The organism is Streptomyces venezuelae, from assembly GCF_008642315.1.
In the GTDB taxonomy this organism is placed as follows: domain Bacteria; phylum Actinomycetota; class Actinomycetes; order Streptomycetales; family Streptomycetaceae; genus Streptomyces; species Streptomyces venezuelae_D.
The window spans coordinates 8,298,929-8,353,847 of sequence record NZ_CP029192.1 but is presented as its reverse complement, the minus strand read 5'-3'; the positions used below and the strand labels follow the sequence as shown (position 1 = coordinate 8,353,847).

Sequence of the window (54,919 nt, the reverse complement as noted above, 5' to 3'; positions counted from 1 at the left end):
GGCGCAGGTCGTGGAGGCGGATCGGTGGCAGACCAATGCGCTGGACGAACCTGTTGAAGGCCTGGGAGACGTTGGCGGGGTGGTGGGGGCGTCCATCGGGTCGGGTGAAGACGTAGCCGGAATCGACGTACGGTCCGTGGCTCCGAGGGTCTTCGCGGTGCTTCCTCTCCCACTCAGCGCGCTGAGCCTTCTGTACGTCGCGCCAGGCCGTGAGCAGGGCCAGAGTGGCGTGGTCGAGAGCGACCGTGCGGCGGCCGCTGCGGCTCTTGGGGGTGTCCTTCCATACGTTGTAGTTGGAATCGGTGACGAGCTGGCCGGAGACGTAGGCCACCCCTTTGGCGAGGTCGAGTTCTGTCCAGGGCAGGCCGGTTGCCTCACCTCGACGTGGCGCCCGGTACACCATGAGGTGCCACATGATGTACATGGGATGATCGACGGCTGCGTCGAGGAACTCACCCGTCTGTTCTGGGGTCCAGACCATGACTGGACTGCGCTTCTGGCCGGTCTCGCGCCAGCGTGCCACTCGCTCGTCGGTCCACACCAGCGGTTGGGGGCGCTCGTATTTAGGGACGACGACAAGCTTGGCCCAGTTTTGCGTGACGAGCTTCTCGGTGACGGCATCGTTGAGAGCGGCGGTGAGGCAGTCGAGGTACTTCTTCTGGGAGGCGGGCCCGGTGTCCTGGCGAGGCTTGGCGCGGGCTTCTTTGAGAGCTGTACGGGCTTGCTGCCATGCCTGACGCAGCTCGAAGGGCCGGGGCGTGGGCGCCTGACTCCAGGCCAAGTGGGCTGCGTCGCATTCGGTTTTGGCTAGCTCTGCCGCTTCGCGGTTGGCCTTCTTGACCTCGTTGTATGCCCATATCTGTTGGAACATCTCTTGGATGTGGCGCTCGCGGAGATCGCGCATGGGGAGGTGGCCGAGGGCGGGCTTGAAGACGCGGTCGATGAAGTCGCGGTAGTCGCCTCGGGTCTTGCGCTTGAGGTCGACGCGCTTGGCGTGCCAACGGTCGAGGTACGAGGCGACAGTCTCATTACTGTCGATGTCGATGCCCCCCTGAGCTTCGTCCCACAGCTTCTGCGCTTCCTCCTTCGCCTGCTTCTGTGTGAGGAAGCCGCCTTTGCGCGGGCGGCGGCGTTTGCCGCCTGGACCGTCGGGGGGCTTGACGTAGTAGTACCAGGAGCCGTGGTCGCGTCTGTTCAGGAGGGGGCAGGCAGAGCCGAGTTCGCGAAATCTGGGTTCCCCACTCGCGTCGAGAACAGGCTGACCGTCACTATCCAGCTTGGGTTCGGTGCACTTGCATCGCTTATAGGTGCTGCCATCGAACACGTGGGTATCCCCCTGGTTGCGGCGGGTTGTTCCTTACGTGCCCTGATCTTGCTGTAGCGAAGGTGACGCCTCCTTGGGCGTCGTATGCTTCCTGCCAGGTGGCGCGGGGAAGAGGGATGTGACCACCTTTGTCCTCGTCTGTGGCTGAGCAGCGCCAGCGGTGTAGCGGGATGTCCGTAGAGGAAGTCCGATCGCTGCCGGCAGTAGTGAATGTCGTGACAGCTGCACGCGCCCTGGGGATCGGGGCGGACAAGGCGTATGACTTGATCAAGGCGGATGCGTTTCCGGCGAAGCTGATCCCCCTGGGACGCACGCAGAAGGTGGCGACTGCATCGCTGTGGGAGGCCCTGGGGGTGTCCTGACGAGGCGCGGCACGGGCTCACCAGGGCCCGGTCGCATCACGCTGCGTCCGTTCAATGGGGCTGCATTTGACGTGGACGGGGGGCGCTGCGACCAGCTCCGCGAGGTGCCGCCCGAGAGCGAAGGGCGTCGTGACGTGCCTCACTGATCGTCGGCGTTGTGGCACTGTGACGTGCGCAAACGCTTCCGCTGGCGGGGTGCCGTCGGCCTGGTGGCCCCATTGTCTACACAATGGAGCTATCGTGACCTATTACTGGGCTAAGGGATCGCTATTGGGCAGGCGATCCGCTCGTGATCGGACGGAGACGCATGGCACGGCTGACCGGCTACCTGAGTCGCCGCGGAGGGCTCCACCCCCAGGAGGCCCCCGGCCTGCGCAAGGCCGCCTCCCTACTGTTCGACCAGCACAGCAGGGCCGAGGCGTGCCGGTGGATGAATGCCCAGGGATATCGCACGGCGCTCGGCAACGAGTGGGCACCGGAGGTCCTGACCCGCGTCCTGAGCCATCCCCGCATGGCCGGACTGGGCGAGGATGGCGAGCCCATCGAGGACTTCGGCGAGACGGTACTGACGCCCGATGAGCGTCAGCGGCTCCTTGCCCTGTTCGCCGAGAAGGCGGGCCAGCAGGCCGAGCCCCGCGACGCCTTCGACTACCTGCTGAACGAAGGCAGGTCGGAGTGCGGCCGGTGCGACTACAGCATGGTGGGCACGCGCGTCACCAGCGGCGGCGATCCGGCCTACCGCTGCCCCGCGCCCCGGGAGGGTCAGGACTCGTGCGGGCGGGTTCGGATGAACGCCGACCGGCTCGAAGACTCCGCGGCCGAGGAAGTTCTCGCGGAGCTGCTGCGGCCAGGCGCCCGGGAGCGGGTGGCTCAGCTGCTGGCCGACCTGCGGGCGGAGGCCGGGCGCCTGAAGGAGCACATCGACGGGTCGCCGGAGCGGTTCGGGGAGCTGCGCGAGATGCGCAAGGTGCTGGTGCCGGCCGCCTATGAGGCTGCCGAGAAGGCGACCAAGCAGGACCTGCGTGAGGCGCGGAGCCGTCTGCGCTATCTGGAGCAGCTGATCGATGTACCCGTTGACGACGTCGAGGACTTGGCCGCCTGGTGGAAGACGGCGCCGCGGGCCTGGCAGCGGGCGCTGGTCGGCGTGGTGATCGTCAAGGTGCGCGTCATGCCGGTGGGGCGTGGCAGGCACCGCGATCCCAGTGAGCGGATCCACATCGAGTGGCGCTAGGCACCGTCCATTTCGGGCGGTCAACTGCCCTGCTTTTGGTGTCCTGTTGGCCTGTGGAACGGGCCCCAGCTGAGATATTTCCGAAGCGCGGAGGCTCGTTGGCGTTACGTCTGCCCGTCTGCGCTGGGACCGCAGCAGCTTTGCCTCTGGGCTGGTTTGCCTCGCCGGGGACACCTGTCCGTAAGATACGGGCGTTTTGAGGCTTTAGCCGACTAAGTCCCACGGAATGGATGAACCACAGTGCCCTCCCCCGCCCTCCAGCAGCTGTCCGCCACCACGTGGGCGTGGATGAACGACCGGCCCGGCTGGGGCTACAGCAACAGCGGCGTGGTGGCCGGTGACGGTCAAGGCCTTCTGATCGATACACAGTTCACGCTCGACTCCACACGTGACCTTCTGCGTGCCGTCGCCACGACTCTGCCGGGCACTGAGATATCCACCGTCGTGAACTCCCACGCCAACGGTGATCACACCTGGGGCAACCAGCTCGTCGCCGACGCGGAGATCATCACCTCGGAGCTGTCCGCGCGTCACGCCTGCAAGGAGATGGGACCTGAGCAGCTGTCTGCCCTGTGCGCGATGAGCGGCCAGAGCACCACGGCGACCTACGCCGCTGAGTGCTTCGGGCATTTCGACTTCTCCGGCGTCACCGTCACGGGCCCCACCCAGACCTTCACCGGGCGGCTGGAGGTCAAGGTCGGGCAGACGCTGGTCGATCTGCTGGATCTCGGGCCGGGCCACAGCCCTGGAGATGTGGCCGTGCACATTCCAGAGGACGGCATCGTCTTCGCCGATGACGCGCTGTTCAGTGGGGCGCACATGGTGGTGTGGTCGGCGTCGATCTCCGCCTGCATAGCCGTCTGCGAGCGGCTTCTGGCGACCGGGGCCGAGACCTTCGTTCCGGGCCATGGGCCACTGATGGGACGCGCCGACGTCGAGATGGTGAAGGGCCGCCTGATTGCGGTTGCGGAGAGCGCCAGGCAGCTCGCCGAGGCCGATGTGCCTCTGATGGAGGCTGCGCGCCGGATCATGGCCGAGCAGGCTGGTTCGTGGGCTCATCCCGAGCGGCTGTTCACCCAGACCACAGCCGTCTACGCGGAAGCAGGCGCGCCCGGGGTGCCCGCGGGGACGCTGGCCATGGTGGAGGGCATGGCCGAGTTGGCCTGCCGGTAGGCGGCATCGCCCGGGGGCATGACGATCATCATCTTCGTGTTGTTCCGCAGCCGGGCGAAGGTGATGAACTCGACCTCGAAGACCCCGTCACGGTTGGGCAGGTGCAGTCGGCGCACATCACCGTCAGGGTGCGTGATGGCGGTGTGGTCCTCTTCGAGGATCTTCTTCGCCACCGGATCGCGCTCCTTGACCTCCCGGACGACTTCGGCGAGCCGCTGGTTTCCCTGGTTGGCCTGTGCGGCCAGGCGCAGCTGGGAGGCCATCGGTTTGGCCCAGGACTCTTCCCACTCGATGAGCTGTAGACGGGCCTCGGGGTAGGTAAGAGCCCAGATCATCACGTTGACGCCGCGGTTCATCCAGGGGAAGTCCCGGCCGGCGTGCTCGTTGAAGACGCGGATGTCCCAGTCGGGGCCGAAGGTGTAGGCGGGCCATATCTGCTGATGGACGAGTGCCGTGACGGTGGGGTCGAGATGTCCGGCATCCGGCCGCTTCAGGGGGGCGGGCTCGTGGCCGGTGGCGAAGTAGAAGAGGTGGACGCGTTCGGCGTCGTTGAGGCCGAGGATGCGGGCGACACGGTCCAGGACGTCATGGGAGTAGTTCTCCTGGGCTCCGGTCTCCAGCTTGCGGTACCAGCCTTCCGACATCCCGGTGAGCAGGGCCATGTCTGCCTGCGTGAGACCTTTGCGGTTGCGTTTCCCGTACCGCTCGGTGAACCCGGGTACAGCGCGCGGGTCCTGGCGCTTTCGCCAGGTGCGCAGCATGCGGGTGATCGGCGGCAGGGATGTCGTCATGGCCTTTTGTCCCTTATCAGGTCAGAAGAGTAAAAATGTTAGCCCAGACCTTAACTCACCCCTTGTACATACCAACCTTCCAGGATCACTCTTCGCAGCCTCCCGGACGTTCACAAAACGCCTATACATACCCAACAGAGGGCCGTTCCGTGAGTGGCAGTACCGGATGTGCCACTACCGGAAGTGACAAGGGCGACCTAACGCGGCGAAATCCGGGCAAGGTAGGCCGTGCACAGAGAGAACTCTTGCCGGCCACCCCCACGGACTCCGATATCCGGCTCCGTCGCGGTGGCCTCGACTCGTCAACGTGACCTGGAAGGTGACCCCCCAATGGGCCGCAGCGTCTTCATCACCGGTGGCAACCGTGGCATCGGATTCGCGATAGCCAAGATGATGGCGGAGGCTGGAGACCAGGTAGCCGTCACCTACCGCTCGGGGGAACCGCCTTCCGTACACGGCATCTTGCCGGTGCAGTGCGACATCACCGACCCCGGTCAGGTCGAGGCCTCCTTCAAGCTCATCGAGGCCGAGCACGGTCCGGTCGAAGTACTGGTGGCAAACGCGGGCATCACCCGCGATGGTCTGCTGATGCGGATGCCGGAAGAAGACTTCGCCGCGGTCATCGACACCAACCTGACGGCCGCCTACCGCCTCGCCAAGCGCGCGACGCGCGGCATGCTGCGGGCGCGCAAGGGCCGCATGATCTTCATTTCCTCCGCCGTCGCGATGCTCGGCGAGGCAGGGCAGTCCAACTACGCGGCCGCCAAGGCCGGACTCATCGGCTTCTCCCGGTCCCTGGCCCGCGAGCTGGGTTCGCGCAACATCACCTCCAACGTGGTCGCCCCCGGCCTCACCTCCACCGACATGACGGCCGTCCTGCCAGAGGAACGGATCAAGACGCTCCTCGCCCAGATCCCGCTCGGGTCGGCAGCCCACCCCGAGGACATCGCCGCGGCCGTGCGCTTCCTCGCCAGCGATGAGGCCTCCTACATCACGGGCGCCGTGCTGCCCGTGGATGGCGGCGTAGGCATGGGGCACTGACCCCTGGGGGCTCCGGGCCGTAAGGGGGAAGCCGCCCGTGAGGACCCAAGGCGCCTGGACCTTGGGCTGATGGCCGTCCGCCAGACGGCCACCTCGCAGGACCCTTGACCACGGTCCTGACGTTTCGGGGGGACGAGTGGCGGGCGAAACACCCGGTCGGCGCCGGCGCCCGAGACGCCCGTCACCGCTGCCGAGAGGGCAGGAGGCGTGATGCTCACCTCCCCCAGACATCTGGTGATCGAGGTCACTTTCGCGGGCTTCTCCCGGAATGGACACCCCCTACATAGAGAGTAGAATTTAGGTATAAGGTGAGGGCAGGAAACCTCACCACCTACTCCAAGGAGCACCCCATGCAGCGCGTCCTCAAGATGAGCCAGGTCCACCGCAACCCGCGCCAGCCGCGCGAGTACTTCAACGAGGACGCGCTGAACGAGCTGGCCACGTCGATCGACAAGTACGGCCTGATGCAGGCCATCGAGGTGCGTCCCGACAACGAGCTCGGCGGCTACGAGATCGTCGCCGGTGAGCGCCGCTGGCGCGCGCACCAGATCCTTGGCCGCACCAAGATCCGCGCCACGATCATCTCGGAGAAGAACGAACTCCAGCGGTTCAAGCGGTCCATGTCGGAGAACGTCACCCGGGAGGACATGACCCCGTTCGAGGAGGCTCACGGCTACCAGCGGATTCTCGACGAGGAAGAGGGCGCGACGATCGAGACCGTCGCCGCCGACTTCGCCAAGACCACCACGTACGTGAAGCTGCGCCTGGCCCTGCTTGACCTGCGTATCGAGATTCAGGAACTGGTGCAGGCCGGGAAGATCGGCACGCAGGCGGCGGTGCAGATCGCCGCGCTGAACTTCGCCAACCAGGGCTCCGTGCTGAGCAAGTTCGTGCGCGGCGAGTTCGCTGCGGACAACGAGATCGTGCACTTCGCCTTCGCGATGAAGCAGCAGCAGGACCAAGCCGTCCTCCTGGTCGTCGAGGAGATGACCGAGGAGCAGCGCACCGAACGCGCCGCCGCACAGAAGAAGACCCGCAACACGCTCGACAAGATCGAGCAGGTCCGCGAACTCCTGGACGAGATCGCCCGGACGAAGCCCTTGAAGCTCGCGGAGACGCTGGAGACGCAGGTCGGCGCACGGCTGGACCAGCTGGACCGGGTCGCTGAGTCGCTGACCAAAGCGCGGTGGCAGCTCAAGCAGGCCAAGGCGCACGCCGAAGCCCGCGAGCTGGTCAGCGTCAACCCGGAGGCGGAAGCGGACAGCTCCGCCGAGGACGGCGCCGACCGCGAACTGGCTGCCGCCTGACCACCACGCTCCGGGGGCGGGCTCCCCTGCTCGCCCCCTCACACGACACGGCCGCATGGCGCGCCTCTTCACCTCACACACCGCACCGGAAGGCTCCTTCATCATGCGCTTCAGCGCGCCTCTCACCCCCGCCCAGGCCGAGCTGCTCGGCGAAGACGTGGGCATGATCGCCGCGCTCGCGGCCCAGGCCCTCAACCACGTACACGGAGCGGACATCGAACGCCTGGTGAAAGCTTTCACTTCCTCCAACGCCTTGGACGTCACCGCAGTCCGCTACCTGAAGCACCTCGAGGACGGCTTGCCGCGAGGCGAAGCGGCTGGCCGAGCTGCGACCGCCCTCATGCACGACTGGGCAGACGCGGTCCTCAACTCCTCCAGCCGAGGAGATCGCGCATGAGCACCGGCCCGAACTGGCCCGACATGTGGCGCACCGACTTCGATCACGACGCCCTGAACTTGCTGCCCGTGCACGCGCCTGCACGCATTCCGGCCCGACCCGACGCCTACGGCACCGAAGCCCTCTTCGGCGAAGACGTCCCGGACAGATGCCCCTCCCGCAAGCCCACGGTGAAAGCCAGTGACGTCGAAGGCCAAGACGAGCTGTTCTAGCCCTCCGCGGGAGCCGACAGGGCCGTGGCCGCGTTCCGCGGCCTGCCCTGCGACAGCTCACCGGCTCGCTGATGCCCAACTCCCGACAGAACGAGCATTCATGCCCATCTACCTGCCCGAACCCACCCCCGAGCGCCCGCGGGACGGCAAGGGGTACAACCGCCTCAGCCTCAACGCACACATGGGGGCGGGTGGGGCGCAGTGCGCTCTGCGCCCGACCTCATACGCGACCCTCTTCGAGAGCTACGACACGCGACGCGCAGGGTGGGGCGGTTTCGGCTCCTGCCCGCGAGCAGGAGCCTGCGAGACCTGCGCCCTGCTGAACCACCCCCTCTCGGTGTCGCCGCACCCTGTTCCGTTCAACGCGGCCAAGGTCTTGATCCGCATCGACACCAGATACCCCGACAGCACCGCGCTCTCCGCCGCACCGACCACCCGCCTGTGGATGACGGACGACCCGGACGACACCTGCTATCGCGACCACGGGCAGATATGGACCTGGTTCAGCCTGCGTCACCTCAAGGGCTGGGACCTCGGCCGGACCTACCGCGACGAGATCGGAGACGGTTTTTGGCTGCACCGCACACCCGACGCTTGGGCCCCGCACGTGCAGGTCCGGGCCCGGCAGCGTGCTTCTTCGACCCAGCACGCCTTCGTGGTCGGCTCGACAAGAGCCGCCCTGCTCACATGCTTCGGCCGCTGCCTCCACAGCGACGGGCGGCTGCTCAATGTGATCGGCCATCACGTCCCGGCCGTGGTGGATGACGGTGTTCTCCCGTTGCGTCCCTCGGAGTTGCGTCTGCCTCACGGTGCTGTCGGCAGCCGGCATCTGGAGCTCGACTCCCACTGGGGCGCGTGCACACTCGCGCTGCGGCGAGGGAGGACTCGCCTTTCCCAGTTGTCGTTCGACGGCTCCACCTGGGCACCGGGGCAGATACGCGGGGCGGCGGCGCTGCTCGCGCACACAGAGGACTGAGCACGTGGCCACGTACGTGCCGCCGCCCCCGATCTACCTGCCGGGGGCGCACCTCCCTGACTCGGCGGCTTCGCCGTGGTCCTGCCGCTCATGCCGTACGCCATGGCCGTGCAGCGCCGCCTCCCCCTACCTGACGCAGGGGCGCTGTCAGTGCGGCTCCCCGACGTTCTGGGAGAAGAGGCTGCCGCGCAGCTGGCATATCGGGCCGCGCTGCTACAGCCTGGCGGACAAGCTGAGAGCCCAGGCGGAGGAGATCCGTCAGTACCACCAGGCGCACCCTCACTACCCGCCGGCGAGACCGCCCAAGCCGCGCCGTAAACGACGTCAGTGCCCGCCGTTCAACCACGTGCCCTCGGGGCCTGGTGATGTCGGGCCGGGCACATGGCTGTGGGTGAAGCCGGGTGGTTTGCACCCTGGGTGGGGGGACATCCACCGCCTGGCCATGCTGGTCCGCGCGGACCGCGAGGTCTGTGATGTGTGGGTCCATGAGGACGGCACCGTGCATCGGGTGAAGCCTCATCTGCTGCTCTTGGACACGAGCGTGATGCGACGGTCCTCCTCAACACCCGGTCGCGCGCCTGGATCCGGGGCTGGAACCGCCCCGCGGTGGCTGCGGTGGACGGTCGCCGATCACTTGGCGCACTGCGAATCAGGGCCGGGTGAGGGCCCGGTGGATCGCTTCGCGCAGCAGGACTTGTTCGACGTGACCCAACTCCGCGATGCGGACGCCGAGTTGCGTGGGTAAGTCGCAGTACCGAAGTGGATACCCCCCTTAAAGAGAGTAGAATTATCACATCAGGAAGAGGGGCCCACCATGCCGGGCGGGCCGGAACGGAATGGGGAAGCATGCTCACCATCGCGCCCGTCGATGCCTTCGATGCGCTCGGCGTACTCGCGCCCGAATGTGGGGAGTGCGAAGGCTCCGGCCTGGTCACGTACTGCCACGGCCCCTACGAGCGGATGCGGGAATGCGAGCACTGCCACGGCACTGGCCGCCATCTACCCTGCCCGCACTGCACCGACGGGACCCACCCCCAAAGCGGCGACGCCTGCCCCGCTTGCGACGGATACGCCGCACTCACCTGACCTTTAATAGGTCACGACTAAAGGAACTGGATCATGGATTTGGGAGACGGCATCGCCTGCGAAGCCCTCACCAAGGGCCTGTACGTCATCCGCTCCACGGAGCTAGGACTCATGCGCCTCGCCATCCCTCTGCCGGAAGGAGGCGTACAGCACTTCGAGCGCCCCATGGACGGCGGACCGGAGTGCTGGCGGGCCACGACCTTCGAGGACCGCGCGTCAGGCTTCACGTTTGACGAACCCGTAACCGCCGAATGGGGCATTGCCCTCGACTCTCTCGCCAACAGCGGCCGATAGGAGCACGTCATGACGCTCGACAAGAACACCATCGTCACCCCCGTCACCCATAAGGCCAAGGATGGGCTGCGGCCGTTCGGCCGCGTCGTCAGCTACGGCGAAGCAGTTCCCTTCGGCGAGCAGCTGAACATGGTCCTGTGGGACGGCATGCGCAAGCCGCTGCCGTACTACGACGACGAACTCGCGATCGTCGACTGAACCCGAAATAGGTCGCGATAGAAACTCGTGTTAGGTTCGTTCACGTGATCGAGCCCGGGCACGGCTCGACCACCAACCGACTTCTGGACGGGCAGCGACCCCCGCGCCCCGCCCGCCCAGAACGGCTCGTCCGATACGAGCCACCCCTCCGGCCGGGACCCGCCCCCAGCGGGTCCCGGCCCACCCATGGAGAACCAGATGCCTGCCATCCACCCCGCCGAGACACCCTCGGCAGCAGACGACGCCCTGTACCAGGCGCACATCGCCGAGCGGTACGGGCGCCCGGTCCACGAAATCCTCTGGGAGGAGACCCGGCGCCCGCTGCCCGAACTCCTCAAGGAACGCCACGGCCGCAGCCCGCGTCCAGTGCCGCTGCATCACCGCGAACCGCAGCCCGACCCGGACGCCGAAGCCCACCGTGCCGCCCTCCTTGCAGCAGTCACACCACGACGCCGGGGCGCCGCATGACCGAAGAACAGTTCCGGTGCCACGTCCGGAAGATCGCCGCCCTTCGCGGCTGGACGCTCACCTACCACACGCATAACTCCCGGCGCAGTGACGCTGGTTGGCCCGATGAGGTCTACGGACATCCCAAGGCCAAGCGGACGATCTTCGCCGAGTTCAAGTCGAACACCGGGCGGATACGTCCCGCTCAGCGCGACTGGCTCCAGCACCTCCGGGCGTGCGGCTTCGAGACTGCGCTGTGGCGCCCCACAGACCTTGATCACATCGTCGCTGTCCTCGCCCCTGACGGCCCCCGCGCCGAACTCCCCGAAACCTTCTGACCGAGGAAACCCCCACACCGTGCACAACCGCTCCCAGCAGGCCAGCCAGATCCCGCCCATGCCTGGCGCCAGCTGGTGCGGCTCATGCGACAGCTGGTTCAACCCCATCACCAACACCTGCCGCTGCAACAACCGCTGACATGAGCCAGGAGCCAGAGATGGAATCCCCGTCTCCGACACGAGACGCACCCCCCGAACAGGCACTCACCGAGATCGCCCGCCTCGCCAACGCCCTGTGCGAACACCTCACCGATGACCAGTGGCGCCTGTCGGCCCGCATCCGGCAGCTCGCCGAAGCCACCCTGCCCCACGCCGGAGAACACTGATGCACGCCCGCTTCGCGCCGCTGCCCGACAAGCGGACCCACCACGCGACGTACGAGACCGCCGCCGCGCTCCGCGACCGACCCGGCGAATGGGCCCACGTCGACACGCACCCCAACAGCAACCGGGCCTCCAACCAGGCCCACCGCATTCGCACGGGAAAGCTCGCCGCGTTCCGCCCCGCCGGCGCGTTCGAAGCCACCATCAGGACCGATGACGACGAGGCCATCGACGTCTACGCGCGCTACGTCGGAGCTACCGCCACACCGTGAACTCCACACGCCGCGCGACAGGCACCGACACGTACAAGAACTTCGCGGACCTCACCGCCAACGAAACCGAGGGCATCCACTGGTCACGCGAGGCGCACCGCGTGCCCGCCTCGGACTTGTCGCACATCGCCATCCACGGAGGCGGCATCGAGGTCGGCACCACGGAAGCGGCACGCGCCGCTGCGGGCGGCAGCCACAACTTCTACTCGTTCCACGGGAAGAAGGCCTCGGCGAACCGGGTCCTTCATCTCACCGCCAGCCACTTCGACGAGCCGCTGTGTGAGGCTCTCCAGGCCGACATGGTGCGCACGGTGTCGTGGCACGGCTTCCACGACCCCCTCAAGATCACAGAGGTCGGAGGGCTAGACGAGCACCTGGCGCTCTGGATCACCCGCTCACTGGAGCATGCAGGCTTCCCCGTCACGGGGGCCGCTCCAGAGCGGGCCGGACAGGGCCCTCGCAACATCTGCAACCGGAACCTTGCCGGGCAGGGTGCCCAGCTTGAGCTGTCGACAGCTCAGCGGACGGCCTTTTTCCGCGGTGGTGATACGAGCGCCGAGAACCGCGGGAACACGACTGCCGAGTTCAGCCGCTACATCGAGGCCGTTCAGGCCGCCTACCGGCGCGCTCGCGCCTGACTCCCGCCCCTCCGGGAAACAGTGGGGTCAGTAGCCGCAGTTCGGGCATCGCTCACTGCGGCGTCCGCGCGTCTCTACGACTACTCCCCGTTCGCGCATCCGCTGCACTTGGTAGTGGGCCGATAAAGGCGAAGAGAGGCCCGCCGCCTCAGCGAGTTCTCGAAGTGAGGGCGCCTCGCCGTACTCGGCGACCCATTCACGCGCGCTGCGCACGATCCGGGCCTGGCGCTCGGTGAGGCTCACGACCGCCTTTCGCGCGTGCGAGTTCCTTGAGAGCAACCCTGGCCGCTGGCGTTCCTGCTGACGTGTCCCAGTAGGGGTGGGCGCTCTACGCGCTGCCGCTTCCCCGCATCGTGCAGTTGACCACCGACCGCTTCAGCAGCGATGAGACCGGCGCCTACCTCGTCGTCGACCGCCACCCTGTGCTCCTGCCGCCGAAGCTCGCGCGGCTCATCGAACACCAGATGGCGAATCCGCGCCGCACCTCCCAGCTCCCACCCGCCACCACGGAACACGGCGCCTTCATCTTCCCCGGCCGGACCAGCCGCCCCCGCAACCCCGAAGCGTTCGCCCAGCGCCTGCGCGACCACGACCTGCCGACCCTGGCCGCGCGAAACACCGCGATGATCGAGAACGTGGCGGAGCTCCCGCCTGTCGTCGTTAGTGACCTGTTCGGCATCCACATCAACACGGCCAACGCCTGGGCGGGATATGCGCAGGACAGCTGGGCTGACTATCTCGCGGCCCAGGTGGAACTCCGATCCTGAACCGGTAAGAGATCACGCCTGGCAGCCTCAGTTCACCTTGGTCTTCGCCTCCGCGGCGGTCACGGCGGGATCCTCTGCAAGCTCCGTGGAGGTGCAGCACGCCGTGCCCCCGCAGCAGGCCGTGCCGACAATGCCCCTTCGGATACAGGCGACACAGCGCGCCTTGACGCTCCGGGGCTCGACTGCGCGGACGATGGCGGAGTGCATACCGTCGGCGACGGCATGAGCCGGGGTGAGTTCGATGTCCGTGAAGCCAGCCGCCGTGGCGAAGGACAGCGCGCCCGCGGTACAGCACGGTCTCGTCCTTCGCTGGATTGTCAGGCGGCGGGGGCAGGACACGCGGAGAGCGGGCGCTGCTGGACGTCCCTGCGCCGGGGTCGAACTACGTCACTTGACGGTATCGACTCCGCTGGCTCCCCCCTAGCTTTCTGCGCGTGGCCGCAGTGGCCCCGAGTCAGAGGAGGAGGGCACATGAACACGAGCCCAGAGCCGAGGAACGTTGTTCTCGTCCACGGAGGGTTCGTGGACGGATCAGGCTGGCAGGGCGTGTACGACATCCTCACGTCGGACAGGTACAAGGTCAGCGTCGTCCAGAACCCGACACTGTCCCTGGCCGGAGACGTCGCCGCGGTGCGGCAGGTCCTGGACGCGCAGGACGGTCCGGTGGTCCTGGTGGGACATTCTTACGGCGGGGCCGTGATTTCCGAGGCGGGCACGCACCCCAAGGTGGCGTCGTTGGTGTACGTTGCCGCTTTCGCGCCCGACAAGGGCGAGTCGGTGAGCACGCTCATCGCCGACCCTCCACCGGGCGCGCCCGTTCCGCCGATCCTGCCGCCCAGGGACGGCTTCCTCTTCCTGGACCGGGACAAGTTCGCGGACGCCTTCGCCGGTGATCTGCCCGCAGCGCAGGCGGCGTTCATGGCCGACTCCCAGGTCCCGTGGGGCGTCGACGCCCTTTCCGGTGCTGTGGTGGAGCCGGCCTGGCGGGTGAAGCCGAGCTGGTACCTCATCGCGACCGACGACCGGATGATCCCGCTGGCGGCCCAGCGCGCGATGTCGGAGAGGACGGGCTCGCAGGTCGTCGAGGTCGCCGCCAGCCACTCCGTCTACCTTTCGCAGCCCGACGAGGTCGCGGCCCTGATCAGGCGCGCCGCTGAGCACTGACCACGGGAAAGCCGAGTCCGGGCGTCCACCGCGCCCAGCAGATCCAGGAGAACTCATGAGACCTCGACGCAAAGAGCGGAACCCGGCGTTACCCGACGGGGCAACGCGACCCGCCACCCGCAGCAGTGTCCTACGTCGCTTGGGCGCCGTACTGGCGACTGCGCTGATGCTCAGCACCTTCCTCGTGACAGGAGGTGGCACGGCGTACGCGGCGAACCCGGATACGCACCGGGTCGCCACGTGGAACATGCAGGTCGGCAGCGACCGGTGGCAAGGTGTGCGTGTCCTGGCGCGGGACAACAGCGTGGTCGCGCTCCAGGAGGTGCCCAACACGCAGCCCGCCGGGTCCATCTACATGGGGCGGATCAACGGCATCGACGAGTACCGGTGGGACATCGGCCGCGGCGACTGGCGCTATCTGTACGTCCTCGGCATGGATTCGCGCAACGTGGGCATCGTCACCAGTTTCCGGCCGGAGCGGGTCGTCCAGATCCGCGGCCAGTACCGCAACGCGCTCGGGGTGGTCAGGCAGGCGGACGACGTGCTCTTCGCCTCCCTGCACGCCGCCTCCGGCGGCGGCTTCGACGTCCCCCAGCTGCTGAGCAACACCGCGCGTGACGCCACCTACTACGGCGTCAGGAATTGGGCGGCGCTGGGCGACTTCAACCGGGACCCCTCGACCCTGCCCCCGTTCCGCCTGCCGCCCGGCAGCTACGTGTACAACACCGGTCTGGCCACCCACCAAGGGGGCAGCGAGCTGGATTACATGGTCTCCAACGTGAACACGGACAACTGGCAGGCCACCCGCGGGATCAACCGGGGCAGCGACCACTGGCCCGTCCACTTCGGCTCGCTGCGGGCCCAGGCCGAGCCGCGCGAACGGACCATGCACGCGCAGAACAGCCGACGGAACATCGACGTCTTCAACGGCAACGACAGCGACGGCACGCACGTCATCCAGTACCACGACAACGGTGCCGTCAACCAGAGGTGGCGTCTGGTGCCAGGCGGCTACACCGCACCGGACGGCGACCCGCTCTACCGCATCGTCAGCTCCGACAGCGGCAAGTGCCTGGACGTCAACCGAGGCCAGTCCTCCAGCCGGGGCGACTACCTCAACATCTGGACGTGCCACGGCCGGGAGGGCCAGCCCGACCCCGGCGGCCCCCAGCGCGACACCCAGAACTGGACCCTGGAGCACCCCGTCCCTACCCGGCCGAACCTGACCATGCTGCGGAACAACTCCACCGGCCTGTACGCCAACATCAACGGGGGCGAGAACGGCGACGGCGCCTGGGTCGTCCAATGGCCCGACCAGATCGGGCCCGTGCCGATCTCCAACGAAACCTTCTACCTCCACCCGACGGTCGCCGCCGACTGACCACCGCGCACCGGACCGGCCCGGCTCACCGAGCCGGGCCGGTTCCCTCTGCTCCCTCTATGGACGCCGCCCCGAAGCCGGTGCTGCCCGGCCCACTCCGGCGTATGGTCCTGGAGGGGACAGGGGGCGCGCATGGGCAGCGAGGGGCCTTTACCTTTACCGTCGGATCCCGCAGGACATCTGATCGGACGCGACCAAGACCTCGAACTGATGCGGGGCTTCGTCGACGACGTCAGGAACTCCGGCGGCGCACTCCTGCTGACCGGGGACGCGGGTGTCGGCAAGACGGCCTTGCTGGATGCCGCAGCCGTGCATGCCCACGGCACGGGCATGCGGACCTTGCGCACCTCCGGCGTGGAATTCGAGAGCACGGTCGGCTTCGCGGGCCTCCATCAGGTTCTTCGCCCGCTGCTGGCCGGTCTTGAGCAGCTGACCGATGCCTACCGCAGGGCACTGAGCATCGCGTTGGGGCTGGATGCCGGGGCGCCGCCCGATCAACTGCTGGTGTCGAACGCGGCGCTGGCGCTGCTCTCCCTGGCCGCGGCGGAGCGCCCGCTGCTGGTGATCGTCGACGACCTGCCATGGCTGGACCGCGCCAGCGCCGTGGTCCTCGGCTTCGCCGCCCGCCGCCTCGCGGACAGCCGGGTCGGCCTGCTCGGCGCCTACCGGTCGCAGGAGGGGAGCTTCTTCGCGCGCGGTGGAGTGCCCGAACACCACGTACAGCCCCTCGACGCGACCGCGGCAGCGGCGCTGATCCAGGACCGCTTCCCCTCCCTGGCGCCACGCGTGCGCGCTCGTCTGCTGGCCGAGGCACAAGGCAACCCACTGGCCCTGCTGGAGTTGCCCATCTCTCTGAGCGACCCGCAACGCTCCGGAGCCCCCGTCCCCGAGACGCTGCCGCTGAGCCGTCGCCTTCAAGACGTCTTCGTCTCCCGCGTCCGGGCCCTGCCCGCCGCCACTCGACTGCTCCTGCTCCACGCGGTCCTGGACGGCACCGGCGACCTGAGCGTCCTGCCGACGGCTGGCCTCAACGACCTGGCGTACGCGGAGCGGGCGGGCCTGATACAGGTGGACGACAGCACCGGCCGGCTGGCCTTCCGACACCCCCTGACGCGCTCCGCCGTGGTCCAACTGTCCACCAGCGACCAGCGCCGAGAGGTCCACCGTGCCCTGGCCGAACACCGGGCCGACCGGCCCGAGCGACGCGCCTGGCACCTCGCCCAGGCCACCGTCGCGCCCACCGAGGACGTCGCGCGCCTGCTCGAACAGGCGGCACACGACATCGTGCGGCGGGGCGACGCGGACGGCGCCATCGCCGCACTGCTGCGCGCCGCGGAACTGAGCCCGCGCGGCTACGACCGCAGCCGCCGGATCGCCGAGGCCGCCTACCTCGGTGCGGATTTGACCGGTGATCTACGCGACGTGCCCAGACTCCTCGAAGAAGCCCGCCAGGCCGACGGCGGCCGGGCCGGGCCACTGGTCGCCGCGGTCGCCGCAGCCCACCACATCCTCCTCAGCGGTGGGGGCGATCTCGACACCGCCCACCGTCTCCTCGTCGGATCGATCGAGATGCAACACCAGCCCTACGACGCGGCCGACACCTCCATGATCGAGGCGCTCTACACCCTCGCCTGGGTATGCCACGGTGCCCAGCGTGCCGAGCTGTGGACACCACTGCACCAGGCACTCAGCTTGCTGAAACCGCACATCCCCGACCGGCTGGCCCTGGTTCTCGGCGCGGTCGCCGACCCCGCCAGCATCTCCCACACCACGCTCGAAGAACTCGAAGAGGTCATCGCCTCGCTCGATCAGGAGACCGACCCGGCACGGGTCATCCGGATCGCCATGGCATCCCTGTACGTCGACCGACTGGCCGGATGCAGGACAGCACTGCGGCGCGTACGGCAGGCCGGGCGTCACCGCAACTCGCTCACCCTGGAGCTCCAGGGAATGGTGTTCCTCGGCAGGGACCATTTCGCGGCAGGAGAGTGGGACAAGCTCGAGGCACAGGCCGACCACGGCCAACAACTCGGCGAAACCCACAGCTACCAGCTGCTCTCCATGGACTTCCGCTACCAACGGGCCCTGGCCGCCGCCGCACGCGGCGACGAATCCGCCACCAGATCCCTCACCGACGAGATAACCCTGTGGGCCACACCCCGACGTGTCGGGTTCTTCCTGTCGTGCGCGGCGCATGCGCAGGCACTCGCCGCCCTCGGCCAGGGTCGGTTCGAGGACGCCTACCGGCATGCGTGCGCCATCAGCCGGGCCGGTGAGCTCGCCTCGCACGTGCCCACGGCCCTGTTCGTCATCATGGATCTCGTCGAAGCCGCGGTCAGAACCGGCCGGAGCACGGAGGCGGCGGCCCACGTGGTGGCGGTGCAGGAGGCGGGCGTTGCCACGATCTCGCCACGACTGGCCATGATCGTGCAAGCATCCGCGGCGCTCGTCGCCATCGACCACCACGCGTGTGCGCTGTTCGACGAGGCGCTTGCCGTGCCCGGTACCGAGTACTGGCCGTTCGACCGGGCCCGGGTCCAGCTTGCCTACGGCGAACGCCTGCGACGGGCGAAGTCCACGACGGAGGCGCGCACGTACCTCGGCGCCGCGGCGGACACCTTCCACAGACTCGGTGCTATCCCCTGGGCAGCACGGGCCGCCCACGAATTGCGGGCAACGGGCCTCTCCATCGGACACGACGCAAGCACGGGACCGGCGTCACTGACACCCCAGCAGCGGGAGATCGCCATGCTCGCAGCGGCTGGCCTCACCAACAAACAGATCGGGCAACGGCTCTATCTGTCCCCTCGCACCGTCTCCACCCACCTGTACCAGATCTTCCCCAAGCTGGGTGTGACCTCGCGTGCGGCGCTACGTGACGCACTGACAGAAGGGACATCTGACTAGACGTCTTCGATCTGCGGAAGTTATCTGCCTCCGTCTACGGCGGCGTCGGCACCTAACCGGTAGGAATAGTGCAGCTCTAGAAAACTGCCCCTTCACCAGTAAAACGAGTCCGGTGACATCGGAAGCAACAGCGTGGCCTCGGAGGCTCCGAGGCAGGCTCTACCCAGGATCGGCAGGACCTGGTCGGCGGGACGGACGGTAGCCAGCCCTGTCGGGCTGATCCGTGCCCTGCCCACCCGCGCGAAGCCACTCCACCGAATTGGCCGAAGAGGCACCCACGCCCACAAAGAGATGAATCCGCTAAGACGGAGGGGCCCGGCTGCTTGATTGGTAGAGCTCAATACACCGATCGAAACAGGGTCTCCCCATGCGACGTAACACCCTCGTCTGCGCCGTTCTCCTCGCTTCCGCCTGCTCACCCACACCGCGACTGCAGCCGAGCCGAGTCCCGTCCAGATCAAAGGCGTCCGGACCGGTGGATGCCTGACCGATGGCGGAACGAGCGTCTACACCCCACGCTGCGGAGTACTCGGCGACCTCCAGAAGTGGACCATCGAGGGCAACCAGATCAAGAACGTCCAGACCGGCCGATGCCTGACGGACGCGGGCGCAGAAGCCCACACGACGCTGTGCGGCGTACTGGGCGACGCTCAACGATGGACATTGATCCCCTGAGCTGAGACCAGGCCCTCATCGGCTCGCACCCGTTGAGGCCGTGGAATAGTGCAGGGTTGGAATACTGCATCCTCACCAGTCGTCCACCGCCTCATGGCCGGGTGCCGGGCGGTCGCCTGCTCGCTCGGTATCACCGACCTGGGCGGCCAGCATCCAATGGACCGGTCCGAGTGGGACCGGGTGACCGCCAAGATCACCCGGGGATGGGAGCGCATCGGGTTCCGCCTGTACCGCGACGGCGTCTATCTGCTCTCCCCGACCTCGCAGGAGCTGGAGGAGCAGCGCGGTGCACTCCGGGGGCAGCTCGTGGAACTCGGTGCCTCTTGGCGACGAGGCACGTCCGCACCACCGCCGTGAACAGGGTCGCGACGGGCGGCGGCTCACCGACCGTCCGCTGAGCGGCACCATGCCGAAACAGACTGCTGCCAGCCGGTGCCTGCGGGAACCGGACCCTGCCGTCACCGCCTGATCACCTAGGCTCGGTCACGGGCGCGGGGCTGGAGCCTCATGCCCGCCGCTTCTCGCATACCGGCCTCGCTCGCTGATCTTGCCGTCCCCGTTGATGAGCTGGTTCCCTACCACCGCAATCCGCGGACCGGTGACGTCGACTCGATCAGCGAATCCCTGTCCACGCACGGCCAATACCGGGCGATCGTCGTCAACCGCGGCACGCTGACCGGCCGCCCGAACGAGATCCTTGCCGGTAACCACACCTACAAGGCGGCCAAGCAGCTTGGCTGGGCCGAGATCGCTGTCACCTGGCTCGACGTGGACGACGAGGCGGCAGCGAAGATCGTCGTCGTCGACAATCGCACCAGCGACCTCGCCGGATACGACACCCTCCTCCTCGCGGACATCCTCCAGGACCTGCCGGACCTGAAGGGCACGGGCTACGACCAAGACCAGCTCGACCAGCTCCTGGACGAGACCGCGCTCCCCGAGCCGATCGAACTTCCCGCCGACGGCGCCGGCACCGGAGCGGCGGCCACCGTCGAATACCTGCAGTGGGGCTACCTCCAGTGGTCATCCACGCGCGTGCGCATCACGCAGGCCGAAGTCGAGTTGCTCGACGCCCTGTACAAGGCGTTCGTGGGCGACCACGACTCCGACATGGGCTTCGGGTGGCACGTCCTCAACGAGGAGCACCGCGCCCTGGAGGGGGAAGCCGCGTGAAGTCCCTCGATGTCCGCTTCGACCCTGCCTATCCCCTGGCGAAGCTGAGGCCCGCGGACTACAACCCGCGCCGCCTGTCCGAGGACGCCTTCGTGCGCCTTCAGGCCTCACTGCGGCGCCACGGCGTCGTCAAGCCGGTGATCCTCAACGCCGACGGCACCCTGGTCGCGGGCCACCAGAGAACCAAGGGGCTGAAGGCGGTCGGGCTGGAGACAACCCCGGCGATGATCCTCCCGCAGAAGGTCAGGCTTCAGGACGAGATCAAGTTCAACCTCCTCCACAACCGCGTCGAGACCGAGTCATCGGTTGTGTACGCCGAGCCGGGCCCGATCGGGCAGTGGTGCTGGATTCCGTGGCAGACCATCGAAGTTGAGGAGTCCAAGAACCTGCCGTTCCAGCAGGCGATCGGCTTCATGACTGCCGCCCACGGCCCGTGGGGATCGGTCGTCATCGACGATCAGGGCCGTATCGTGCTGAACGCCGAGTACGCCGCCGTCGCGAAGTCCCAGCGGTTCGACGTCCTGGCGTGGACGGTCGCGTCCTTCGACGCCGGACAGCTCGTTGAGGACCTGACCGGGGAGTACGGCGTCTACGACTGGTCCGGCCTCGAAGGGCAGGCGCCGGTGTGGAATCAGCACATCGTCCAGCCCAACCGGCTGCGTGAGCACTCCTCCAAGGCCAAGGCCGACCAGGTCCGCTACAAGTCCGAGGTATGGGAACGGCTCGTGCTGCCGTGGCTCACTACTTCGCACCGCGTCGTCGACTTCGGGGCGGGTCACGGCGACTACGCCCGGCACCTGCGGGCCAAGGGGTACCGGGTGCAGGACTACGAGCCCTACCGCACCCTCAAGGGCAAGTACTCCCTTGACATCCGCACCATCGTCGGCCAGCTGCGGGGCATCGAACGAGAGCTTCGGGCGAACGGTCTGTACGAGGTCGTGGTGCTCGACTCGGTGATCAACGCGACGACGAGCCTTGACTATCAGCACTGGGTCCTGACCACGGTGAACGCCCTGTGCGCCCCGGACGGGCAGGTCTGCGTCGGCACACGCAACCTTGAGCGCGAGATGGCGTACGAGAAGTCCGAGCACTCCGTCAGCCGCGATTCGACCCGGCTCTCGTTCCTGGACGCCCACAACGTAGATATGCGCTTCGTCAAGGGAAAGTGGCAGCGCATCCGCTACCACACCCCTGAGTCACTGCGCGGGCTCCTCTCCCACTACTTCGAAGATGTGCAGATCAGCGACAGCAGTCGGGCCACCGTGAAGGCGATTTGCCGCAAGCCGCGCCCCCTCCCCTCAGAGGATTACCAGAAGGCTTTTTCGGAGGAATTCAACATGCCATACCCAACGACTTCCGCCACAATAGACATGAAGGAATATCGTCAATTCTGATAGAATTGACGAAGGAAAGGAACTCTACAATGGAGGGGTAAAAGAATGACACTGGGGGCGAACTCAGACCGGGTTCGCATTGACATAGAGGCCCGCGACAGATACAGCATCATGTGGCTGGCCGGCATCCGTGAAATCGACCTGACACAACACTGCCTCAAGACGTTCGCCGACTGCGACCGACCGTATGTCAGCAGCAAACTGCGTCACCAAACCGTGCACCTGCCAGCCGCGAACCCGCCTGCCGCCTGGTACCTGTGCGCACTGCCCATCCCATGGAACTGGCCCCGCAACGCTCACCTGGCTTTCGAGTACGCGCCGGGCGAGAACTGGAAGGGTGACGCTCTCGTCGGTGGGCTCGGCGTCAGACTCCACAACGCCCTCCCCATCACCGGGTGGGGAGACCAATCCATTCCGCAGGCCGCCCCAAACAGGCACCAGCGGCTGTACCGAACTTGCCGCAACTGGCAATTTGCGTGGTGGCTGAGGAGCCACCGCAATGTGCCTGATGCCCAGCCACCTGACCTTGCCGACCGCCGACACGCGACATCGCAACAGTTGGCTTTCGACTAGCCGCCGGCCGCCCGCGAACTTTCGGTTTCACGGGCGGCCGCACTTTAAACGGTTGGTAGCTCCGCACTCCTGACGGTCCACACAATCGGATACGTTACGGCTACGTTCCCAATCTGTGCGTCAATAACCTTTCCACCGAAGCGAATTGCAAGAAAACATCCGCGATCGAGCTCTCAAGCCAGGCTGTGATCACTCTATCCATCGTGGCCCCAGGTTCCATCTGATAGCAGAGGATACCGAGCACTCGGCCGGCGCGTGTGCTGGCCGTCACAGTACAGGCGAATGCTGAGCGAACGGAATCTCGACGTGCCATCCTCGGCGCATGATTGCTGCCGTTCGGAGTCGCGCGGCTCTGCGCTATCGGTCGCACGCAAACGAAGCGATAGGCCAGCTACGCAATGACGCCGAGATCCTTGGAATCGGCCCGGTCTCGCTTCGCACGCGTGCTCATCTGCGGCTCTACTACGAGGGCAGGCTCCTCGCGCGGCTCGCGGCCGTCCCCATCGTCGTCTTCGAGTGGTGGCTGGCTACTCGTACCACCGCCGACCTGGTCTACTCGAACGTTCCGTCGCTGGCCCTTCCTAACACGGCCAATCCGCCCCCGCTGAACCCCTCGGGGCTGATGGGCCTAGCTCAGGTCGCCACAATGACGGCCGTCATCCTTTGGCCAATGCTGCTCGTACGGCCAACTATGACGGTGCTTCAGCACTCTGGGATGTGTAAACCTTTGGCGTTCCAGCCACTCGCGGTGTGGGCCAACCTGATCGGACAATGCGCCGACGTGGTGCGGAACCCCGGCCCTGAGCACATTCACGTGGCAGACGTGTCCATAGGGCTCACGATCGTGCGGGTGCGTAGGGCGCGGTTCCTGCGCGGCTCGGTTCCACTGAACTGGAACCGTCAGATCAGAGCTAAAGCCCATGCGGGACGCGTTGCTGCCGCACTGCGCAGGGCGGAACAGCAACTCGACGAGAGCCCCAAGGAAGGCGCCAAGGAACTAGGGGGGCTCACCCTCCAGATATGTGATCGGTACGTAGACAAACGCCTCGGCGCCCTTCTCGACGAGGAGCAACTCAACGGCTACGAACGAAGTCACGAACTCCTCCGTCTGTGCCTGTCCCTGGCGTGCATGGGAACTGTGGCACTGGTAGCTTCGGCGGCGCACCTCCCCCCGCCCGTCGCCATTGCGGCGGCCGGAATTGCTGCCGCTGTGATCCATCGCAACGCCTTCGTGACTGGCCTGACCGTCCTTGTCCCGTTCCTTCCCCTGCTGTTCACAGTGAAGTAGCACCGACCTGAGCCAGGTAACCCCGGGCCTCTCGTCGACGACCGTGCTCGATGTCACACGTGAGCCCACCCCGCGCACGGCGATCTGTAGCGGCACGCGGGCTACGGACAGAGGCCGAAGGAGAGAGCAGCCCACCCGGGTGCGAGCCTCCTGCCTCCGTAGCTCTGATTTATGTCAAACCGCCTTGGCATGCGCCGAGGTGGCACGAGGCTTGAGGGCATGCCGATCTGGAACCGAGTGACAGCCCCGGTCCGTACTCACTGGCGGAGGGGCTTACTTCCTGTTGGGTTCGTCCTCAACTCATGGGGCAACGAGCTTTACAAGACTGGGCACCACCGGACCGCCAGTCTGATCTTGTTCTTCAGTGGGCTGTCTCTTGCCTTCTACGGAGGGCGTTTCTGGCGTGGGTTCACTGACAGTTGGCGCACCCCAATGCGGATTCGCCGCTGGGTGGCTGCCAAGCAAAACGCACCAGAGTGGATAGACCGCTGGAACCGTCTCAAGACAGCTACCTGGGGCGCCGGCGTGTTTGCCGTCGGGCTGTACGCCTGGAAGCTGCTCGGAAGCATCGCTACGGAACCGGACCAGGTCAACGCGCATCTCGGCTCCGCTATGCCGCTGATGATGATCTGGGTGCTCTTTCCCCTATACGGGCAGGGCGCCGAGCCGAAAAATTCGCCGTTAGAGAGGCTGAGCGGACGGATCTGGCGGGCCGTGGTGAGCCGCACAGTGGCGAATGTGGCGGGCGTCTACTTCGCAGGTGTGGCCCTCTACACGATGGTCTTCCCCAAGCGCGCGTCGTTGCTCGTGACTGTCACCGTAACCCTCGGAATTTCCGTGGTCGTGGCCGTGCACAAGACCTGGGGACGCTTGCGGAGACTGACGACGCAGATGTATGTGAACGTCCAAACGCTAAAGCGGGACCTCAACTTGATCCATGGCAGCGAGACGGAGAGGACCGGCGAGAAGCAGGACGCGGCGCGAAGGAGCTGGGACGTGGTGCGGCTCGACCTGCGAACGTCGGTGGATACCGGATACGGGTTCGGAACCCCGGTCCTGCCGATGGAAACGATCGACGAGCTGAACGAAAAGTTGGAGAAGGCGATCACAGCACTTGAAGACGACAAAGAAGCGGCTATGGAAGTGCTGGAAGACCTGGGCAAGATCCAGAGGGCGTGCACGTCGTGGATCGATTCGGTGGCGTGAATCGCGCTGCCCGGCTCAGGCTCCGCGGAGCGGACGGCAAGCGCACGGGCGGGCGAGGTGCTCCACATCCCCCAGCGCCCGGCGTTCAGGTCAGGGCGAGGCACACGGAGGAAACCAGGCGTCCGATCAAGAGCCTGTCACGAGTTCACTCCCTGCCTGACGCGACCGACTAGGTCCGCTCGCGCAGAAGGGGGCAGATGCTCCCGGGTTGGTCAGGGGCAGGTTGAGGGTTTTGGACCGGAACCCGGCCCCGACCAACGTTGCCTGAAGCGGCCCTGGTGGCCGTGGAAGCGGGACGGGCCACGATTGGCACCTCGCATACTAGACCGTGTTCAGCGGTACGCCCAGGAAGTCGGCCAGTTCGTCAGCACTCATCAATGAACACCTGCAACACCGCTGGCTGGCGTCGCGCCCAACAGCCAGACATAGAACCAGCTTCCGATCGTTCAGTGAGGAGGAGGCTTGCTCATCGTGCCGTCTTCGAGCTCTCGGAAACCGAGCGACTCGTAGAACGGCACCAGCTCCGGATCCCAGGCAGCCATCAGGACCTCTATGCCCGAATGGTCTGCCAGCACCCGCTCGACCAGGGCGCGGGCCACACCGCAGCGTCGGTGATCCGGGTGCACGATAATCCGGTCCACCGCGACGTACCCGGCATCCTCACCCCGCTCGGCCCCGAGCGCCCATCCAACGATGCCGCCGCCCCTCTCGCAGACATAGAAGAACTGCGTTGGCCGTACATCACCCTCAAGACGCGGCGTCTCACCTTCGACGTCCTCGATCACCCACCCTCTCGTCCTTCGGATGGCATTGACATGGGGGGCATCCGCAGCTCTCCCGGGGCGCACATGACATCGCACCGGCTCAGACTATGAGGTGACCCGGCCCTGGCCACCGCTTGGGTCAGGGATCATGGACATGGGTGCGGGTCCAGGGAGTTGTGTCATGGGCCGCCCCAACCGGGCCACCCGGGCTGCCATCACCCAGCGCCGCGCCGACGCCATCGACCTCAAACTTGCTGGAGTCGACTGGCTGACGATCGGCCGCAAGCTCGCCGCCGACCCTGCGATCAACACAGACGGTGTCGCGTACCCGCAGGGGTACGGCATCGACAAGTACAAGCGGCAGCTGGAGCCGCCCACCGACAAGCGGTTGATCGAGCTCGCCTGCAAAGACGTCTCCAAGGCGTTGGCCGAGCGCACTACTGCCCTGGACGACCGCACCGACGAGCTGCGGCAGCTCATGGTGGAGCGCCTGGAGCGGCTCTTCTTCGGCGTCTACCGGGCCGCGATCCGCAACGGTGACTACCAGGCCGTCGACCGTGCGGTCCGCATCATCGAGCGCAGCAGCCGCCTCCTGGGCCTGGACCGGCCCGTGCGAACGGAGGTGTCCGGCCCGGACGGTGGCGCGGTGCAAGTGGAGACCGCAGGCCTGGATGAGCTTGAGCGCCTGATCAACCTCGCCGGTGGCGAGCGTGGGAAGGGCTGACGAAGCGGCGGTTCTCGACCTCTACCGGACGCTTCCCGCTCAGCGCCGCCGTGAGATAGCCGCCGCCTCCACCCCCGAACTGCGTGCCCGGCTCGTGCGTATCGAGCGCGAGCTGGCGATGGACCGTTCGCCAGGGGCGATGGCTGCCGTACTCACCGACGGCCGCGAGATGCAGGCCCCGCACCTGGAGCTGATCGACGCCGCCTTCGAGCGGGTGGCTGCGGGCAAGCCGACACGGCTCCTGCTGACGATGCCCCCGCGGCACGGCAAGAGCCGCAGGGCTGCCAGGTGGGCGCCGCTCTGGTACCTGCGGCGCCGTCCTGAGCATCGGGTGATGATCGCCAGCTACTCGTCCGACCTGGCCGACGATCACGGCAGGTGGATCAGGGACGCGATCCTCAACTACCAGGCGAAGCTCGGCATCAGCCTGCGGCCCGGCTCGTCCGCCGCCAACCGCTTCGACCTCACCGGCACCGAGGGTGGCGCGGTCATGGCCGGCGTCGGCGGAGGCCTCACTGGCAAGGGCGCCCACTTGGCGGTGATCGATGACCCGATCAAGGACGCGGCGGAGGCCTCCTCGCCCACGATGCGCAAACGGTTGTGGGAGTGGTGGCAGGCCGTTCTGCTGACCCGTATCGAACCGGGCGGCTCCGTCATCCTGATCCAGACCCGCTGGGACGAAGACGACCTCGCCGGCCGGGTCCTGGCCGATGAGGGCGACCGGTGGACTGTCATCGATCTGCCCGCCGTCGCCCTCTCCGCCGACGACGCCCTTCAACGTCCCATCGGAGCGCCGCTGTGGCCCGCGCGGTACGACGCCGACGCGCTCGCCGAGATCCGCCGCTCGGTGGGCGAGCGCGTGTGGTGGTCGCTGTACATGCAGCAGCCGCGCCCCCAGGCTGGCGGCGTATGGCAGTGGTCGTGGATCACGAACAACCGCATCTCAGCAGCTCAGTTCCGCGGCATCGACCTCACGCGCATCGTTGTCGCCGTCGACCCCGCGGGCGGCGAGTCAGCGGTGGGAGACGAGACCGGCATCGTGGCCACAGCCCGCGACCGCGACGGACACCTATACGTCTTGGACGACCGCTCCGCCAACCGAGGCGCGGACGCCTGGGGCCGCGAAGCGTGCCTGCTCGCTATCGAGCTTCGCGCTGACGCCATCGTCGTCGAATCCAACTTCGGCGGCGACATGAGCAGCCAAATCCTCCACCAGGCCTGGCAGGAGCTCGCCCGCGAGGAGCGCACCGAGAACATGCTCATGCCCGCCGTCCTGCCCGTGACCGCCAAGAGCGGCAAGCGATTGCGAGCGGAACCGATCGCCCAGCTCTACGAACAGGGCCGAGTCCACCACGTCGGAGAGTGGCCCACCCTCGAACAGCAGATGGTGACCTGGGTCGCGGGCATGGACAGCCCCGACCGCATGGACGCAGCCGTACATGGGCTGACGCAGCTGGCTGGTATGGCGCAGCAGGATACCGCGCTGCCCCCCCCTACCGAGATGATCGGTTGATGCGACGGCGGTAGCTTGACTGCGCGAATTCAGAAGGGATCTCCACCAGGTCCCATGGTGAAAATCCATGACGTTTTTTTACGCATCAAAACGAAGCGACCAGGAGTAGAACCACTCTCAGTCAGGAAGATCTTTTCCCATTCGCCAGGAAAATCCCGCTCACGTTTAGACCATCCACTAATGAAGGCGGTAACCCTCCCGCGGCTAGAAATCGCCAACTTTGGATGGCTCCACAGCCTGTCCAGATCGGCAACCGTCGAGTCGTGGACTAGCTCCTGACCACTGGAGTTCCTGCGCCTCGTGGCCCCCAAACGGGCGAAGAACCGGACACCTGACCCAGCGGAGGGACCCGGTCCAGCAGCCATAACGTCATCGACACTCGCTAGGAGCGTCGATGCGGCAAGGCTGGGGCTATCACGAAGGGACCTAAGCGTGATGAGAGAACCTGCGCTGCCGTCTTGCCGATGAGGCCCGGCCACGGGGTAACCAATGTCCTCCAGCGCCCTGTCAACGACCGTCCTTATCCAGCGCCTGGTGGACATCTCCACCAGCCCAGGCTCTTCCCACTCAACGCGCACAGCCACCACGGTGTGTGAATTGTCCGCAGGCGCCGACATGTTAATTTCCCTGCGACTCTCAGGCTCGGTAGGCGGCAACGCAGGTGCCCCAGACGCCGCGAGCCACAGGGAGTGGAAGTGCCGTTCCTCCCGTGCCGGGTCAGCGTTCGGAGCGGCCTTCGACAGGGCCTCAACGAGAAGTTGGACAAGTCCCCAAGACGGCAGACGAGCACTGGTGAAGGCGTCGTGGATCCGGCCCCTGCTGGCAACCTCGGCGCCGCCGAGGTCCCGCTGCACGTGTCGGATCGAGGGCAGGCCCGCGTGCGCATGTAGTTCGTGCAATGCGTCGTTCAGATCCTTCAGCCGACCGCTGACTTGCGGACGCTTCAACTGTGGCAACGCTTCCCCCTCGCAGTCCAACTCTGTCCAATAGTGTCTGACGTCAGCGGCTACCGTCCAACCTCGTCCCCGCTCCCCCGACCTGCCCCAGGCTGGATGCCACAAGATCTACGAAGGGCGAGGGACGTGGAAGCCTTCATCACGCTTTGGCACTGGATCAGCGGAGATTTGCTGTCTGAGGTCCTGGGGTCGTTCATCGTCATGGGGATCGTGGCGGTGGCCGGAAGGTTTCGAGGGCGTTCCTGCCGAAGCCAGGCAGTGACGCCCCGCCCTCCAGAGGGGCCGTCAGCACCCGATGAAGCCCAACCCCGCTCCTAGGCCAGGGGGGGTGCGTGGCCTACGGGCAGCCACTCTCGTGTCACCTACGCTGAATTGTGGCGTGGGGCTGGCGATGGGATCCTCCGCCGTGGGCCTGCGGACCTTCTTGACCGACGCGTGGTCGTGGCTGAACTACAAGCCGGTGATGTCCGGCAGTGACGGGCGCCCACACCGCGCTCTCGCCCTCACCGTGCAAGCCACATGGCTTCCCGACGAGGCGGTGCGCCGCCTGGCCGCATACAAGCTTCTGGCCGCCTACGACAACAACCAGGCGGGGGAACTTGCGAGTCTCGCCGGCAACGACGCGGCGGGCGAGCGGCGGGAGTTCGGGGACGCTTCCGCCTTCGTGGACACCACGCTGGCTCACTTGCTGGGCAAGTCGCAGCAGATCATCGTGCCCGGCGCCGAGCACGCCAAGGACGAGGACGCCACCTCGGAGGCGATCGCCGCTGCCGCCGTACAGCAACGGCTGAGGGAGTGGGCGGAGGCTGAACTGCTGCCGCTGCGGATGCAGGCGGCCGAGCGGAAGGCCGTCCTGCTCGGTGACGGCCTGTACCTCTTGGCCTGGGACCCCGACAAGCAGCGGGTGAGGCTGAAAACCTACGATCCCGGCTTCTACTTTCCCGTCCTCGAGGACGATGCGGACCCGGGAGACTACCCGCGCCGGGTGCACCTGGCGTGGGAGATCCCGGAGGACCCCAAGCGTGGTCTCAAACAGCGACTCAGACGGATCACCTACGAACTCGGCCCGATCCGATCAGCGGACGAAGGAGCAGTCGGCATCAGCTCGTCGGAGGTCCGCGCCGCCCCTGTCCCTCAGGCGGGAGACAGTTACGACGACGCCCTCGGCCGACTACAGCGCACCTATCCGTGGGCGCCAGACCGGCCGTCCGCCACGACCTGCTACCTGACCGACGCGGAGTGGGTGATCTCTGATCTCCGTCACGGCCAGGAACTCGATGACCTGCCCCTGGACAAGGCGCGGTTCCGCACTCGCGCGGATGGGGTGGTCCTCGACCGGCTCGATCTGCGGCTGGACTTTATCCCGCTCGTCCACGTCAGCAACACCATCGCGGACGGCGAGCACTTCGGCCAGTCCACTCTGGCCAAGGTCATGCAGGCTCTCGATGAGCTTGCCGAGACAGATACCGACTCCGCTCGCGCCTCTTCGACGACCGGTGCGCCGATCATCTGCCTTGCCGGTGCCCGTCCCGAGGTGGACCGGGTGTCTGGCAGGCCCAAGCCGCTCACGATCGAACCGGGAACGGTGTTCGCTCTTGGCGACGGCGGCCGCATGGACGTCCTGGACACCTCCCACCAGCTCGCTGAACTCCGAGCCCGGGTCGAGGAGATACGCGACCGGGCAGCGGTCAACGCCCGCCTGCCCGCCGTCAGCTTGGGCACCGTTGACCCCTCCGACGTACCCAGCGGGTACGCACTCCAGCTTTCCCTGGGCCCACTCGACTCGCTTGTTGACGCGATGCGTCTGGCCCGCGCGCACAAGTACGCGTTGTTGCTGAAGATGGTGCAGCGCATCCATCAGGCAGGCCGGGCAGACGGCTGGCCGCAGAGCGCGGTTCTCCCCGCTCGTCTGGTGTTCGGGCCGCACACCCCCACGGACCGGTCAGCGATCCTCGAAGAGGTCGTCAAGGGGGTGACTGCCGAGGTGTTGGCGCTGGAGACGGGCATCCGCATGCTGCAAGACGCCGGGTACCCCATCGACGACGCCCGTGAAGAGGTCGTGCGGATCACGGAGCGGCGAAGGAGCGGCGAGACGGCGTCAGCCAAGAAGCTAGTCAGCTCGACTCCTCCGGCTCCTTGAACTGCTTCTTCTTCGCCGTCTTGAAGAACTCCCGTTGCTCATGGGGTGACTTCCGCAGCTGCTCCTCAGCCACCTCGCTCTTGTCCCCGCCGCCCCATGCGCTGAGGTAGGTGCCCTCACCGCCTGGGATGTTGTCGATGCGGGTGATGAACAGGCAGTCCCCTGCGAAGTCTTCGAACTCCGGCCCGAGCCGCTCGCCTTCCTTCGGCGCGCGGCCGGCGGTGAGTTTGTTGCCGTCCTCGTCGTAGATCACGGTCTCCTCTTCGGAGGCCGCCGTGCGTACGCAGGTATCTGCCGTGGCTCCCGGCTGGGTGTGCTCACCGTCAGCCACCGAGATTTCGTAGCCGGTGAACGGGCTCCGGTCGACCCACGGCGCCCACCCCCACACAGCCGCGCCTATCGCAGCGGCGGCCAAGATGCCGCTGCCTATCAGCGCCCGGCGACGCCCCCTCCAAGCCGAAGCATCGTGCTCTACCCCCGCGTTTTCCCCACCCATATTCATGATCCCGATCATGTCAGTCCACGGGTTTACGCAGGTCGGAGGGCGCCTACCGCAGGATTCATCGCTCGGTTCCGTAGACTGGGCCGCGGCGCGGGGCCGTCGTGGGAGTAGCACCACTTGATGACCCGCAGCATGCCCGCTCCGCGAACCGTGCTCGGCTACCGCCGTGACGGCCGCCCGATCTTCCCGGTCCTCGGCGCCTCCCCGGAAGACCCGTCGAACGACGAGGCCACGGTCAGCGTCAGCCAGAAGCAGCTGAACACGATGATGGCCCGGGAGAAGGACCAGGGCGGCCGTGCAGCGGTCCGCTCCCTGATCGAGAAGCTCGGGTTCTCCAACACGGTGGCGCTGGAGGAGTACCTCGCTGGCGTCCGACAGGCCGAGCAGGACCGGCTGACCGAGACCGAGCGGCGTGAACAGGCCGTCGTCGAGCGCGAGCAGGCGGCTCTCGCGCGGGAGGCTGCGGCTGTCGCCCGGGAGCGGGAGGCTGCGCGTCGCGCCGTGCTGGTGTCTGCCGGCGCGACCGGGCCTGACCTGGACGACGCCGTGTCGCTCCTGCGCCTTCCGGACGACGCGGACCCCTCCACCCTGGACGAGGCGGTTCAGGAGCTGAGCCAGCGCCGCCCCGAGCTGTTCGGCTCCCCCGCTCGGGACATCCCCCCGGCCCCCGGTGGTGCTCCGGCGTCGGTTCCGCCGCCGCGCCCCGGCAGCACAGAACGCCCGCCCGGCGCTGCCGGTCTGGAGATGGCCCGACGCCGAGGCCTCCTGCCCGACACCCCTTAGGCCGGCTGGCCGCTCACGGTGAGCGGCTGGCTGATTTTGGGGACCACGCCCCTTCCTTCTTCTCCTCGTGGACCGCACCCACCGCACCTGGTGAGGGCGTGACCGCACCGCACCACCTGGAGAAGACGGCTTGAGCATCCAGCCGTACACCACCACCGTGACGGTCACCGCCGACCGGGACTGGCTCGCCTCCCGCCACGGCACCGACTCCACCGAGACCATCACCCTCGACCTAGACAAGCTGACCAAGAACGTTCACTACGTCGAGCCGACCGCAGCCCAGCCGCACGGCTTCATCCGCTCCGGAGTCCCCGTCGGCCGCATCACCGCCTCCGGCCTGTACGGGGCCTACGACCCTGCAGCCGATGACGGCCGCGAAGCCCTCGCCGGCCTCGTCTACGCGGAGGCCCCGTTCACGCCCGGCGTGACGAAGGTGCCCGCGGCGCTGCTCTGGCACGGCACCGCCCACACCGCGAAGATCCCCGGCGGACTCGACCCGGCCAAGATCACCTCTCACCCGGCCGGGGCACAGATCCGCTTCCTCGGGGCGGTGAGCGCGTGAGCGTCGCCGACCTCCTGAACAACGTCTCCGTCACCGACCTGACGGTCTACGCACGCACCATCCCCAGCCCGGACGACTTCCTGCTCACACAGAAGGTGTTCCCCGAGGCCCGGGTACACGACGTGAAGTGGCGCGTGCGGCAGAACAAGCGGCGCGTGAACGCCGCCTCCTACCGCGCCTACGACACCAGCGTGCCGTTCGCCAAGCGGCAGGCCACCTCGACGCAGACCGAGGGCACCCTGCCCGCGCTGGGCCAAAAGCTCCTCGTCGGCGAGATGGAGCAGCTGCTCCTGGACGCCGCCCGCGGCGCCGATGAGGACCGGCTCGTGGAACTGCTCTACGACGACGTGGAGCGGCACGTCGAAGCAATCCGCTCCCGCCTCGAACTCGCCGCCGGTGACGTCCTGCTGGACGGCAAGTTCAGCCTGGCCGGGGAGAACGGCCTCACCGTGGAGGCCGACTACAGCGTACCGGCCGCGAACATGCCGACCGCACCGAAGCCCTGGTCGGACCCGACCTCCGACCCGATCGCGGATGAGCTGCGGTGGATCGACTACCTCGACTCCATCGGCGCCCCTGCCCCGGAGATGGTGCTCACCTCACGTAAGGCCTGGTCACACCTGGCGGGCAACCAGTCCTACCGGGCGGCGTACTACGGCACCCCGGCCGGTGGGCAGACCCCGACGGCCACGCTGAACCCGCAGCAGATCAACTCGGTGCGCGGCAACTACGGCCTTCCGCCCATCACGTTCTACAAGGCGCAGGTGTGGCAGGACGACGTGTCCAAGCGCGTGCTACCGGAGGACCGGTGGATCATGCTGCCCCCGGACCGCGCGAAGTGGGGCCAGACCCAGTACGGCACCACCACCGAGTCCCTCGCCCTCTCCCGTGGCACGAACCCTGCGATCGAACGGGAAGACGCGCCGGGCATCATCATCACCCGCGATGTCGAGGACGACCCGGTGCAGATCTGGACCAAGGGCGCAGCCGCCGCGATGCCGGTGCTGTACTCGCCGGACTGCCACATCACCGCCACCGTCCTGTGAGCGCCGCCGTGAAGTCCCTCGGCGTGCTCGCCGCGACGGTCCACATCCTCGACCCCGCCGAGCGGATTCCGGCCGTACTCCTGGCTGGGACCGAAGTCACGGAACAGGCCGTGGCTGAGCAGATCACCAACCCGAAGTGCTGGCACACCCCGCCCAAACCGGCAGGTGAGTCCGGCAAGACGATCCGGAAGCCGAAGTCCGCCTAACCTCGCGTGGTGGGGAGCCCCGGCTCCCCACCACGCATTTCCCTGGAGCGCACTGTGACCGGTGAGGTTCTGCATTGGCTACAAGCCCTGCTCGGCAGCGACACCCCGCCCGAAGACCTGGCCAGCCGCTACGAACGGCTCGGCACCGCCCGGGCCGTCGCCCACGAAGTCCTACAGGAGCGCATCGCGCAGCTCCTCACCGACCCGCTCAAGGTCACCGTCAACGGCATCGCCAGCGTCGACAACTCCTCCAACCTCACAGCCCTCGAACGGCGCTTGGCCCAACTTGACACCGCGACCGCACCCGACGATCCCCCTGCCGCAGGCCCGGCCGCGGTCTCGGTGATCACCTTGCATGCCCGGGCCCGACGGTAGGACCATCAACCCGCCGCTGTCAGTGGCGGGATGCATACTGCGCGCATGGAACCGAGCGCGCGCGGATCGCTGCCCAAAGTCGTCCGGGAAGTAGCCCTCGAAATCTTCGGAGGAAGCTGCTCCTACTGCTCTTGGGGCGGCGCTGAGGCCATAGATCACGTGATCCCAGTGAGCGAGGGCGGGCGTGATGACGTCAGCAACGTCGTTCCTGCATGCCGTAGTTGCAACAGCAGCAAGCGGGATCGGGCCGTCCTGCAATGGCAGCGGGATATCCACGCCCGCCCCGTCGAGTCGGTGGTGTCGATGTTCTTTGGAGGCGGCCCGAGCTACCACGACCCGGACAGGGTCGTCGACTTGCCCGCCGACGCGGTCGAAAAGCATGTAAGGCATGCGCAGGACGAGGTTGCAGAAAACTTCAAGGCCCACGAGTACCGGCTGGCTGTGCGACTGCTTAACGATCTCAACCGCTTCATCGCCCAACTCGGCAACCTGTCACCGGAGCGACGCTCCACGCTCAGGAAAGAGGCCCTGCTCCGCCTTCTCGACTACGAGGAGGTCCTACTGGCTGAACCGCGCGACCGAAGACTCGTTCTATGGGAAGCCGACCTGCGCCAGATCCGCCTCAAAAGGGCGCTTCGTGACGCTTAGCGAGGTATGCGCTGCCTGCTCGTGTCGCTGAGGGGTCGCGACAGAGGTGTCGGTCCCCGACCATGGGCACACTCGCGTGGTGACCTGCGCCGACAAGGGCCGGAAGTGTTCCAGCAGCTTCGCCCAGGTCCCGTCCGCTTCCCGGCGGGCGAACCGCTCGTAGACGGTCTGCCAGGGTCCGTACCGCTCGGGCAGATCGCGCCGCGGAGCCCCGGTCCGCAGCCGCCACAGCACCCCGTTGACCACCTGCCGGTGATCACGCCACGGACGACCACGCCCATCCACCCGCGGCAGCAGGGGCTCTATTGGCTCCCACGCCGCATCCGTCAGCTCACCTCGACCTGCCACAAGATCAATGATCAGACCGGCTATAGGGTCCTGCATGTGGCGAATCATCAGGACGAGACCAGGGCGGCCTACGACGGAGTCGTCGAGCTGTACGCATCGCTGTTCGCAGACCGGCTGGAGACACGACCGTTCGCCCGGGCCATGATCAGCACCTTCGTCGAACTGGTGCGCGCGACGGGCAACCTGCGGGCAGCTGACGTCGGGTGCGGGCCCGGGCATCTGACGGCCATGCTGCACGAGCTGGGCCTGGACGCCTTCGGGCTCGATCTCTCCCCCGGCATGGTCGACCACGCCCGGCGGGCCCATCCGGCGCTGCACTTCCAGGAGGCGCGGATGGAGTCTCTGCCGATCGAGGACGGTGTGCTCGCCGGTGTACTGGCCCACTACTCGATGATCCACACCCCTCCGGGGGAACTGTCGGAGCTGCTCGCCGAGCAGGTACGCGTTCTGGCTCCGGGTGGTCTGCTCCTGGTGTCCTTCTTCGGGACCGACGGACCGGAGCCGGTCTGGTTCGACCACAAGGTGGCGCCTGCCTACAGCTGGCCGGCGGACCGCCTCGCCGAACTGCTGGCCGATGCCGGGCTCGTTCCCTTCGCCCGGCTGCTCCACGATCCGGGCTCCGAACGGGGCTTCCTCGACGCCCACCTGCTGGCCCGCCGTTCGTGATCCGGCCCGGCAAGACCCGCCGGACGGTCGGAGCACCTCCGGATTGCCGGCTCGGCGGACGCTCGCTGATCCGACGGGAATTGTCAGACGGGCGCTAGCGGAAACTAAGGGTGCCTCGGAGCGGTTGCATCGCTTGGCCGATTCTGGACCGTGTGACGGGGGCGGGCTTCCGTAGGCTCGGCAGCGCACGGTTCGCCTGTCGCATAAGAAGGCCAGGGGGTCAGCGTGTTGTACGCATTCGCCTTTGAGCGAGTCGGCGTCGTGGTGAGCGACCTCTACTTCCTCAACCCGAAACCGCTCCACGGACAGGAAAGCCCCGAGCGCGGTGTACGGCTAGAGCTACGTGTCTTCGAGAGCGGCGAGTTGCCGGGATCCATCTACGCCGCACGACCCATCACCATCGGTCGCCCGCTCTGGCGGGTGGATCTCCTCCAGGACGTGAACGCAGCTCCGAACACCTTCGACCGCACGCACCACCATCCCAACGTCGTCGGCTGGGAGCCCGGTTCGCGGACCTTCGTCGAGGAGTTGTCTGATGATCCGCTGCCTTGGCTGGCAGACAAGTTCACCAACATTTCCAGCCTGCTGAAGGAGGCTGGCATTGCCCCGGACGAGATCTCGGCGGCGGATGCCGACAGCCTGCGCAATGCGGCGCCCGAGATCATGGGGACCGTCCGCCGGGTGCTGGAGCGGGTATGGTCCGGCGAGCTCGGGCAGCCGAAGGACGACATGGGCTCCGGACCGGTGACAAGCATGCGAGCCAGCTGGCTCTAGATGGCCTTGGCTCCGCAAAGTCGGCCTTGAGCAGCGTCCTCCACGGTTCCACGTCGAGCCGCGCGGACCGCCCCCTTCGGCTGCCGGGCTGCGCCGTCTCCCACGTCAGCGTGGCGCAAGTACGGCCTCAGCGGGCAGGATCAGCATCATGAGGATTCTCGTGCTTGGTGGGACCTGGTTCTTGGGACGAGCTGTCGCCCAGACCGCACTTGACCGGGGGTGGCCCGTATGGGCATTCAACAGAGGCAGGTCGGGCAAGGCCCCCGAAGGAACGCGGGAGATCCACGGCGACCGCACGGTGAAAGAAGACCTTGCGGCACTCGCCCAGCACGGGCCGTGGGACGCCGTGATCGACACCTCCGCCTCCGAACTCGCCCCGAGGGACGTCCTGGCTGGCGCCAAGTCGCTGGAGCCGGTGACGGGCAAGTACATATACATCTCCACGGTCAATGCGTATCGGGGGTGGCCGAACGAGCCGTTGACGGAATCGTCCGAACTCCTCGACGGGCCCGCTGATGCCGGCGCCGAGTACGGGCGCCTGCCTGCGAACTGGGACGGTCCTGACTGGTACTACGGACGACAGAAGGCGGGCGCTGAGCGAGCCTCGCTGGCAGCCTTCGGAGCAAACCGCGTTTCGATCCTGCGCCCTGGGGTGATCTTGGGGCCGGGCGAGTACGTGGGGCGGCTCCCCTGGTGGTTGCGAAGGGCCGAGAAGGGTGGGGCGATCCTCGCACCGGGGCGGCCGGAGGCGTCGATTCAGCCCGTGGACGTCAGGGACGTTGCCGCCTTCGCGCTCGACCAGGCTGCCACGTCCGGCAGCGGCGGCGCGTTCAACGTGACGGCGCCTGTGGGCCGCGAGACGATGAACGGCTTCCTCACTGCGTGTCTGGAGGCTACGGGCAGTGATGGGCATCTTGTCTGGGCACCCGACGACCTCCTGATCAAGCGGGGTGTGCAGCAGTGGACCGAGCTGCCGCTCTGGCGTACGAGCGCGGGCGTGTGGAACGTCGACTCCTCCCAGGCACAGGCTGCCGGGCTGCGGTGTCGGCCCCTGGCCGAGACGATTACTGGCACATGGGAGTGGATGCAAGGTGGCGGCCGCCCGGTGGAGCATCCACGGTGGGCTGAGCACGGCATCTCAGCGGCGAAGGAAGCTCGGCTCCTGGAGGAACTGGGAGCCTGAGCGTCAGCTCTCGATGGCCAGCGGCGTGGTGGCGCCGAGCTTATGAGCGGTGGCCGCCGCGCTGTACTCCTCGATGCGTTCGCCGAGAGTGCTCGCTTCCGCGGCGTCAGCGAAGGTGGGGTGGCAGAGGCTGGAGCGGACGGCGGCGAGGCGTTCCAGCGTCCCCGCGCCTCGCCATTCGGTGGGCACTTGGAAGACGGGTTCGAGAGCTTCCTGTGCACCGTCGAGTTCGCCACGCAGAAGCCGGGCGCGGGCGAGGTCTACCGACGCTTGGGACGAGACGAGAAGCGGGCGTTGGTCTTCGGGCTTGCTGCCCAGGAGGTGCAGGGCACTGTGCGCTGCTGTTTCCGCCCCCTCGGAATTGCGCAGGAGCAGGTAGGTCGTGGCGTTGCTCATGGCCACGCGGTCGTCGGGAAAGCCGAACTCGCCGCCGACGTCATCGTGCAGTTCGTCTCGGGTCCCCGAGTTCTGTTCGAGGGCCCTGCGTACAGCACGCTCTGACGCGGCTTTGTCCCCAAGGTGCCCGTAGGCGCGGCCTTCAATGACCGATAGACGGGTACGGGCAGTGTCGCCGAGTCCTCCAAAGGACTGGGCTGTGTGCACGAGCCGTACAGCTTCGGAGGGGCGGCCGCCCCAGTACGCCAGGAACGCGAGGGCGCCATGCGCGTACGCCTGAAGGGGGCCGTGCTCGATGACCTGGCCGTAGAGCGCCGCAGTGCGGGACAGCGATACCGCCGACGGGAGGGAACCGAGGTCGAAGCAGATCGCTGAGAGAAGGGCCGCGGACTGGCCTGCGGCGAGGTACCCGCGGGTCCGCTGTCGGGGTACCTGGGTTCTCTCCAACAGGGACTGGGCGACGTCCAGAAGTTCCTTGGCGCGGCGGTAGACCTCAACCGGGGAGGTGCGGTTGTAGGCGCGGGCCAGGTCCACGATGTCGTCGTCGAGCTGGTCCAGTGTCATGTCCGGCACGCTGAGGGAGGCGGCGTCACCGGCGTGTGCGGCTGCGTCCCGAGCAGTCATCGCTAGTTCACTTTCGTTGAGCGCAAGTACTTGGTGCCCGGCTGAAGCCGAGGTGTGTTCAGTCGGCGGGTCCAGAAGCTGTCGCGCGGAGTACCCGAACATGTGCTCCAGAACCTGCGGAGCTGGATGATTCGGGAGTCCCTTGACACGGCCTGAGGTCCATCGACGGAACGTTTGCTCCTCTACCGTCACGGTAGAAGGGGGCTCGCCGGCTGCTGCTGCGACCCCTCGGGCGGCCTTCTCGTAGGCCCGCCTGAACCGGTCAAAGGTCCAGCCCCGATCACGAATCAGCACTTGAAGCAGTGTCCGCGCATCCATGGCCGACGATTCCTTTCCCGCGGATTCGTACACGGGCCGCGCATAGCAACCTTGGCGACTCCGCGCTCCACTATCACCCAACGCTGCCTGTGAATAGGGATCTTGGGCGGATGTGGTGCCCCGATGACATGTCGGTGATACCTGCATCACCCGTATGAGCGCGAGGTGGTACTCGCCACGACATGGTGAGTCCAGCAGTGTGCCGCGAACCTTGATCTCCCCTCGCCGCTCGGCGGAGGACGGATGATGAGCAGCTGGAGCCCCCCATGCACTCCTCCCCAAGCAAAGCCGTCAGGAGCGTTGGCGCTGAGAAGGAGCCGCAGCCGACTGGCGCGAACACTGGTCTGCACGCCGTCCTGCTGCGCCCTATCGTCGATGCTGCAACGTGGGAGTGGTCGACGACGTTCGGGCTGGAGGACAGCTCCGGGTGGACGACGCATCAGCTCGCCGGCATAGCCGCCAGCAGCGCCCGTATCCAAAGTCGGTCGCGGCTCACCGTGGCCCACTGGCCGGGCGACGTCGAGCTGGCCAGCAGGGTGGTGGCCGTGCTCGTCGACAACGCTGTCCGGCACGGCGGCATCGTCCGGGTCCCGGTACGTCTCGCGGAGATCCGTACGCGTGAGGTGCTCATCGAGGTGTCGGATCTGGTGCCGCAGTTCCCTGCGTTCACGGAAGTGCTGGGGTGGGAGCCGACGGGTCCCGAACGGCGCCGACCTGGCTTGTGGCAGGCACGAAGTTTCGGCGCGGCGCTCACGTACGCGGCGAATGAGGACGGCTCCGGGAAGACGGTGCAGGCCGTGCTCACCCCGGAGGCCATGGCATGACCGCCCCACTGCCACAAAGGGTTGCCGCTCCGGATCGGACGATCCGGCCAGCTGGCCCGGTCGCGTTCACTCCTCAGCAGCTGACTATCCGCCGCGAGGAGGTGGCCGCCGATATGGGCGATCTGGCCACCCGCGTGCAGAACCTCATGGCTCTCACGCGCGGCCGCCCAGCCTGTCTGCCGCTGGGCGGCGCGCTGTTCGATGTCGTGGCTACGGCGAGTGGGGACGCCGCGCGGGCCATCGTTCACCTCCTGGACGATGTGCAGCTCGACGGTTGCGGGCCAGTCATAGAGGACCCGGTGCGGTCGTGGCTGTACTGGCTCGTGCCACCTGGTACGAGCGAGCGGTGGGAACCGCACCAGTACGCCATCTGCCTGGGCCGTCCACACCAGATCGTTCTGCCACCCCTCGCCCAGGCGGACCCTCCCGGCGCCTACTGGTTACGGCCGTTCAAAAGCGACCGGCTCGTCCCCCCACTGCCCCTGCGGGGTTTCCTCGACACCTTCCAGCCCGCCCCCGCACCGCACGAAGTGCTGCTCGCGGCCGAGCTGCGAGCCATGTGAGGCGGCCGACATGACGAGACTCTGCGACCTCTCCGTGTCCTCGTACCTCCACGACGACGAGCCGCCCAGCTTGCCCGGAAACCGCGCGGCCCAGCTCGCCGGCCTGCGCAACGACTGCATGGCGGAACTCCTCGAAGAGCATAAGCGGAGCGGCCGGACGATCACCGTGGCCCCGTATGTTCTGGCGTCGACCGGAGATGAGCGACGCGCGGGGCTGGCGCAGCTCGGCCGTTTCGCCGAGGAGCAGCAGGGCTGGCCTGTCACGGGCAGTTCCTTCTGCGACTTCGACCCGGAGGTGCCCCTTGAGGAGCGCCGCGCCTTCGGGGCTGCGTGCCGCTATGCCTCCCTGGGGTTCGCCAGCGGCATTCTCGCAGCCAACCGCGCGGCTCTCACCTTCGATGACGCCGCATATGAACGGGTCCTCACCTACCTGCACAAACACCGCGTGTTCCTCGCCTTTCTCCCGTTGCTCAACGAGCAGGGAGCGATGTCATGACGATCAGCTACGACGCACCGCCGACGAACGTCCGCGTGAATATCGCCTCTGTCGAACGCACCATCTTCGAAACGATGCGGCCGGGGGTGGCGATGCCTGCGCGAGCCACGCTGGTCGTGCACGTCGCCGCTCTCACCGCCGACGTGAAAGCACTGCTGCCCGCGGTCCCGCGTGACCACCCCGCGTATGAGCGGGCCCAGGGCCTCGTCCTGCCCCGAGCGCGCCCCGGTGAGCAGGCGAACCACTACGAGCTGTGGCAGTACTCCCTGGCACTCGCCCGTGCCGCCCAGGAGCTGCTCGACCTGGTCACGCGGGACACGGGACCGCCGTGACCCTCCTGGCGGGCCGTCGCGCCGGCATCGGCCTGAACGCTCCCGTCGATACGTACGTACTTGCCCGGCCACTACCCATCCGCGGTTGCCGACGCGGACCGTCCTTCAAGGATCACCTCATGAGCGAACGCGACGACAAGTTCCGCGTGGCGATCTTCAACGTCGAGCACAACGGTGTCGACCGCGACGGCACCGACCATCGATGGCACCTCGCCATGGACATCATGGCGGCGATTCAGCCACACCTGCTCCTGCGCCAGGAGCTGACTCGGGCGCACATGCATGGGGCTCGTGCGATGTGGGAGGAAGCCTTACGGCTTGGCGGTCACCGCCCGCTCCTCGCTGGCGCGACGCCGGAGTCGGCCAACCCGACCGGCGTCTATGCCGACCGGATGTGCCAGCCCACCGAGTACTTCGAGCACGCGACGGCCATGTGGCATCCCGTCTGCAACCCGGTTTTCCGGATCAAGGATGCGCGGAAGAAGCTCAGCGTTGCTTCCATCCACTTGTGTTCCTTCGACCCGGCCCGGCGCGCGAGTGAAGCGAAGCGGCTGGCGACCCTCGCCAAGCCCGGCATGGCGGCGATCATCGGGGGCGACACGAACTCATACCCGCACACCACCGACGAGACCACGTCGCTGCCGGACTGGAGTGCGGTCACTGACCGGAGCCACTTCGGACACCGCACCGTCGAGCGGGACGGCGCTCGGGTCTCCGACACGGTCCCGGACGAAATTCTTGCGGGCGAGCACCACGGTCAGCCCCCGTTCTTCGTCGACTTGGCGCACTACGCCGCGACGGCCCTGGGCCAGCCCGAAGCCGTCATGCCTACCGCGTCACTGTGGCGTAAGGACCAGGGCGGGCCCCAGCGGATCGACCGGATCTATGCCACCCCGCAGATCGCCAGCACGCTGACCAAGGTAGAGGTCGTCGTCAACGACGAGGTGATCGAAGCCAGTGATCACCCCCCGGTCGTCGCCACCTTCAGCCTCGCTCGACTGTGCCAGGTCTTGTCGGAGGACCTGACCGACGCCGCCTAACGGCTGCGCTCGGTGCGACGGCTGCCTCCTGCGGGGGGAGGCAAGCGGCCGCCCCTCAACCGCCCGCCTGTCGTCGGTGGCAGGCGGGTGCAACACCCGAGGGCGGACCTGAAGCAAGGGTCGGCATCGGACGAACCGCGTGAGGAGAGCACTTCTCAACTGCTCTTTCCTCGCACCTGTCCGTCTGGCCTAGAGAGGAGGGCGAGGTGGTTACGAAGGCCGGGGGCCAGTATCGCCCCCCCCCGGTCCGCATCTCCTGAAGAACTCGGATTCCACGTCGCCGCTACGTAACGCCCGTGATGTGAGGAGGACTTGTTGTGCCCAAGAGCCTAAAGGAAGCCGGACCGCAGACCGCGCCGGCCGCACGCTTGCAGGACCCGTTCGATCTCGACATCAGCGTCATCGAGTCCGGTGGGGCCGTCAGCTTGTCCGCCGCTTCCGATGGCGGCTGCGCCGCTTCGTGCGGAGGCAACGCCTGCATTTCCAGCGGCGCCTGACCCCACAGGAGGCGTACGGCACAGATCTTCCTGAGCTCGCGCCGCACGCCATCGATCACTGCACCTGCACGAACCGATCCGTACACCCACGAGGAGACAACGGATGGAACCCGACGAGTTCGACCTCGACATCAGCGTCCTGGAGTCCGGCGACGGGCAGGCGACGCTGATCAACCTCACCGACGACGGCTGCGGCAGTACCTGCTCCAGCCCGTGTGCCACCAACGTGGCCTGAACTTCCAACCCGCGCACGACGAGTAGGGAGAGATCAGCATGAGCAGCAACACGGTCAAAGACCAGGCGCAGCCTCCAAGTACGACGGCAGGCGGCGACGCGTTCGAGCTGGACATCAGCGTCCTGGAGTCCGGTGACGGGTCCGCTTCACTGATCAATCTGACGGATGACGGGTGCAAGCCGAGCTGCCAGGGGTCCTGCGCCACCAACGTGGCCTGACCACACGCACGGCCGGTCGTCAGCCCGCGGGGCCTGTCGCCGCGCGGGCTGGCACCCCGGCCCTCACAGAGCAGGGAGGGTGCATGGATTCCAGGAACACCGGATCGCTGTACCGGTGCGCAGACACGGCGCTCGTGCGCGCCACCCGATACGCGACGCTGCCGCTGCCGGCGTGGCCGGACCTGGCCGACGGCTCCCCGGCCAGCCGGAGCCGGTGGCAGACGTGGCTGCGGGAAGTCTGGTCGGTAGCCGAGATTGTGGAGGCCGTCGATCAGGCCAGCCCTTTGCTGGCACAGCAGGTCCATACGCTGTGCTCGGCGCCCCGGCCGGAGACCCGTCAGCTTCGCCGCGCCATGGTGTCCGTCATGCGATACGTGCTGCGGATGACAGGGCGAGCGACACCGCACGGCCTGTTCGCTGGAATCGCGCCCGTCTCCTTCGGACAACGGACTGAGTGGGCGTGGGGTGAATGGCATCGCGCCGTCGTACGCGCCGACAGTGCCTGGATCGCTGACCTGATCAGCCGTCTGGAAGCCTGCCCCGACGTGTTGCGGCAGCTGCCCGTGATGGCCAACAACACCGCCTACGTACGCGGCGAGCGGCTGGTCGTGCCCTACCCTCCTCGTTCACGGCCTACCGAGAAGGGCCCCGCGGCGGAAGTGTCCCTGCGCTATACCGCCGCCGCCCGGATTGCCGTGGAGGCCGCCGCCTCGCCCGTCCCCTTCAAGACGGTCGTGGACAGGGTGAAGGCCGAGTTCCCCGACGTGCCCGCGCCCCGGGTGGAAGGTCTCGTCGCCAGCCTGGTCCAGCGCGGCGTGCTCATCAGCAGCCTGCACGCACCGTCCGCCGTCCTCGACACGCTCGGCCACCTGGTCCAGCAGCTCGACGCCGTCGACGCGGCACAGTGCGCGGACCTCGTGGCGGACTTACAGCTCGTCCGCAATGCCATCGCCCAGCACAACCAGGTGCTCGCCCCGGCAGATGGGCGGCGTCTGCGCTGCGCCTTGCGGCTGAAGATGTTGACGTTGAGCACCGTCAAGGCCCAGCCGATCACGGTGGACCTGCGCCTGGACTGCTCCCTCACTCTGCCTCCACTGGTTGCCCGTGAGGCGGAGGGGGCCGCCACCGTGCTGGCGCGGCTCACTGCGTACCCCTTCGGCACGCCTGCGTGGAAGGACTTCCACAACCGGTTCTTCGAGCGGTACGGCATCAACTCCCTCATCCCTGTTCGGGACGTCGTCGACCCGGATGTGGGACTCGGGTTCCCCGCCGGCTACCGGGACCAGGAACCCGAGCAGCGGGAGGCCGTGACCGCCCGTGAACAGCGGCTGTTCTCGCTCGCCCAGGCCGCCGTGCTCGACGGCCGCGACGAAATCCTTCTGGATGAGGAACTGCTCCACGCCCTGACGCTCGGCGACCCAGACGCGATGCAGGTACCGGCCCACCTGGAGCTGCGCTTCCAGATTCAAGCGACTTCGCAGACCGCTCTCGCCAACGGTGACTTCGCCCTCCACAGCATCGCTCCCTCGCGGGGAATCGGCACGACCAGCGGACGGTGCCTGGGACTGCTCACCCCGCCGAGCAGGCCCGTGCGGCCGCAGTGCTGGAACAGGTGCCGGTCAATGCGCCCGGCGCGCTGCCCACGCAGGTGTCCTTCGCTCCGCTTGATCGCGGTGACGCCAACGTCACCCGCGTGCCCGAACTCCTGCCGGGCGTGATCAGCCTGGCCGAGCACCGTCCGGCCGACGAGCGCACCATCACGCTCGATGACCTCGCGGTGGGCTGCGACCGCCGCAGGCTCTACCTCGTCTCCCTCTCCCGCGGGTGCCTGCTGGACCCGATGACGTTGCACGCTCTCGACCTGCGGGCCCACACGCCGCCGCTCGCACGCTTCCTCACCGAGATCAGCCGCTCCCAGGCCGCCGTCCTGACCCCGTTCCCGTGGGCGTCTGCCACATCCCTCCCGTACCTGCCGCGAGTGCGGTACGGCCGCACGATCCTCTCTCCAGCCAGGTGGCGGCTGGAGGGGTCGGAGCTGCCCGGCCGCCGCGCCTCATGGGAGGAATGGCACAAGGCGGTCGACGAGTGGCGCACGCGCCGCCGCGTGCCGGACGCCGCCGTGCTGACCGAGGGCGACCAGGGGCTCCCGCTGGACCTCTCCGTGAGCGCACACCTCGCGCTGCTGCGCGCCCACCTGGACAACAGCGAAACGGCCGTCCTGACCGAAGGGGGGTGTGACAGCGGGTGGTTCGGGGGCCGGGCCCACGAGATCGTCGTCCCGATGACGGCCGCCCGCGCGCCGCAGTGGCCGACGGTCCCGCCCGTGACCGCTGACCGGCTCCTCACCCGCGATCACGGTCACCTCCCGGGGTCCGCTCCGTGGCTGCTGGTCACGCTGTATGGGCACGTCGAACGGCAACCGGCGATTCTGGCCCACCACCTTCCCGCACTCCTCGACCAATGGGAGGCGCCGCCGAAGTGGTGGTACATGCGCTACCGCGACCCGCGCTGGCATCTGCGCCTGCGCATCGCGGTCCCCCATGCGCAGGACTTCGCGCTCACCGCGCACCGGGTGAGTGTGTGGGCGGCCGGACTGCGCCGGGCCGGGCTGCTGAGCGACATGCGGTTCGCGACCTCTTACCCGGAAACCGGCAGGTGGGGCGCCGGGCCGTTGATGAGCCTCGCTGAGGACGTCTTCGCCGCGGACTCCCGCGCCCTGGCCGTCCAGTTCGTCCAGAACAAGCGCCCTCACCCCCAGGCTCTCACCGCCGCGAATTTCATCGCTCTTGCTGTGGCCTTCACCGGCAGCATCGCCGACGGCATGGGCTGGATGATCAGCCACGGGAGGATCACCGATCCGCGTCCCGTTGACCGGGCGGTGCGCGACGAGGCCGTACGCCTTGCCGATCCGGCCCGTGACTGGGCGGCGTTGCGGGCGGCCCCTGGGGGCGCGGCGATCGTGGCTGCCTGGGGGGAGCGCGACGAGGCCCTGGCCCGCTACCGGGAGCGGCTGAACGCATCCGACGGCATGGACCCGGACCTGGTCTTGGACTCGCTGCTGCACGCCCACCACATTCGCGCTGTCGGCATCGACAAGGACGACGAACGGATGTGCGTGCGGCTGGCCCACGCCGGCGCAAGGGCCTGGGCGCATCGAGGAGATGACCATGGACCTGCGTGACAAGGCACGGGCTGCCGCCGACGCCATCGCAGAGCGTCTCGCAGAACCGCAGGCCGTGCGGTCGCTGGATCACCGTCAGGGATGGTGGCCGCAGTCCCTGGCGCACGGCGCCGTCGGCGTCGCGTTGCTTCACATTGAGCGGGCCCGCACAGGCCAGGGGCCGTGGCAGCGGGCGCATGACTGGCTTGCCTGCGCCGCAGAAGAACCGGCTGTCGGGGGCCCCGACAGCCACCTCTACTACGGAGCGCCCGCTCTCGCCTTCGCCCTGCATGCCGCCGCCGACCGGCCCGGACGATACTCCCGCGCCCTGGACACCCTCGACCAGTACGTCACGACGGCAATCCGCAGCCGGTTGGCCAGCGCCCACGCCCGCATGGACCGGGGCGAGACGCCCGAGCTGGCCGAGTTCGACACAATCCGGGGCCTGAGCGGGATGGGCGCCCTCCTCCTGCACCGCGATGTCCACACCGGACTACTCCGGCAGGTCCTGGCGTACCTGGTCAGGCTGACCGAGCCGGTCGAGCATGATGGCGAGGTCCTGCCCGGCTGGTGGAGCCACCTCGCCCCCTCCGGCAAAGCGTCCCCGGACTATCCGGCGGGGCACGCCAACAACGGCGTCGCCCACGGCATCAGCGGCCCCCTCGCTCTGCTCGCCCTGGCTGCACGCCGCGGTGTCATTGTCGAAGGCCACCGCGAGGCGATCACCCGCGTCCTGGCCTGGCTCGACCAGTGGCAGCAGGAGGGCCCCGCCGGTCCGTGGTGGCCGTACTGGATCACCCGTGAACAGCTGCGATCCGGCGTGCCCGGCCCAGGCCCGTCCCGGCCGTCCTGGTGCTATGGGACGGCCGGGTTCGCCCGCACCCAGCAGCTCGCTGCCCTCGCCCTCAACGACCGTGACCGCCAGCGTGCGGCCGAGCGTGCGCTCCTCCAGGCGATGACTGACCCCGGCCAGCTCGGCGCGACCGTGGACGTCTCGCTGTGCCATGGGTTCGCCGGCCTGGCACACATCACGCAACTCGTGGCCGCTGATGCCATTACCCCTGGCCTCACCGAATGCCTGCCCCGGCTCCTGGCCCCGATCACCGATACCGCCCCGGGGACGCTGACGGCCTCGTTGCTCGACGCTCCCGACGGCGGCGACATCGGGCTCCTCGAAGGCGCCGCAGGTGTCGCTCTCGCCCTCCACTCCCTCCACACCGGCACGCCTTCTGCATCCGGCTGGGACGCCTGCTTTCTGACCAACTCGGTATGAGAGGAGAGAGAACATGGCAGCGGAAGAATGGCCACAGCGCCTCATCCGGTTCACCGACTGGGACCGCGCGGAGACTACCGCCGTCCAGTACCTGCTTCCGGTGCTGATTGACCTGGAGCCGGACCTGGGGCAGTGGTCGTTCCTGCGGAAGTTCCCCTCGTGGCGGGTGCGATACCGGCCCGCGGGTCCGGACTCCTCCAACGGCTTGGACGCTGCTCTGGACGAGCTGGTCGCTGCTGGTGTCCTCGCCTCGTGGACGCGGGGCATCTACGAGCCGGAAGAGACGGCCTTCGGTGGTCCGGCCGCCATGAAGATCGCGCACACCCTGTTCCACTACGACAGCCATCACCTGCTGGACGCGATGGCCCGCGGGCAGGCGGCGACCGGCCCCGGGCTCGGGCGCCGTGAGCTGGGGGTCCTCCTGCTCAGCGTGGCGATGCGCGCAGCGGGACTCGACTGGTACGAGCAGGGCGACGTCTGGGCGCGGGTCGCAGCTGAACGCCGCGGTGACAACCCTCGCCGCCCTCAACGGCACAAGGCGGCCGTCCATCGCCTCATGACGGTCGATGTCAGCGCCACGAGCAGCAGCGTCACCGAGGGGGGCCTTGCGCCCCTGGCCGACTGGATAGCCACGTTCGAGTGGTTCGGCCAGCAGCTCGCAGACCTCAACCGCCAGGGCCGCCTGGAGCGCGGGCTGCGAGCTGTGATCGCCCACCACGCGATCTTCCACTGGAACCATCTGGGCCTGCCAGCACAGGACCAGCACACCTTGTCAACACTCGCGAAAGAGGTAGTCATGGGAACGAGCGACAACGCCGCGTCCGACCAAGCTGAAAGGCCGCAGAGCACTACGGTCACCGGGGTGAACAGTGACACCATCGAAGCCAGTTCAGCCGACCGCCTGCGCCATCAGCTGATCGACCACCTGGTCGAAAACGGATGGGTGCGCACGCCCCGCGTGGAGGAAGCCATGCGTACGGTGCCCCGGCACCTCTTGCTCCCGAACGCCCCGCTGGAGAAGGCGTACGGGAACGCCCCGGTGAACACCAAGCTCGACGAGAACGGCACGTCCATCAGCTGCGCCTCCCAGCCCGACATTGTCGGCATGATGCTGGAACAGCTGAAGGTCGAGCCCGGCCAAAAGGTCCTGGAACTCGGGGCCGGCACCGGCTTCAACGCCGGTCTCCTCGGCTATCTCGTCGGAGAGAAAGGGCACGTCACTACGATCGACGTCGATGACGACATCGTGGACGGCGCCCGTGCCGGACTGGCCGCAGCCGACATCCACAACGTGGAAGTGATCCTCGGGGACGGAGCAGTAGGCCACGCCCCGAACGCGCCATATGACCGCATCATCGCCACGGTCGGCGCGCACGGTGTGCCTCACGCCTGGCTCGACCAGCTCGCCCCCGGCGGACGCCTCCTCACCCCTCTGCGACTGCGCGGCAGCGTCTCCCGCTCGATCGCCTTCGAGCACCACGACGGAGTTTGGCGCAGCGTCGGCAGCCAGATGAACACGTTCATGCCGTTGCGGCAGGGCATCGCCGACGACCCGCGCGTCTTCGTCTCCCTGGACCCTGACAACACCGTCACCCTCGTCACCAACGGAGACCAGACGGTCGACCCCGACGCCCTGAGCGACATCTTCCGGCAGCCGCGCGCCGAGGTGTGGACGGGCGTCACCTTCCGGGGTCCGGAGTCGGCGGAGTACCTGGAGCTGTGGCTCACCTGCAGCATGCCCAACGGGCTGAGTCGGATGCCCGCACAGCCTGCGGCCGTCGAAAACGGCCTGGTCACGGCGCCCTATCCGTCCTCCACCGCAGTCGTCGAGGGCGCCACGCTCACCTACCTCACCCGGCGAGCGGCCGCCGAGAAAGCCCCCGACGGCGCCACCCTGTACGAGTTCGGTGTCATCGGACATGGCCCCGACGCTCAGGCGCTGGCCGAGCGCGTCGCCGAGCAGATCCAGGCCTGGGACCGTGGCTTCCGCAGCCTCGACGTCGGTTTCCAAATCCAGCCGCTCGACACGGCGCCCTCCGCGTCGAAGCCCGGTCGCTTCGCCTTCGACAATGCGCTGAACCGCATCGTCATCGAATGGCAGTGACATGGACGTCGGCCAGATAGCACGGCGTTTCCCCCTGGTCGCCCGCCCGCGCCCGGCCTGCCCGCCCCTCGCGTACCGGGTCCGGGAGATCAGCAACCTGGCTGATGCCGCCAAGCGGGGAGGCAAGGTGGCCTCTGCGACCGTCGCGCTGAACAAGGCGGCGCTGATCGCGAGTGACTGCGGCCTGCCGGATTTGGCGCGCGTTCTGTGCTGGCGTCACGCCCAAGTCTTTCTGCGCGCTCAGCCTCTGGGCGCGCAGGAGGCTCGGTTCGCGCTGGAGCCCTTGGTCAACTTGGCCCGTCTGCGCATCCGCGACGGGGACGGCGTCGGCGCCTACCGACTGCTCGACTCTTTGAACCAGGCAGTGAGGTCGAAGTCGGAGGCAGTCGTTGATGGCCGCTCCCTGTCCTTCCGGCATCTCACGAACTCCGCGGACACCCATCAGCAGGTGTGCCAGTGGCTGTGGGCGGTCCTGCTCGGCGACGGCACCCGGGCACTCGTCACAGCGGGCCAATGGGGGCGTGCACGGGCGCACAGTGAGCAGCACCGAGGCGTGGGCCAGCGGCTCTTCGACGGGCGGCAGGTCGAGGTACTGGGCCGCTGCCTTGGTGGCCAACCCACGGAAGCCCTGGCGTACCTGAACAAGAGCACACTGTCGGAAGGCTGGGAACGCGCTGTGGCCGCGTGCCTCGCCGTGCTCTGCCTCACCGCAGCCGGAGGATGCACTGTCCCTCCCGCCGCCACCATGGTGGAGCACTACCTGGCGCTCGACACCGCCCCCGACCTTGCCGTCTTCCGCTCCCGGGTCGGACTGGCCGTGCTCGACCTCTCCCCGCGCCCCCAGCAGGCCGGGGTGTCACGGCGCCTCATCGACGAGGCGATCACGTACTCAGATGGGTACGTGGCCCGGGACGTCCTCGCTCATGTGGTGTGCCGTGAGCGCATGACCCGGGACGAACACCGCACCGTGTCAGATGCCCTCGTGTCCGCTGGCCTCGGTCAAGGCCACATCCCTGCGCCTCTGGAACAGAAACTCCTGGATGCCGCAGACATCAGCGCGCAGGTAACGGAACGCCACCTTGCCGAACGGTCCACCGTCGGCGAAGGAGAACAGGACGCGTCAAAGGCCGCCCCCACGCATCCGCCCGTGGAACGACTCGTACTCCGAGGCACATCCTCCTCGCGATAGCCACTCACTAAGAAATTGGGGGCCAGCTCGCAGCCGCGGCCGTCCCGCCCCGGCCTGCCCGGAGCCCCCGTACAAGAAACGGATCTCATGCTGTGGTAACTGCGCAGTGGCCTTTACACGTAGGCGTGATGGGCGCCCAGTCCACCGGAAAGACGCAGCTCCTTGATCGGATTGAGAAGGAGCTGACCGCCCAGGGGACGATCGTGGTGCGGACGGGCGGTTTCGGGGAAAGGGCCGCGCTGATGTCGTTGCCGGAAATGCAGCGGCACACTTCGGCCGCTACCGAGTGGGCTATCGCGCAGGGCATTGCCGACGAGATTGCTGCGGCGGCCCTGCCAGGCCGTGAGCCTGCTCAAGTAGTCCTCGCTGACCGCACGGCTTGGGATGCCCTCGCCTTCTACTACGCCGCCCAGGAATGGCATCACAACAGGGCACATCGACTGGAGCGCGAACGGTTACGTCTCCTTGCCGCTACGCAGGCCCCGAAGTGCAGCCTGCTGTTCGCGACTGTGTTGGACCCTGCCATCCCGATCCGCCCCGAGCATCCATGCGACCCCCGCTTTCGATCGGTCGTAGACCAGTACGCGCACAAGATTCTTACCGAAGAGGGACTTCCACATATCCGCGTAACGAGTGAAGCGCACAGCCAGGACAGAGCCGTCGAGCATGCTCTTAGCCTCTGCCTCCTGGAAGCGCCGGTATGAGCGAACCTATCCGGCCTCTCTCCCCAGAGGAGCCCTCTGCGACCAAACCGGATGAGATACCACAGCGCATGACCAAAGAGCTGCGCAGAGACGGCCTTGAGCAGGTGCAGATCCTGTACAAGGCGTTGCGCTGCGAGATCGAGCGTGGAGATCTCGAACCCGGGCGAGTCGTCACCTACTCCGAGATCTGTGCACGGATTGCGGGAGACCCGGGCCGCTTCCCCTGGAACGGTTACTCGGTGGCGGCTTGCGCGCTATGGCTATTACGCAGAGAAGGCCTTGTAGAAACAAGACCTCGACTCGGCACGCGCATCATCGTTGAGGGTGAGACGTGGGCAGTCGCCGGCAGGGACGCGTCCGAACCGCTCGCAGTCCACATCGAGCGAGTCATGCGTCACCGCTTGGCGGACCGGGTATACCCGCCGAATACCCGGATACCGACATTGCACCTGCTGGCGGAAGAATTCGGCGTCTCTGTCAAAACGGTCCGCAACGGTCTCGAGGCGCTGTTCGAGGAAGGGTTGCTCCTGGCGACTCATCCCGGCACGTACGTCACGGCACGGACCGGACAGGTTCCGCGGGAGGAGCTGTTGCGCATCGCCGAGCGGCCGCAGCCCGGCGCGGCATGGAGTATGTCGCGTGGGGGGAGCCGAAGACGCTCGCCGATTGGGCCAGGGACCCCCGATGCGTCGTTCCGTATCGGTGCCTCAAAGCGCGGTTCCTGGAACACAAGTGGCCACTCAAGAGGGCGATGACAACTCCTATCACCCATGCCGGCCGGAATCCCGGCCAGGCCCGCGAGAGCCCTACGCAGGATTGATCCCTTTGTCACGGTGCTCCGTCCCAGTGAGTAGGACGGAGCACCGATCGAGCAATGCAGCCAGCAAGCTCGGATAGGACTCCGATCAGGTTACGTCAGCCAAGGTCGGACGTGTTCTGTTGCTCCGCAGGGCGCGCGGTTCGCGCACCTAGGGTCGAAGGCATGAGCACGTTTGTGGAGTCCCGCCGAGTTCGAATTGCGGCCCGTCCGGGCGAGCCCGCTGTGGTCGAGATCGACGGGCACGATGTTGCATCCGCAGTGGAGGCGTATCGAATCACGCAGACCGCCGATGAGGGCCCAGAGGTCACTCTGTACGTCCAACAGGGATGGCATGGCACGCAGTTCGACGGCATGGCCGAGGTGGTGGTGGAGCCCGCTGATGTCCGGCACGTGGTGATCGGCTTCCTGGATGCCGTGGACTGGCGGCAGCTCGATGAGGCCGTGCTCGACCGGAAGGACTTGGATGGGCAGCCGGGCGAGCTGACTCGCGGGGTGCTGGCCCAGCTGAAGGAGTGGGCTGCGGGTGCTTGATCAGTCAGGAATTGCCCGCTTCGCCGAACGCCATCTGATGCCGGACACGATCCACGTCAGCCGTGACGCTGGTGAGGACGTGCTGGACCCAGCGACCGGCGCTCTCGTGCCGGGGGCTGCGGTGACCGTGTATGCGGACAAGGCGGGCCTGTACGCCCATCAGGAGCGGATCCGCACCAAAGGCGCCGGACTGAACGGCGCGTGGGTCGAGGAGGTACTTGCCGGATACCGGCTTCTGCTGCCCCTGAGCGCACCGGAGTTGCAGGTGGAGGACTCCGTCCTGGTAGTGGAGGCCCGTGACGATCAGGCGGTGGGCCGGACGTACCGGGTCACCGCGCAAGGCGAAGTGTCGTCGTTTCCCGTGTTGCGCACGGTGTGGCTGGAGGAGCGCGACCGGAAGCCGGTGGCCGTGTGAGTGGCGGGGATTTCCGACACCCTTCGGATCTTGCTGCCGCGCTCAGCCGCAACGGCAGGGCAGTGGTGAATGCCGCCGAGACGGCGATGCGGTACAGCGCGAAGGCCTTGGTGGTGCAGGTGCAGCACAATGCATCTGGACGGCCCGGGCCTCGCGTGATCACCGGTCAGTACCGGGCATCGTGGCAGTCCGATGTCCACCGGGCGGGTCCGGTGATTGTTGCCGAGGTTGGCACTAACGCCCCCCAAGGGCGGCGGCTGGAGTTCGGCTTCGTCGGGGCGGACAGCTTGGGTCGCCACTACAACCAACGTCCATTCCCTCATCTGGGACCGGCCGTTGCCACGTTCGGGCCGCTATTGGTCCACGCGCTCGGCCAAGCGGTGGCGGAGGAGCTGTGATCGACATTGCCGACAGCCTTGAGGAAGCTCTGGCTGGGGTGCTCGCCGAGCATGAGCGGGGTCTCCTGGCCCGCGCTGTGGTCGTGGCGGAGGTTCTGGATGAGGACGGGGAGCGGACTCTGTCGATCCTCACGACTCCCGGAGTGATGGAGTGGGACGCCCTCGGCTTGTGCCGGTACGGAGTGATCAGCGTCGAAGGACCCGCCGCCGCGTACTTCGCTGGCGGTGACTTGTGATCGACAGAGCCGACGTGACCGCGGCCTTCCAGGCCATGCTCACCGTGGCTACGGGTAAGCCTTGTGGTCGCGGGCGGCTGCCTCTCGTTGCCGGGCACCCCTGTCCCACGCCTTACACAGTGCTCTACCCGATGGACAGCCGGTACACCGGCGCGCCCCTGGCCGACAAGGCGGAAGATGCCCACTTCGTGTACCAGGTGACGGTGGTGGCCGATCGAGAGGACCAGGCAGATTGGCTCGCGGACCGGGTACGGCGCGCTGTGCTTGATCGTGGGGATTCGGGTCAGTGGGTGAACCAGATCGAGGCGCCAGGCACCGACATCTGGGCAAGACAACTACTGCTCGACGACGGCCTGGACGGTGCCGGTGAGGCTGGCGTGGTGACCGCGGTACAGCGATACGAGCTGTCCGCCTCAAT

63 protein-coding genes and 3 pseudogenes (2 of these 66 cut by a window edge) are annotated in these 54,919 nt (G+C 67.4%); 58 read left to right on the top strand and 8 right to left on the bottom strand.

Annotated elements, in window-relative coordinates; translation table 11 throughout:
• Positions 1–1,324, bottom strand: partial view of a tyrosine-type recombinase/integrase gene (locus tag DEJ48_RS36945; RefSeq protein WP_150220468.1) — the 5' portion only. It extends 353 nt beyond the left edge of the window; only the first 1,324 of its 1,677 coding nucleotides appear in the window; its start codon is at positions 1,322–1,324; the stop codon falls past the left edge of the window.
• Between the two features lie 170 nt (positions 1,325–1,494).
• Here DEJ48_RS36945 and DEJ48_RS36940 point away from each other — a divergent pair, with 170 nt between their 5' ends.
• The 3 genes from DEJ48_RS36940 (at position 1,495) to DEJ48_RS36930 (ending at position 4,090) form a co-directional block, all read left to right on the top strand.
• A complete protein-coding gene (locus tag DEJ48_RS36940; protein WP_150220467.1) occupies positions 1,495–1,686 on the top strand; it encodes a DNA-binding protein in 192 nt (63 codons plus the stop codon).
• A 307-nt stretch (positions 1,687–1,993) separates the two neighbouring features.
• Complete coding sequence (locus tag DEJ48_RS36935; RefSeq protein ID WP_150220466.1) at positions 1,994–2,917, top strand: recombinase zinc beta ribbon domain-containing protein; 924 nt, start codon at positions 1,994–1,996, stop codon at positions 2,915–2,917.
• Between the two features lie 288 nt (positions 2,918–3,205).
• The gene (locus DEJ48_RS36930; protein WP_150220465.1) at positions 3,206–4,090 is read left to right on the top strand and encodes an MBL fold metallo-hydrolase; all 885 of its coding nucleotides are present in this window, start codon (positions 3,206–3,208) and stop codon (positions 4,088–4,090) included.
• Here DEJ48_RS36930 and DEJ48_RS36925 read toward each other — a convergent pair.
• Positions 4,009–4,881 (bottom strand): helix-turn-helix domain-containing protein, encoded by an 873-nt coding sequence (locus DEJ48_RS36925; protein ID WP_150220464.1) that lies wholly within the window; start codon positions 4,879–4,881, stop codon positions 4,009–4,011. The two genes, DEJ48_RS36930 and DEJ48_RS36925, sit on opposite strands and share 82 nt — an antisense overlap.
• Before the next feature lie 330 nt (positions 4,882–5,211).
• On the opposite strand from DEJ48_RS36925, the gene fabG reads away from it, so the two are divergent.
• The 13 genes from fabG to DEJ48_RS36865 all read left to right on the top strand — a co-directional run bounded on the left by fabG (position 5,212) and on the right by DEJ48_RS36865 (position 12,410).
• On the top strand, positions 5,212–5,922 hold the full coding sequence (fabG, locus tag DEJ48_RS36920; RefSeq protein ID WP_150220463.1) for a 3-oxoacyl-ACP reductase FabG: 711 nt from the start codon (positions 5,212–5,214) through the stop codon (positions 5,920–5,922).
• A 350-nt stretch (positions 5,923–6,272) separates the two neighbouring features.
• Positions 6,273–7,229 carry a ParB/RepB/Spo0J family partition protein gene (locus DEJ48_RS36915; RefSeq protein ID WP_150220462.1) on the top strand — a complete coding sequence of 319 codons (957 nt, stop codon included), beginning with the start codon at positions 6,273–6,275 and terminating at the stop codon, positions 7,227–7,229.
• A 55-nt stretch (positions 7,230–7,284) separates the two neighbouring features.
• Positions 7,285–7,626, top strand: coding sequence for a hypothetical protein (locus DEJ48_RS36910; protein WP_150220461.1), 342 nt, complete (start codon positions 7,285–7,287; stop codon positions 7,624–7,626).
• Positions 7,623–7,838 carry a hypothetical protein gene (locus DEJ48_RS36905; protein WP_150220460.1) on the top strand — a complete coding sequence of 72 codons (216 nt, stop codon included), beginning with the start codon at positions 7,623–7,625 and terminating at the stop codon, positions 7,836–7,838. The genes DEJ48_RS36910 and DEJ48_RS36905 overlap by 4 nt, the downstream gene beginning before the upstream one ends.
• Before the next feature lie 100 nt (positions 7,839–7,938).
• Complete coding sequence (locus DEJ48_RS36900) at positions 7,939–8,814, top strand: hypothetical protein (protein WP_150220459.1); 876 nt, start codon at positions 7,939–7,941, stop codon at positions 8,812–8,814.
• An 846-nt stretch (positions 8,815–9,660) separates the two neighbouring features.
• On the top strand, positions 9,661–9,900 hold the full coding sequence (locus tag DEJ48_RS36895; protein WP_150220458.1) for a hypothetical protein: 240 nt from the start codon (positions 9,661–9,663) through the stop codon (positions 9,898–9,900).
• A 33-nt stretch (positions 9,901–9,933) separates the two neighbouring features.
• On the top strand, positions 9,934–10,194 hold the full coding sequence (locus DEJ48_RS36890; protein ID WP_150220457.1) for a hypothetical protein: 261 nt from the start codon (positions 9,934–9,936) through the stop codon (positions 10,192–10,194).
• A 9-nt stretch (positions 10,195–10,203) separates the two neighbouring features.
• Entirely contained in the window at positions 10,204–10,392 is a 189-nt protein-coding gene (locus tag DEJ48_RS36885) for a hypothetical protein (protein WP_150220456.1), read from the top strand.
• Positions 10,393–10,590: 198 nt separating this feature from the next.
• Complete coding sequence (locus DEJ48_RS36880; protein ID WP_150220455.1) at positions 10,591–10,860, top strand: hypothetical protein; 270 nt, start codon at positions 10,591–10,593, stop codon at positions 10,858–10,860.
• A complete protein-coding gene (locus tag DEJ48_RS36875) occupies positions 10,857–11,177 on the top strand; it encodes a VRR-NUC domain-containing protein (RefSeq protein WP_150220454.1) in 321 nt (106 codons plus the stop codon). Before DEJ48_RS36880 ends, DEJ48_RS36875 begins: the two co-directional genes overlap by 4 nt.
• A gap of 158 nt (positions 11,178–11,335) precedes the next feature.
• Positions 11,336–11,503: a hypothetical protein gene (locus tag DEJ48_RS39960; RefSeq protein ID WP_190537815.1), complete on the top strand. Its 168-nt coding sequence runs from the start codon at positions 11,336–11,338 to the stop codon at positions 11,501–11,503.
• Complete coding sequence (locus DEJ48_RS36870) at positions 11,503–11,772, top strand: hypothetical protein (protein WP_150220453.1); 270 nt, start codon at positions 11,503–11,505, stop codon at positions 11,770–11,772. The genes DEJ48_RS39960 and DEJ48_RS36870 overlap by 1 nt, the downstream gene beginning before the upstream one ends.
• Complete coding sequence (locus DEJ48_RS36865) at positions 11,769–12,410, top strand: poly-gamma-glutamate hydrolase family protein (RefSeq protein WP_150220452.1); 642 nt, start codon at positions 11,769–11,771, stop codon at positions 12,408–12,410. Before DEJ48_RS36870 ends, DEJ48_RS36865 begins: the two co-directional genes overlap by 4 nt.
• Before the next feature lie 27 nt (positions 12,411–12,437).
• On the opposite strand, the gene DEJ48_RS41190 is transcribed toward DEJ48_RS36865, so the two are convergent.
• On the bottom strand, positions 12,438–12,653 hold the full coding sequence (locus tag DEJ48_RS41190) for a hypothetical protein (RefSeq protein ID WP_190537813.1): 216 nt from the start codon (positions 12,651–12,653) through the stop codon (positions 12,438–12,440).
• Positions 12,654–12,769: 116 nt separating this feature from the next.
• Here DEJ48_RS41190 and DEJ48_RS36855 point away from each other — a divergent pair, with 116 nt between their 5' ends.
• Positions 12,770–13,177: a hypothetical protein gene (locus DEJ48_RS36855; protein ID WP_190537811.1), complete on the top strand. Its 408-nt coding sequence runs from the start codon at positions 12,770–12,772 to the stop codon at positions 13,175–13,177.
• A 27-nt stretch (positions 13,178–13,204) separates the two neighbouring features.
• Here the strand turns inward: DEJ48_RS36855 and DEJ48_RS40580 are convergent.
• Positions 13,205–13,468, bottom strand: a pseudogene (locus DEJ48_RS40580) (arsenite S-adenosylmethyltransferase); the annotation flags it as partial.
• Between the two features lie 180 nt (positions 13,469–13,648).
• Here DEJ48_RS40580 and DEJ48_RS36845 point away from each other — a divergent pair.
• From DEJ48_RS36845 to DEJ48_RS36805, 9 genes are all read left to right on the top strand, one after another.
• A complete protein-coding gene (locus tag DEJ48_RS36845; RefSeq protein ID WP_150220449.1) occupies positions 13,649–14,341 on the top strand; it encodes an alpha/beta fold hydrolase in 693 nt (230 codons plus the stop codon).
• 166 nt (positions 14,342–14,507) lie between these two features.
• Positions 14,508–15,722, top strand: coding sequence for an RICIN domain-containing protein (locus DEJ48_RS36840; RefSeq protein WP_150220448.1), 1,215 nt, complete (start codon positions 14,508–14,510; stop codon positions 15,720–15,722).
• 132 nt (positions 15,723–15,854) lie between these two features.
• Positions 15,855–18,629, top strand: a complete 2,775-nt coding sequence (locus DEJ48_RS36835) for a helix-turn-helix transcriptional regulator (RefSeq protein ID WP_150220447.1) — start codon at positions 15,855–15,857, stop codon at positions 18,627–18,629.
• Between the two features lie 831 nt (positions 18,630–19,460).
• On the top strand, positions 19,461–19,661 hold the full coding sequence (locus DEJ48_RS36830) for a hypothetical protein (protein WP_150220446.1): 201 nt from the start codon (positions 19,461–19,463) through the stop codon (positions 19,659–19,661).
• A 150-nt stretch (positions 19,662–19,811) separates the two neighbouring features.
• A complete protein-coding gene (locus DEJ48_RS36825) occupies positions 19,812–20,477 on the top strand; it encodes a ParB/RepB/Spo0J family partition protein (RefSeq protein ID WP_150220445.1) in 666 nt (221 codons plus the stop codon).
• Entirely contained in the window at positions 20,426–21,871 is a 1,446-nt protein-coding gene (locus DEJ48_RS36820) for a ParB N-terminal domain-containing protein (protein WP_317850946.1), read from the top strand. Before DEJ48_RS36825 ends, DEJ48_RS36820 begins: the two co-directional genes overlap by 52 nt.
• A gap of 45 nt (positions 21,872–21,916) precedes the next feature.
• Entirely contained in the window at positions 21,917–22,444 is a 528-nt protein-coding gene (locus tag DEJ48_RS36815) for a hypothetical protein (RefSeq protein ID WP_150220443.1), read from the top strand.
• A 322-nt stretch (positions 22,445–22,766) separates the two neighbouring features.
• On the top strand, positions 22,767–23,732 hold the full coding sequence (locus DEJ48_RS36810; protein ID WP_150220442.1) for a hypothetical protein: 966 nt from the start codon (positions 22,767–22,769) through the stop codon (positions 23,730–23,732).
• A gap of 450 nt (positions 23,733–24,182) precedes the next feature.
• On the top strand, positions 24,183–24,938 hold the full coding sequence (locus tag DEJ48_RS36805; protein WP_150220441.1) for a hypothetical protein: 756 nt from the start codon (positions 24,183–24,185) through the stop codon (positions 24,936–24,938).
• A 446-nt stretch (positions 24,939–25,384) separates the two neighbouring features.
• Here DEJ48_RS36805 and DEJ48_RS36800 read toward each other — a convergent pair whose 3' ends face one another.
• Positions 25,385–25,723 carry a GNAT family N-acetyltransferase gene (locus DEJ48_RS36800; RefSeq protein ID WP_190537807.1) on the bottom strand — a complete coding sequence of 113 codons (339 nt, stop codon included), beginning with the start codon at positions 25,721–25,723 and terminating at the stop codon, positions 25,385–25,387.
• A 160-nt stretch (positions 25,724–25,883) separates the two neighbouring features.
• Between DEJ48_RS36800 and DEJ48_RS36795 the strand changes: the two genes are divergently transcribed.
• The 3 genes from DEJ48_RS36795 (at position 25,884) to DEJ48_RS36785 (ending at position 31,035) form a co-directional block, all read left to right on the top strand.
• On the top strand, positions 25,884–26,426 hold the full coding sequence (locus DEJ48_RS36795; protein WP_150220439.1) for a hypothetical protein: 543 nt from the start codon (positions 25,884–25,886) through the stop codon (positions 26,424–26,426).
• On the top strand, positions 26,413–27,939 hold the full coding sequence (locus DEJ48_RS36790) for a terminase large subunit domain-containing protein (protein ID WP_150220438.1): 1,527 nt from the start codon (positions 26,413–26,415) through the stop codon (positions 27,937–27,939). Before DEJ48_RS36795 ends, DEJ48_RS36790 begins: the two co-directional genes overlap by 14 nt.
• Before the next feature lie 1,335 nt (positions 27,940–29,274).
• The gene (locus tag DEJ48_RS36785) at positions 29,275–31,035 is read left to right on the top strand and encodes a hypothetical protein (protein ID WP_150220437.1); all 1,761 of its coding nucleotides are present in this window, start codon (positions 29,275–29,277) and stop codon (positions 31,033–31,035) included.
• Here DEJ48_RS36785 and DEJ48_RS36780 read toward each other — a convergent pair.
• On the bottom strand, positions 31,010–31,366 hold the full coding sequence (locus DEJ48_RS36780; RefSeq protein ID WP_150220436.1) for a hypothetical protein: 357 nt from the start codon (positions 31,364–31,366) through the stop codon (positions 31,010–31,012). The two genes, DEJ48_RS36785 and DEJ48_RS36780, sit on opposite strands and share 26 nt — an antisense overlap.
• Positions 31,367–31,669: 303 nt before the next feature.
• Between DEJ48_RS36780 and DEJ48_RS36775 the strand changes: the two genes are divergently transcribed.
• The 6 genes from DEJ48_RS36775 (at position 31,670) to DEJ48_RS36750 (ending at position 35,157) form a co-directional block, all read left to right on the top strand.
• Positions 31,670–32,320 carry a hypothetical protein gene (locus DEJ48_RS36775; protein WP_150220435.1) on the top strand — a complete coding sequence of 217 codons (651 nt, stop codon included), beginning with the start codon at positions 31,670–31,672 and terminating at the stop codon, positions 32,318–32,320.
• A gap of 130 nt (positions 32,321–32,450) precedes the next feature.
• Positions 32,451–32,882: a head decoration protein gene (locus tag DEJ48_RS36770; RefSeq protein WP_223832335.1), complete on the top strand. Its 432-nt coding sequence runs from the start codon at positions 32,451–32,453 to the stop codon at positions 32,880–32,882.
• Positions 32,879–33,928 (top strand): major capsid protein, encoded by a 1,050-nt coding sequence (locus DEJ48_RS36765; RefSeq protein ID WP_150220434.1) that lies wholly within the window; start codon positions 32,879–32,881, stop codon positions 33,926–33,928. The genes DEJ48_RS36770 and DEJ48_RS36765 overlap by 4 nt, the downstream gene beginning before the upstream one ends.
• Positions 33,925–34,134 (top strand): hypothetical protein, encoded by a 210-nt coding sequence (locus DEJ48_RS36760; RefSeq protein WP_150220433.1) that lies wholly within the window; start codon positions 33,925–33,927, stop codon positions 34,132–34,134. Before DEJ48_RS36765 ends, DEJ48_RS36760 begins: the two co-directional genes overlap by 4 nt.
• 54 nt (positions 34,135–34,188) lie before the next feature.
• The gene (locus DEJ48_RS36755) at positions 34,189–34,509 is read left to right on the top strand and encodes a hypothetical protein (RefSeq protein ID WP_150220432.1); all 321 of its coding nucleotides are present in this window, start codon (positions 34,189–34,191) and stop codon (positions 34,507–34,509) included.
• Between the two features lie 45 nt (positions 34,510–34,554).
• Complete coding sequence (locus tag DEJ48_RS36750; RefSeq protein ID WP_223832334.1) at positions 34,555–35,157, top strand: HNH endonuclease; 603 nt, start codon at positions 34,555–34,557, stop codon at positions 35,155–35,157.
• A 108-nt stretch (positions 35,158–35,265) separates the two neighbouring features.
• On the opposite strand, the pseudogene DEJ48_RS36745 reads toward DEJ48_RS36750, so the two are convergent.
• A pseudogene (locus DEJ48_RS36745) lies at positions 35,266–35,505 on the bottom strand (transposase); the annotation flags it as partial.
• Positions 35,506–35,541: 36 nt separating this feature from the next.
• On the opposite strand from DEJ48_RS36745, the gene DEJ48_RS36740 reads away from it, so the two are divergent.
• The 3 genes from DEJ48_RS36740 (at position 35,542) to DEJ48_RS36730 (ending at position 38,128) form a co-directional block, all read left to right on the top strand.
• Positions 35,542–36,171, top strand: a complete 630-nt coding sequence (locus DEJ48_RS36740; protein WP_150220430.1) for a class I SAM-dependent methyltransferase — start codon at positions 35,542–35,544, stop codon at positions 36,169–36,171.
• Between the two features lie 225 nt (positions 36,172–36,396).
• Positions 36,397–36,945: a hypothetical protein gene (locus DEJ48_RS36735; RefSeq protein WP_223832333.1), complete on the top strand. Its 549-nt coding sequence runs from the start codon at positions 36,397–36,399 to the stop codon at positions 36,943–36,945.
• 148 nt (positions 36,946–37,093) lie between these two features.
• Positions 37,094–38,128 carry an NAD-dependent epimerase/dehydratase family protein gene (locus tag DEJ48_RS36730; RefSeq protein WP_150220429.1) on the top strand — a complete coding sequence of 345 codons (1,035 nt, stop codon included), beginning with the start codon at positions 37,094–37,096 and terminating at the stop codon, positions 38,126–38,128.
• Between the two features lie 3 nt (positions 38,129–38,131).
• Here DEJ48_RS36730 and DEJ48_RS36725 read toward each other — a convergent pair whose 3' ends face one another.
• A complete protein-coding gene (locus DEJ48_RS36725; RefSeq protein ID WP_223832332.1) occupies positions 38,132–39,088 on the bottom strand; it encodes a hypothetical protein in 957 nt (318 codons plus the stop codon).
• A gap of 875 nt (positions 39,089–39,963) precedes the next feature.
• Here DEJ48_RS36725 and DEJ48_RS36720 point away from each other — a divergent pair.
• The 20 genes and pseudogenes from DEJ48_RS36720 to DEJ48_RS36630 all read left to right on the top strand — a co-directional run.
• The gene (locus DEJ48_RS36720; RefSeq protein WP_150220427.1) at positions 39,964–40,290 is read left to right on the top strand and encodes an ATP-binding protein; all 327 of its coding nucleotides are present in this window, start codon (positions 39,964–39,966) and stop codon (positions 40,288–40,290) included.
• The gene (locus DEJ48_RS36715) at positions 40,287–40,853 is read left to right on the top strand and encodes a hypothetical protein (RefSeq protein WP_223832331.1); all 567 of its coding nucleotides are present in this window, start codon (positions 40,287–40,289) and stop codon (positions 40,851–40,853) included. Before DEJ48_RS36720 ends, DEJ48_RS36715 begins: the two co-directional genes overlap by 4 nt.
• 10 nt (positions 40,854–40,863) lie before the next feature.
• Positions 40,864–41,349: a hypothetical protein gene (locus DEJ48_RS36710; RefSeq protein WP_150220426.1), complete on the top strand. Its 486-nt coding sequence runs from the start codon at positions 40,864–40,866 to the stop codon at positions 41,347–41,349.
• Positions 41,346–41,681, top strand: coding sequence for a hypothetical protein (locus DEJ48_RS36705; protein WP_150220425.1), 336 nt, complete (start codon positions 41,346–41,348; stop codon positions 41,679–41,681). Before DEJ48_RS36710 ends, DEJ48_RS36705 begins: the two co-directional genes overlap by 4 nt.
• Positions 41,682–41,800: 119 nt before the next feature.
• Positions 41,801–42,721, top strand: coding sequence for an endonuclease/exonuclease/phosphatase family protein (locus DEJ48_RS36700; RefSeq protein WP_150220424.1), 921 nt, complete (start codon positions 41,801–41,803; stop codon positions 42,719–42,721).
• A gap of 317 nt (positions 42,722–43,038) precedes the next feature.
• Positions 43,039–43,218: an FxLD family lanthipeptide gene (locus DEJ48_RS36695; protein WP_150220423.1), complete on the top strand. Its 180-nt coding sequence runs from the start codon at positions 43,039–43,041 to the stop codon at positions 43,216–43,218.
• Positions 43,219–43,321: 103 nt separating this feature from the next.
• A complete protein-coding gene (locus tag DEJ48_RS36690) occupies positions 43,322–43,453 on the top strand; it encodes an FxLD family lanthipeptide (RefSeq protein WP_150220422.1) in 132 nt (43 codons plus the stop codon).
• A gap of 38 nt (positions 43,454–43,491) precedes the next feature.
• Positions 43,492–43,671, top strand: coding sequence for an FxLD family lanthipeptide (locus DEJ48_RS36685; RefSeq protein ID WP_150220421.1), 180 nt, complete (start codon positions 43,492–43,494; stop codon positions 43,669–43,671).
• An 83-nt stretch (positions 43,672–43,754) separates the two neighbouring features.
• A pseudogene (locus DEJ48_RS36680) lies at positions 43,755–45,796 on the top strand (lantibiotic dehydratase family protein); the annotation flags it as partial.
• A 156-nt stretch (positions 45,797–45,952) separates the two neighbouring features.
• Positions 45,953–46,852: a thiopeptide-type bacteriocin biosynthesis protein gene (locus DEJ48_RS40575; RefSeq protein WP_223832557.1), complete on the top strand. Its 900-nt coding sequence runs from the start codon at positions 45,953–45,955 to the stop codon at positions 46,850–46,852.
• Positions 46,839–48,104, top strand: coding sequence for a lanthionine synthetase C family protein (locus DEJ48_RS36675; RefSeq protein WP_150220420.1), 1,266 nt, complete (start codon positions 46,839–46,841; stop codon positions 48,102–48,104). The genes DEJ48_RS40575 and DEJ48_RS36675 overlap by 14 nt, the downstream gene beginning before the upstream one ends.
• Positions 48,105–48,117: 13 nt before the next feature.
• On the top strand, positions 48,118–50,208 hold the full coding sequence (gene fxlM / locus DEJ48_RS36670) for a methyltransferase, FxLD system (protein ID WP_150220419.1): 2,091 nt from the start codon (positions 48,118–48,120) through the stop codon (positions 50,206–50,208).
• Between the two features lies 1 nt (position 50,209).
• The gene (locus DEJ48_RS36665) at positions 50,210–51,397 is read left to right on the top strand and encodes a hypothetical protein (protein ID WP_223832330.1); all 1,188 of its coding nucleotides are present in this window, start codon (positions 50,210–50,212) and stop codon (positions 51,395–51,397) included.
• A 128-nt stretch (positions 51,398–51,525) separates the two neighbouring features.
• Positions 51,526–52,101, top strand: a complete 576-nt coding sequence (locus DEJ48_RS36660) for an AAA family ATPase (RefSeq protein WP_223832329.1) — start codon at positions 51,526–51,528, stop codon at positions 52,099–52,101.
• Positions 52,102–52,169: 68 nt separating this feature from the next.
• The gene (locus DEJ48_RS36655; RefSeq protein WP_150220417.1) at positions 52,170–52,856 is read left to right on the top strand and encodes a GntR family transcriptional regulator; all 687 of its coding nucleotides are present in this window, start codon (positions 52,170–52,172) and stop codon (positions 52,854–52,856) included.
• A gap of 227 nt (positions 52,857–53,083) precedes the next feature.
• Positions 53,084–53,452 (top strand): hypothetical protein, encoded by a 369-nt coding sequence (locus DEJ48_RS36650; RefSeq protein WP_150220416.1) that lies wholly within the window; start codon positions 53,084–53,086, stop codon positions 53,450–53,452.
• On the top strand, positions 53,445–53,867 hold the full coding sequence (locus DEJ48_RS36645) for a DUF6093 family protein (RefSeq protein WP_150220415.1): 423 nt from the start codon (positions 53,445–53,447) through the stop codon (positions 53,865–53,867). The genes DEJ48_RS36650 and DEJ48_RS36645 overlap by 8 nt, the downstream gene beginning before the upstream one ends.
• Entirely contained in the window at positions 53,828–54,265 is a 438-nt protein-coding gene (locus DEJ48_RS36640) for an HK97 gp10 family phage protein (protein WP_150220414.1), read from the top strand. Before DEJ48_RS36645 ends, DEJ48_RS36640 begins: the two co-directional genes overlap by 40 nt.
• Positions 54,262–54,501, top strand: coding sequence for a hypothetical protein (locus DEJ48_RS36635; RefSeq protein WP_150220413.1), 240 nt, complete (start codon positions 54,262–54,264; stop codon positions 54,499–54,501). The genes DEJ48_RS36640 and DEJ48_RS36635 overlap by 4 nt, the downstream gene beginning before the upstream one ends.
• A gap of 131 nt (positions 54,502–54,632) precedes the next feature.
• Positions 54,633–54,919 carry the 5' portion of a hypothetical protein gene (locus DEJ48_RS36630; protein WP_150220412.1) on the top strand. Its footprint extends 7 nt past the window's final position, so 287 of the gene's 294 nt are visible here — the first part of the coding sequence; it begins with the start codon at positions 54,633–54,635; the stop codon falls past the right edge of the window.

Excerpts from the sequence above, each read along its gene's own strand:
- DEJ48_RS36940 (WP_150220467.1), top strand. The coding sequence starts at position 1,495 with ATGTCCGTAGAGGAAGTCCGATCGCTGCCGGCAGTAGTGAATGTCGTG.
- DEJ48_RS36935 (WP_150220466.1), top strand. The coding sequence starts at position 1,994 with ATGGCACGGCTGACCGGCTACCTGAGTCGCCGCGGAGGGCTCCACCCC.
- DEJ48_RS36930 (WP_150220465.1), top strand. The coding sequence starts at position 3,206 with ATGAACGACCGGCCCGGCTGGGGCTACAGCAACAGCGGCGTGGTGGCC.
- DEJ48_RS36925 (WP_150220464.1), bottom strand. The coding sequence starts at position 4,881 with ATGACGACATCCCTGCCGCCGATCACCCGCATGCTGCGCACCTGGCGA.
- fabG (WP_150220463.1), top strand. The coding sequence starts at position 5,212 with ATGGGCCGCAGCGTCTTCATCACCGGTGGCAACCGTGGCATCGGATTC.
- DEJ48_RS36915 (WP_150220462.1), top strand. The coding sequence starts at position 6,273 with ATGCAGCGCGTCCTCAAGATGAGCCAGGTCCACCGCAACCCGCGCCAG.
- DEJ48_RS36910 (WP_150220461.1), top strand. The coding sequence starts at position 7,285 with ATGGCGCGCCTCTTCACCTCACACACCGCACCGGAAGGCTCCTTCATC.
- DEJ48_RS36905 (WP_150220460.1), top strand. The coding sequence starts at position 7,623 with ATGAGCACCGGCCCGAACTGGCCCGACATGTGGCGCACCGACTTCGAT.
- DEJ48_RS36900 (WP_150220459.1), top strand. The coding sequence starts at position 7,939 with ATGCCCATCTACCTGCCCGAACCCACCCCCGAGCGCCCGCGGGACGGC.
- DEJ48_RS36895 (WP_150220458.1), top strand. The coding sequence starts at position 9,661 with ATGCTCACCATCGCGCCCGTCGATGCCTTCGATGCGCTCGGCGTACTC.
- DEJ48_RS36890 (WP_150220457.1), top strand. The coding sequence starts at position 9,934 with ATGGATTTGGGAGACGGCATCGCCTGCGAAGCCCTCACCAAGGGCCTG.
- DEJ48_RS36885 (WP_150220456.1), top strand. The coding sequence starts at position 10,204 with ATGACGCTCGACAAGAACACCATCGTCACCCCCGTCACCCATAAGGCC.
- DEJ48_RS36880 (WP_150220455.1), top strand. The coding sequence starts at position 10,591 with ATGCCTGCCATCCACCCCGCCGAGACACCCTCGGCAGCAGACGACGCC.
- DEJ48_RS36875 (WP_150220454.1), top strand. The coding sequence starts at position 10,857 with ATGACCGAAGAACAGTTCCGGTGCCACGTCCGGAAGATCGCCGCCCTT.
- DEJ48_RS39960 (WP_190537815.1), top strand. The coding sequence starts at position 11,336 with ATGGAATCCCCGTCTCCGACACGAGACGCACCCCCCGAACAGGCACTC.
- DEJ48_RS36870 (WP_150220453.1), top strand. The coding sequence starts at position 11,503 with ATGCACGCCCGCTTCGCGCCGCTGCCCGACAAGCGGACCCACCACGCG.
- DEJ48_RS36845 (WP_150220449.1), top strand. The coding sequence starts at position 13,649 with ATGAACACGAGCCCAGAGCCGAGGAACGTTGTTCTCGTCCACGGAGGG.
- DEJ48_RS36840 (WP_150220448.1), top strand. The coding sequence starts at position 14,508 with ATGCTCAGCACCTTCCTCGTGACAGGAGGTGGCACGGCGTACGCGGCG.
- DEJ48_RS36835 (WP_150220447.1), top strand. The coding sequence starts at position 15,855 with ATGGGCAGCGAGGGGCCTTTACCTTTACCGTCGGATCCCGCAGGACAT.
- DEJ48_RS36830 (WP_150220446.1), top strand. The coding sequence starts at position 19,461 with ATGGACCGGTCCGAGTGGGACCGGGTGACCGCCAAGATCACCCGGGGA.
- DEJ48_RS36825 (WP_150220445.1), top strand. The coding sequence starts at position 19,812 with ATGCCCGCCGCTTCTCGCATACCGGCCTCGCTCGCTGATCTTGCCGTC.
- DEJ48_RS36815 (WP_150220443.1), top strand. The coding sequence starts at position 21,917 with ATGACACTGGGGGCGAACTCAGACCGGGTTCGCATTGACATAGAGGCC.
- DEJ48_RS36810 (WP_150220442.1), top strand. The coding sequence starts at position 22,767 with ATGATTGCTGCCGTTCGGAGTCGCGCGGCTCTGCGCTATCGGTCGCAC.
- DEJ48_RS36795 (WP_150220439.1), top strand. The coding sequence starts at position 25,884 with ATGGGCCGCCCCAACCGGGCCACCCGGGCTGCCATCACCCAGCGCCGC.
- DEJ48_RS36775 (WP_150220435.1), top strand. The coding sequence starts at position 31,670 with ATGCCCGCTCCGCGAACCGTGCTCGGCTACCGCCGTGACGGCCGCCCG.
- DEJ48_RS36750 (WP_223832334.1), top strand. The coding sequence starts at position 34,555 with ATGGAACCGAGCGCGCGCGGATCGCTGCCCAAAGTCGTCCGGGAAGTA.
- DEJ48_RS36730 (WP_150220429.1), top strand. The coding sequence starts at position 37,094 with ATGAGGATTCTCGTGCTTGGTGGGACCTGGTTCTTGGGACGAGCTGTC.
- DEJ48_RS36725 (WP_223832332.1), bottom strand. The coding sequence starts at position 39,088 with ATGACACTGGACCAGCTCGACGACGACATCGTGGACCTGGCCCGCGCC.
- DEJ48_RS36715 (WP_223832331.1), top strand. The coding sequence starts at position 40,287 with ATGACCGCCCCACTGCCACAAAGGGTTGCCGCTCCGGATCGGACGATC.
- DEJ48_RS36710 (WP_150220426.1), top strand. The coding sequence starts at position 40,864 with ATGACGAGACTCTGCGACCTCTCCGTGTCCTCGTACCTCCACGACGAC.
- DEJ48_RS36705 (WP_150220425.1), top strand. The coding sequence starts at position 41,346 with ATGACGATCAGCTACGACGCACCGCCGACGAACGTCCGCGTGAATATC.
- DEJ48_RS36700 (WP_150220424.1), top strand. The coding sequence starts at position 41,801 with ATGAGCGAACGCGACGACAAGTTCCGCGTGGCGATCTTCAACGTCGAG.
- DEJ48_RS36690 (WP_150220422.1), top strand. The coding sequence starts at position 43,322 with ATGGAACCCGACGAGTTCGACCTCGACATCAGCGTCCTGGAGTCCGGC.
- DEJ48_RS36685 (WP_150220421.1), top strand. The coding sequence starts at position 43,492 with ATGAGCAGCAACACGGTCAAAGACCAGGCGCAGCCTCCAAGTACGACG.
- DEJ48_RS40575 (WP_223832557.1), top strand. The coding sequence starts at position 45,953 with ATGACGGCCGCCCGCGCGCCGCAGTGGCCGACGGTCCCGCCCGTGACC.
- DEJ48_RS36675 (WP_150220420.1), top strand. The coding sequence starts at position 46,839 with ATGGACCTGCGTGACAAGGCACGGGCTGCCGCCGACGCCATCGCAGAG.
- fxlM (WP_150220419.1), top strand. The coding sequence starts at position 48,118 with ATGGCAGCGGAAGAATGGCCACAGCGCCTCATCCGGTTCACCGACTGG.
- DEJ48_RS36665 (WP_223832330.1), top strand. The coding sequence starts at position 50,210 with ATGGACGTCGGCCAGATAGCACGGCGTTTCCCCCTGGTCGCCCGCCCG.
- DEJ48_RS36660 (WP_223832329.1), top strand. The coding sequence starts at position 51,526 with ATGGGCGCCCAGTCCACCGGAAAGACGCAGCTCCTTGATCGGATTGAG.
- DEJ48_RS36655 (WP_150220417.1), top strand. The coding sequence starts at position 52,170 with ATGACCAAAGAGCTGCGCAGAGACGGCCTTGAGCAGGTGCAGATCCTG.
- DEJ48_RS36650 (WP_150220416.1), top strand. The coding sequence starts at position 53,084 with ATGAGCACGTTTGTGGAGTCCCGCCGAGTTCGAATTGCGGCCCGTCCG.